Genomic DNA, 42,455 nt, shown 5'->3' with positions numbered 1-42,455 from the left:
GTACAGTTGGGGGATCTCCAGCTGGGGGGCGCCTCTGATCTGACCTCGTTGGGTAAGATCGTGGGCAGCCTGAGTGCGGATGCCAGTAATGTCCTGCTGGAGCGGGGCAGCCAGCTGCTGGGCGATATAACCCTGGCGGGTAACGCGGCGCTGACCTCCCGGGGAGAGACCCGGAGGCTTCTGAGCGCCGATGCCAGTGCTATCACGCTGGAAAATGGTGCGGAACAGCAGGGAGATATTCGCTTAGACAACGGTGCCAGCCTTACTTCACAGGGTTTGACGGAGGGGCTGTTAAGCGCCGATGCCAGCAGCGTGACGCTGCAGACGGGTGGGCGACACACGGGAGTTGTTACCCTGAACAATGGCGCCACACTGACCATTCAGGCGCCGGTATCGGAGGTGGAGAGCACCGACGTAGGGGGGCAGCTGCGGGGAGATATGATCCTGACGGCTGCGTCATCGCTGATCTCCGCGGGAAGTATCGACGGTAAACTTCGTGCGGCGAATAGCTCGCTATACCTGCAGCAGGGAAGCCTGCATCAGGGCGATATTGCGTTAAGCGATGGGGCAACACTGGCGTTGAACGGGCGTAATCAGGGTGCTATCGACGCAGAGGCGAGTCTGCTGACGCTGGGGCGCAGCGCCGGGCAGATGGGCGATGTTGCGCTTAGCCAGTCGCTCCTGATCAGCGAGGGCCGCAGTCAGGGTGCGGTCAGCCTGAGCGACAGCGGAGCCTACTTTGGGCAGGATAGCCAGCATTGGGGCAATCTCTCTCTGGAGGGGAGCAACGCCCGGCTGGCGCTGCTGCCGGGGGCGATGCTGCAGGGCGATCTGTCTGTTGACGGTGCGGGCCTGCTGCGCTTCGGCGTCCCGCCGATGCCGGAGATCGCCATTGCCGCCACGCCGCCCGCCGCCGGGCCGGCGGTCTATCGTGGCCGCATCGCGGCACCGGATGCCCGGGTTGAGATGCGTGATACCCTGTGGCGCATGAGCGGTGACTCCACGTTAGGATCGTTGCTGGCTGATGATACCCTGATCACCGCGGCCGACGGCGCCTTTATGACCCTGACCGTGGATCGCCTGCACGCCGACGGTGCACTGGTGGCGCTGCGCGCTGACGCGGAGGCCAGCGATCGGCTGGTGATCAACGAGACCCTGAGCGGCGGCAATAACACTGTACTGGTGAACTATCTGGAGCCGACGCTGCCAGAGGGGCGGCTGAACGTGAGCCTGATCAGCGCTCCGGCAGGCAGCGATCGGGAGAGCTTTACCGTCAGCCGACAGTATATGGGCTTTAGTGAGGTGATGCCGGAGCTGATCGTTCGCGAGTCAGACAGTCAGTTGGACTGGGTGCTGAGCGGTTTTGATGTGGCGCCGGATAGTGGGCGTGAAGAGGACGCCGCCAGCCTGCTCTCTCTGAACTATCGCAACTTTATGGCCGAGGTGCAGTATCTGGATAAACGCCAGCTGGATCTGCGCAACGATCCGACGGATACCGGCGTCTGGGCCAGGGTGCTGCACGGAGCGGGCAGTGCGGCAGAAAACTATCGTGACCGCTATCTGCACCTGCAGGTAGGGGCCGATCGCCGCTATGGACTGGGGGAGACAGGCGATCTGCTTGCCGGGGCCACCTTCACCTTTACAGACGGCCGGGCCAGCGGCGATGGTTTTAGCAGCAAGAGTCGATCGCTGGGGGCCGGGCTGTACGCCACCGCGCTGCATCCTTCAGGCATGTTTGTCGATCTCAACGCTAAGTATGTCCACCACAGTACCGAGTATCAGGTCAGCCTGGCGGGGCTGGGGGAGCGCAAGGCGGACAACCACGCCTGGTATGCGCGCGCCGATGTGGGCTATCGCTATGGGCTGGGCGAGGGCGCTTTTGTCGAGCCGCATCTGGAGCTGGTATATGGTTCGTACTCTGCCACCCGTTTCGACTGGCGGGATCAGGGGATGGCGGTGTCGCTGGCCCAGCCGGGCTTTACGCCGCTGCTGGCGACGGCGGGTGTTACGCTGGGCCAGCGGTTCGATATCGGGGAGTGGCAAACCACGCTGCGCGCGGGTCTGGATTACCAGAGCGAGCTGTTGTCGACGGGGGATACGCTGCTGCGTGACGCCAGCGGAGAACGGACGATCCGCGGTGAACGTGACAGCCGGTTGCGCTATAGCCTGGGGATTGAGAGCCGTGTAGGTGACGGACTGCAACTGGGGCTGGAGGTGGAGCGAAGCAGTCTGGGAGATTACAACCTGGATTACAGCGTGCAGGCTACCCTGCGCTATCGTTTCTAAGCGGGCACGCCCGGTCGGTGAGGCGGGCGTGCGATCTCAACATGGGGACACTGGGGGCGGCAGAGGGCCGCCCCCGACCGTGCTCAGCCGTTCAGCAGGTGGCCCATTTTGGCGGCTTTGGTTGCCAGGTAGCGTTCGTTCTTCGGGTTACGTCCGACGATCAGCGGAACGCGTTCGACGATATTGATCCCCGCCTGGGTAAGAATATCGACCTTGTTGGGGTTATTGGTCAGCAGCCGGATCTGGCTGATGTCCAGCAGCTTGAACATATCGGCACACAGGGTAAAGTCACGCTCGTCGGTGGCAAAACCCAGCTGATGATTGGCTTCGACGGTGTCGGCACCCTGATCCTGCAGAGCATAGGCACGGATTTTATTCAGCAGACCAATGTTACGCCCCTCTTGGCGATGGTACAGCAGAATACCGCGCCCCTCTTCGGCGATATGCTCTAGTGCGGCTTCGAGTTGAAAGCCACAGTCACAGCGCAGGCTGAACAGCGCATCGCCGGTCAGACACTCGGAGTGAACACGCGCCAGCACCGGTTTTTCGCCGCGGATATCTCCATAAACTAAAGCCAGATGATCGTGGCCGGTGGCAATCTCTTCAAAGCCGACCATTAAAAAATCGCCCCATGGCGTCGGCAGTTTTGCCTCTGCCACTCGTTTAAGCTGCATGTTTATCTCCACAACCATATCATTTTTGTCATCGTGACAGCGTCACCTTTCGGTGCGCACTGTGGATGTAGATAACACAGTGACGCTAACGGAGTGCGTGACGCCTTCCTAACTTTGTCCTAAAAGCCTGACGCTATTTTGCCACAAAATGGGCGTTGATCTTGACCTGGAAAGCACATTTATTGTCACTTGGGTTGAAAAAGACGGAATAAAAATGCTGCGTAAACAGCAAAAGTATTATTGGATATAGTGAGTTGTGGGACAAGGTTATAAGGTCCAGGAGCGAACGGATGACGATGATGGTCAAAAAAAGCGCGCTGGCACTGCTGGCGCTGCTGCTGCTTCCTCTGGCGTTGCTGGTTAGCGGCTGTCGGTGGTCCCCGGCCTCGCCGGGGATGGATGGCCCATTCTGGTTTGCCGTCACACAGAGCGTCAGTCAGCCATGGGGGATACTCAGCGCCGCGCTATTGGGCGGGATGATGGTTCACCTGTTGGCGCTGCGCGGGCGGGATGCGCTGCGACTGTTTCTGCTGTTGATGCTGTGCGTCGGCAGTGCGCAGGGCATCAATGCGGGGATCAAACGCTGGGTCCAGGCACCGCGTCCCTATATCCTTCACCTGACGGCGGAAGCGGGCGCCGCGCCCGCCGATTTTTACGCCCGCAGTGTGGCGGAACGGCGCGAGTGGGTGCGGCGCCACGTCGCGTCGCAGCCGGACTGGCTGGGTAACCATTGGGTGCGGGAGACGGGGTTTGCCTTTCCCTCTGGCCATGGACTGTTTGTTGCAACCTGGGTGGCACTGGTAGCGATGGTACTGCCGCGGCGACGTTACGCCGTGATGGTACCGCTGCTGGTATGGGCGGCGGCGGTGATGTACAGCCGATTTGCACTGGGGATGCATTGGCCGCGCGATTTGCTGGCCGCCGCGCTGCTGGGGTGGCTATGGGCGTTACCGTTCGGCTGGTATATTTGCCGCCGGGGGCTGGGTGGGGCGGAGAGTTGGCTAAAATGACGCCGCTTACCGCTGCGCAAATGTACCGGAGCACAGCGCGGATACCAGAATCCCGTGCCTTTCTGGCGGGCGGGGTTTCCATGCCCCATGAGTAAATGTTAATTTAGAGGTGGTTTCGATTTTTTAAGCATTATTCATTTGCTTAACCTGAACAACAGGAAGAAATGTGAAATATTTGCTGATTTTTCTGATCGTCCTGGCCTGTTTTGTATTGTCAGTCACTCTGGGTGCGCAAAATGATCAGGTCGTGGCCTTCAACTATCTGTTGGCCAAGGGCGAGTATCGTCTTTCGACTCTGCTGGCGACGCTGTTTGCTGCCGGTTTTATCCTTGGCTGGGTGATCTGTGGCCTGTTCTATCTGCGAGTACGCCTGGGACTGGCGCGGGCGCAGCGTAAAATTCGCCGGTTGGAACAGCAGCTGACGTCGGCGCCGCCGCAGGGCAGCAGCACCGCGGCTCCGGCTGCGAAGGAATAACCGCTATGCTTGAGCTGCTGTTTCTGCTTCTCCCGGTAGCGGCTGCCTATGGCTGGTATATGGGGCGAAGGAGCGCACAGCAGGATAAACAGCAGGAGGCTAACCGCCTGTCACGGGAGTACGTGACCGGGGTGAACTTTCTGCTGTCTAACCAGCAGGATAAAGCGGTTGAGCTGTTCTTGGACATGCTCAAGGAGGACAGCAACACCGTTGAGGCTCACCTGACGCTCGGTAACCTGTTTCGTTCCCGCGGCGAGGTCGATCGTGCCATTCGCATTCACCAATCCCTGATGGAAAGTGCCTCGCTCTCCTTTGAGCAGCGTCTGCTGGCCGTACAGCAGCTGGGGCGCGACTATATGGCGGCGGGGTTGTATGACCGGGCTGAGGAGATGTTCAGCCAGCTGATTGATGAGGCAGATTTCAAAGTATTTGCCCTGCAGCAGCTGCTGTTGATCCATCAGGCGACCAGCGATTGGCACAAAGCCATCGATGTGGCCGAAAAGCTGGTGCGGCTGGGCAAAGATCAGCAGCGCAGCGAAATCGCGCATTTCTACTGTGAGCTGGCGTTACAGGCGATGGGCAGCGACGATCTCGATAGGGCGCAGAGCCTGCTGAAGAAAGCCACAGCGGCAGATAAGGGCTGCGCCCGCGTCTCGATGATGCGCGGACGGGTATTTCAGGCGCTGGGTGAACCGGCCAAGGCGGTTACCGCCTTTTCCCTGGTGCTGGAGCAGGATAAGGCATTTGTCAGCGAGGTGTTGCCGCTGATGGAGGCGTGCTACCAGGTGCTGGAGCAGCCAGCGCCCTGGCATGATTTTTTGCGCCGCTGTGTTGATGAGGACGCTGGCGCCAGTGCAGAGCTGATGCTGGGACAGGTTATCGAGGCGCAAGAGGGGCTGGAGGCGGCGCAGGTATATGTCAGCCGTCAGCTGCAGCGCCACCCGACGATGCGCGCATTCCATCGTCTGATAGACTACCAGCTGGCCGAGGCAGAGGATGGACGCGCCCGCGAAAGTCTGCAGCTGCTGCGTGATATGGTTGGCGAGCAGATCCGCGCCAAGCCTCGCTATCGCTGCCTGAAGTGTGGGTTTACGCCGCACAGTCTGTACTGGCATTGCCCCTCCTGCCGGGCCTGGGCGACCATTAAGCCGATCCGTGGTCTGGATGGTCAATAGGCGTGATTTTACTGCGCGTCGTACCTACGCCCTAGGCAGAGCGGGGCGTGCTGTGTACAATGCCGCTCCTGAAAAAGGTATTTCTCCGCTAACGCCAGATTCAGGAACCCATCATGCCAATATCTACTCCGATACGCTCCCATAGCCACTCTCCGATCGTTGTCGCCCTTGATTATGCCGATCGAAACGCCGCCCTCGCACTGGTGGATGCGCTCGATCCGCGCGACTGCCGCCTGAAGGTCGGCAAGGAAATGTTCACCCTGTTCGGTCCCGAGTGGGTGCGTACCCTGCAGCAGCGCGGATTCGATGTGTTTCTGGATCTTAAGTTTCACGATATCCCCAATACCGTCGCCCGCGCCGTGGCGGCGGCGGCGGATCTGGGGGTATGGATGGTCAACGTGCACGCCAGCGGTAGCGTACGCATGATGAATGCGGCCCGGGAGGCGCTGCTGCCCTACGGTAAGGAGGCGCCGCGGCTGATCGCCGTGACGGTGTTGACCAGTATGGAGCAGGCCGATCTGCAGGCGATCGGCATCGATTTGGCGCCGGCTGACTATGCCGAGCGCCTGGCGCGCCTGACGCAGCAGTGTGGGCTGGATGGCGTGGTCTGTTCGGCACAGGAGGCGGTGCGCATCAATGCCGTCTGTGGATCCGCCTTTACACTGGTGACGCCGGGGATCCGGCCCGCAGGGAGTGAGGCTGGTGATCAGCGTCGGATTATGACGCCACAGCAGGCCGTCGCCGCCGGGGTTGACTATATGGTGATCGGGCGTCCAATCACCCAGGCGGCGCAGCCGGCCGAGGCGCTGCGCGCCATTCTGGCGACGCTGGCCTAAATCGAGACGGGAGTGGGTAAAAATGCAAGAGAGTAACAGTCGGCTGGTCTACACCACCGACGCTGGGCGAGTCCACGAAACGGCGGCCGTAGCGTCACGTCCAAAGGGGGATGGCACGGTACGAATTCAGCGTCAGACCAGCGGACGTAAAGGCAAAGGGGTATGCGTGATCACCGGTCTGGATCTGGACGATGCGGCAACATTGGCGCTGGCGGCCGAGCTGAAGAAACGCTGTGGCTGCGGCGGCAGCGCGCGTGACGGCGTCATTGAGATCCAGGGGGATAAGCGCGATTTGATTAAGCAGCTGCTGGAGGCGAAAGGGATGCGGGTCAAGCTATCCGGGGGCTGAACGTGCGCTCATCCTGACAAAAAAGCCGGCGTACGCCGGCTTTTTTACCGGCCGGAGAGGGATTACCTGCCTATCTGATGGCCGATAAGGCCACCGATGGCAGCGCCGCCCACGGTGCCGAGTGCGCTGCCGTCGGTCAGGATAGCGCCGCCCAGGGCACCGGCACCGGCTCCGATGGCGGTATTGCGATCGCGTTTGGACATGTTGGAACAGGCGCTGAGAGAGGCGGCCAGCGTCAGCGCGAGGGCGACCGTAGCGGCGCGTTGCAGGGTACGATTCATATTGGACTCCTTACTGCGTTCCGATACGTTTTGAGTGTAGCTCATGCGTTAGCGGAACAGGGGGATGATGGTGAGAGCAGTATAGGCGTGGGAAAAAGGGCGAACAGGTAAATAGTCTGATTTGCAGCGCCGCCCTGCGCTGGACGGCGCTGCGACAGGGCGCCCGCCGTCCGCAGGAGATCAGCCGTGCGGCTGGCGGCGCCGACGCAGCAGCAGCAGCAGGGTGCCCAGCAGCCCACTGACCAGCAGAACCACCGGCAGGATGAGCAGGATGGACATTACCTGATCCTGATGCTGCTTAACGAAGGGGATGTTGCTGATGGCCAGCCCCAGCCCCATGACTACGCCGACCCACAGCAGGGCGCTGATCCAGTTGAAGAGCTGAAAGCGGGCGTTATGTAGCCCGGACAGACCGGCCAGCACCGGCAGAATGGTGCGGACAAAGGCCAAAAAGCGGCCGATCAGCAGCGCCATCAGACCGTGGCGGTGAAACAGATTATAGGCGCGCTGGTGGTACTGGGGCGGTAATCGCAGCAGCCAGCCCTGCACCAGGCGGGCATCGCCCAGCCAGCGCCCCTGCAGATAGCTGATCCAGCAGCCCAGGCTGGAGGCCACAACCAGCAGGCACAGGGTGGGGAAAAAGGGCAGTACGGAGCGGGCGATCAGGGCCCCGGAGAGCAACAGCAGGCTGTCGCCGGGCAGAAAGGCAGCGGGCAGCAGGCCATTCTCCAGCACCAGCGTAGTGAAAAGAATGGCGTAAATAACCCAGACGATATGCGGATCGCTCAGCACGGCGAAATCTTGTACCCACAGTGCATGCAGGATCTCTTTAATAACTTCCATTACCTTACCTTAATTGACTGCGGACAGGCTCTTGGGAAAAAGTGGAGAGGATGCCTCTACCCCAGTGAGCGCAACAGACGCTACGCCAGCCTGATAACCCGCCAAATATAGCACAGGACCGCCGAAAAACGGACGCGCTGCGATGTCACTATAAATAAAATCATACAATTGTAAATCAATCTGAAATAGCGTGCAGTAATGTGACAGTGTCGGCAGCGGGCTGAAAAATGGGGAGGATAGCGGATGAACAGCAGACGTTTCCGTAAGCCGTTTTGATTCTATCGCACGGGCGGGGTGTATTCACGGGGGAAACAGACTGATACAGAATGGTTGCCGCCACAACAGATGGACGCTTTCATTGTATCATCGACGCATTAGGATAGTAGCAGACTGTTTTTAGGGGAAAGAATAATGAGTAAAGCCGTTCTATGGCTGGGTGCCAGCCTGGTGGCACTGTACGTTGGCGGCGCGGCGGCGGAGTCCAACACCTTCGTGGCGGCCGATGCACTGCAGCCCGCTGCCGCATCGCGCTCCACCGCACCGTCCAACGCGCCGCAGGCGCAGATTAAGGTTCCCACTGCCAGCCTGCGCTATATGCAGGCGCTGCAGCTGGTGTTTTATCATGATGTCTATCGGCGCTGTAATCAGCAAAATAGCCCGTCGCCGCTGTATAGCGCCACGGTAGACGCGCTGCGTACGGTGACATCGCTGGGGGAGAAGAACCGCCTGACGGATCTGCTGTATAACGAGATGGCGGGTAATGCGCTGGGGATGGCGATGGCCAGCGATCCGGATCGCCAGCGCTGCGCCGTGGCAGGCAATATTTATCAGCAGCTGTTGAACAGCGACGCGCCCGGCGTCCTGCAGCAGGTGTTCCGCCTGCAGCTGCCGGCCGATGAGCCACCCCACGCCTAACGTAGCGTTTAGGCCAGCCCCAGCTCTTTGGCTGCGCTGGCGATGATCGCCAGCGCCCGCCGGATCTTCACTTCAGACAGGGCGCTAAATCCAAACAGCATCAGCGGTGCACCGTTGTGCGCCATGTAGGCGCACTCCGAGCCATTGCACATGCTTTGCAGCGTATCGAAGCGCACGCCGTCGCGCAGGCAGCGTTCGCGCAGCTGGTTAACCCGCTGCGCCGGGAGATCGGTCTTCAGGGTCAGGTGCAGTCCCGATGAGGTGCCCAACAGGCGCGCGCGCGGAAACAGGGCGCTCAGCCCTTCGCGCAGCAGCTTCTGCCGCGCGGCATACTCCAGCTCCAGCTTGCGCAGGTGGCGGTGGTAGCCCTGATCCTGCATAAAATCGGCCAGGAACTGTTGATATAGCCAGCTGGCGCCGTGGTTCCACAGCGCCTTCAGATTCAGGATCGGCTCCACCAGTCGATCCGGGCAAACCATAAAGCCGAGCCGCATGCCCGGCCCCAGAGTTTTGGAGAAGCTGCTCAGGTAGATCACGTTGTTGGCATCCTCCAGTGACTTTAGCGCCGGCAGCGGCTGCGTCCCGTAGAGGAAGGTGGTGTCGTAGTCATCTTCGATCACGTAGGCGTTGGAACGGCGCGACCACTCGAGCAGGGCCAGGCGGCGCGCCAGTGGCAGGGTGCTGCCCACCGGGTATTGATGAGAGGGGGTCACATAGGCCAGCGCGCACTGCTGCTCAGGCAGCAGATCGGTACGCAGACCGCCGTCATCGACCGGTATGGCGTGAATATGGGGGGCGAAACTGTTGAATAGGTTCCAGGCGCCGGAATAGCACGGTGATTCGACGGCGATGTGCTCCTGCGGTGTCAGCAGGGTGCGGGCCAGCAGCGCCAGTCCCTCCTGCACGCCGTTGGTGATGATGATGTGCTGCGGATCGGTATGGAAGCCGCGGGCGCCAGCCAGGTATTTAACCAGCTCCTGGCGCAGTGACAGCAGCCCGGCCGGAGGATGATAGCGGGTCATCAGCAGGTGCTTGCTGCGCGATGCCTTGTTGTTCCAGCTACGCCAGCGCTGCCAGGGAAAGGCCGACTCATCGGGATTGCCCAGGCTGAAGAACAGCGGACTGTTGACGTCGACGTAGGTTTCTGGCGCCTGAGTACACAGCACGCTGGGCGGATGATCCAGCTCTTGCTGCGCCGCCGGGCTCTCGGGTAGATCAATATGGCTGGCCTGCACGACGTTATAGCCGACGCCGGGGCGGCTGGCGATGAACCCCTCCTGCAGCAGCTTCTCATAGACGGCGGTAATGGTATTGCGTGAGACCTGCAGCTTGCTGCCCAGCTCGCGGATCGAGGGCAGGCGTTCACCGCACTGCAGCGAGCCATCGTGCAGGGCGGTATGAAACTGTTGGTAGATTTGTTTTTGCAGCGAAAGTGGGCTGTTACGGTCCAAAGTAAACGACAGCATGCCTGTTCCAAACGGGATCAATGACCTGATGGTTCCACTATTATCACAGCGGATGGCGATGTGCACGCGGCATGCGCGGCTGTTCACATAAATTGTGTGGCGCTGTCAGCGGTGGCGTTCACCCCGGATGCTCAGGCAAACCACAGATAGTAGAGATCGAAGGCCAGCAGCAGCAGTGAGACGGCCAGGTAGAACAGCAGGTGGTGACGGACGCTATCGATGAAGCGGTGAATCAGGCGATTGAACATGGCTTTCACGGCGCAGGAGACGGAGCCTGAGTATAGGTAAAATGGCGCGCCCCCTCAACCCGGGGTGCAGGCCCCTGCCTCAGGCCGTCTGGGCGGACGCGGCGTCAGTAAATATGGCGGATCAGGTTATACGGATAGCACCGTTCGATGTGATTCTTTACCCGGATTTTTTCGGTCAGGCGCTGCTTATAGGCATAAACGGTGCGCGGACTGAGGCGCAGTCGCTGTGCGATACGTTATTGCACCTGGCTCTAGCACGGCGTGCAGCGGAGGATCAAAATAGGGGCGCGCCTATTTCTGCAGCCTTTTCAAGCCGGGTGGCGATAGCCATAGCCAGATGGTTCTTCAGGCAACCGGCAGTCGCGTCAACGATAGCCAGATTCCTCTGGGGGGCCAAGACCCGTGGTCCGCGTATCGCTACGGGATAGGGATAAGTATATATCGGGGTAGCGGGCGGATGGGAAAAGAGAAACACCGCCGCGGCGGTGTCGGTGTGGATCATAGGCCAACGCCGTAGGCGATGGGGTGGGTTCGGACGGGGCTCGGTGCCAATCCCTCCATCCCTAGTGCCTGAGGTAGTCACTCTGCTGACAGTCGCCGGACTCGATTTTGGCAATGCCGGCTTCCAGTATGGTGATCAGTTGCCGGGCAACGTCGGTGGTTAACCACAGGGTACGGTCAACCCGGGCATCTTCCGGTGGCTGATTCTGTGATGAAAGATAGTGAAGGCGGATCATGAGAGCGTCGTAGCTGTCTACGGTACTGATATCCCAACCAATAACGGGATGCGTCTGGATAACTTCATCCTTGCCGTTCATAAGACCCCCTTAAGCGTAGTGACTGACATGAGTTACTCACCAGGATCAATAAACGCATACTGTGCGCTTTCTCAGTATATGCACCTCTGGTCCACCCAGCATGCTTTTTCTGTGCGGTGAACGGCGCTGCTACCCGGGATAGTCGGGAGAGAACCAGTCGTCGGCGCTTTCCCAGGTCTCCTGCAGGATGGTTTCGACGATCTCCCGATCGCTCTTGATGCCGCCCAGTACGCTCAGGCCATTGGCGCCGGACTGACGCACCTGTACCGCGCAGTCGGGGTAGCGGCGCTGGATGCGGCGGGAAAATTCCTGATGGAAGGCGTCAAGCGCCCCCGGAGGCAGAGGGTTGCGCTTGTCCAACGTCAGTTCGATGCGCATGGGTAACTCCCTATGAGTGATTTACTGTAAATATATACAGCTATTGTCCCAGGGTTGCAAGGGGCGCCCGGGATTTTTCTGCGTGGCAGGATCAGCGGATACCGTTTTCAGCGATCTTATCGACCGCGATGCCCCGTCCCTTCAACGAGCCACGTTGTGCATCGCTTAAGCGGCAGTCGGTGATCACCCGGCTGATGGTGCCGGTGGACAGCAGTGGATGGGGGCTGGCCAAATTTTGACGCGTCGGTCAGGATGATGTTCTCCACGCCTTTGGCCAGCACGGCGCTGCACATCATGTCGCACCCGGTAAAGCCGCTCTCGGGATGAAAGCCGTCGATGCCGATGGAGGCCTTGCTGAAGTAGACCTGCTGGATACCCAGGTGGGTCAGTGGGCCGACTACGGTTTCGCGGCGCTTCTGATGCAGACCGCCCATCAGGATCACATCGCAGCCGGTCTCTTTCAGCAGATGGGCGATATAGGTGCTGACGGTGACCCGCGTGACCTGTTTACGCTCGGCCAGATAGCGCGCCAGCAGGGCGTTGGTGCTGCCGCTTTCGATAAAAATGGTCTCTCCGTCACTGAGCAGGGAGGCCGTATCGGCGGCCAGCGACTGCTTCAGGGTGAAGTTAATCATCATGCGGGTGTCGAGTTCCCCGCTCTCCAGGGCGACGGTAAAACCATGCACCCGCCTGAGGTAGCTGCGCTTTTCCAACAGCGTCAGATCCTGACGAATGGTGACTTCGGAAACCCGGAAGGTGCGGGCCAGGTCAGCGATGCTGATCGTTGACCCATTGCAGAAGTCTGGCGTTCATCGTGTCCTGTGCGGGCAGACGGCGGATGCCGGTGTGTTTCCATGCCGTCGTTTTCTGCCATGAAAACACCGTTGCCCGGCGGGATGAATATTCCGCGGGCATTCGCGGCGCAAAGGGCGCGGCAAAGAAGGGGAGGTAATGTCTCTGTTGCCATTATGCTGATAAATGTCAAAAAATATGCCATGGTGCACAAAAAACGGGCGAACAATCTCCACTTTATTTGATTTGAATCAATTATGGTATGACCAAATTACCCTTTGTGATATCGTGGCCACCGTGAGAGAACGACAGTAACCTTCGTCAGCCAAGCGGCCACTCTGGGTCATGTGGAGGCCATCTTTGGTTAACGAATGGTTTGCATTTTTTACCAAGGGAGAAAGCTTTGAGCGCAGCAAAGAAGAAAATCGTGATTGTTGGCGGTGGCGCCGGCGGACTCGAACTGGCAACCAGCCTGGGACATTCGCTGGGGCGCAAGGGTAAGGCAGAGATCGTGCTTATCGATCGCAACCACAGCCACCTGTGGAAGCCGCTGCTGCATGAAGTGGCGACGGGATCGCTGGATGACGGTGTCGATGCCCTGAGCTATCTGGCCCATGCGCGCAACCACCACTTCACCTTTCAGCTGGGCAGCATGACGGTGCTCGATCGTCACTCCCGCCGGGTCACGCTGGCGGAGATCCGCGATGAGCAGGATACGCTGCTGGTTGCCGAGCGTCAGCTGGACTACGACATTCTGGTGATGGCCCTGGGCAGCACCTCAAACGATTTCGGCACGCCGGGCGTGAGTCAGAACTGCATATTTCTGGACAGCCCGCAGCAGGCGCACCGTTTCCATAACGAAATGCTGAACCTGTTCCTGAAGTACTCGGCGGCGGGAAAAACGGACGATCAGGTAAATATCGCCATCGTCGGCGGCGGGGCCACCGGCGTCGAGCTGTCCGCAGAGCTGCACAACGCGGTGAAGCAGCTGCAGAGCTACGGCTATGAAAATCTTAGCAGTGCCGCGCTGAACGTGACGCTGGTGGAGGCAGGGGAGCGCATTCTGCCGGCGCTGCCGCCGCGTATCTCCGGCGCGGCCCACCAGGAGCTGAGCAATCTGGGGGTGCGGGTCCTGACCAACACCCTGGTGACCCACGCCGGGGCCAACGGCCTGCAGACCAAAGAGGGCGGGTTTATCCCGGCCGATCTGATGGTGTGGGCGGCAGGGATCAAGGCGCCGGACTTCCTGCGCGATATCGGCGGCCTGGAGACCAACCGAATCAACCAGCTGGTGGTGAAGCCGACGCTGCAGACCACCCTGGATAGTCATATCTTCGCCATCGGCGACTGCGCGGCCTGCGCGCAGCCGGACGGGCGCAATGTGCCACCGCGCGGCCAGGCCGCCCACCAGATGGCGACGCTGTGCGCCGCCAATATTCTGGCACTGCTGAAGGCGGCGCCGCTGAAGGATTATCTCTATCACGATCGCGGATCGCTGGTCTCCCTGTCGAAGTTCAGTACCGTAGGCAGCCTGATGGGGAATCTGACGCGGGGATCGATGATGATCGAAGGGCGTATCGCGCGTATCATGTATATCTCGCTGTACCGCATGCACCAGATTGCGCTGCACGGCTGTATCAAGACCGGTCTGATGATGCTGGTCGATAGCATCAACCGGGTGATCCGTCCGCACCTGAAGTTGCACTGATCGCATCGCGGGCCGACGGGCGCCGCCGCGGGCCCGTCGCGTTTCCCCCTCTTGACCCAGCCCGGTGCGGCGCGCACACTGGACAGCCCATGAACACCGCAGTGGTTGTCCAGAATGTCCCGTTTATTCGCTGTCCGTTTCTCCCTGACGCCGCAGGAGCTGATCCTGATCTTTATCACCATGCTGTGGGGTGGCACCTTTCTGATCGTGCACCGCGCCATGACGGTGAGCGGTCCGTTTTTCTTTGTCGGCCTGCGCTTTGCCGCCGCCACGCTGGTGCTGGGGCTGATCTCCTGGCGCCATCTGCGCGGTTTTACCCGCCGGGAGCTGCTGTGGGGGGGCTGTATCGGGGCGGCGATCGCCGCCGGCTACGGCCTGCAAACCTATGGGCTGCAGACCATCAGCAGCAGTAAGTCCGCCTTTATGACCGCGCTGTATGTGCCGCTGGTGCCGCTGCTGCAGTGGCTGTTTCTGGGGCGTCGGCCGCGCCTGATGGCATGGCTGGGCATCGGGCTGGCGTTTGTGGGACTGCTGCTGCTGGCCGGGCCGCAAGATGGCACCCTGACGCCGGGAGCCGGAGAGACGGCGACGCTGCTCAGTACCTTGGCCATTGCGGCGGAGATCATCTTGATCAGCGGCTGCGCCGGACGGGTGGACGTGCGGCGGGTCACGGTGATCCAGCTGGCGACGGCCTCGCTGCTCGGCTTTGCGCTGATGGCGCCAAACGGCGAATCGGTGCCGCCCTGTTCAGGTTACCTGCTGCTCAGCGCGCTGGGGCTGGGGGTAGCTAGCGGGATCATTCAGGTGACTATGAATTGGGCGCAGCGCAGCGTTTCGCCGACCCGGGCCACGGTGATCTACGCCGGTGAGCCGGTATGGGCCGGGGTGGTGGGGCGTATCGCCGGTGAGCGTCTGCCGGGGGTGGCGCTACTGGGTGCGACGCTGATCGTGGCGGGGGTGCTGATCAGCGAGCTGAAGCTGCGTCACCGCGGCCGCCATCGCCCAGCATCAGAATTATCCTGAATCTGCCCCATGCCGCCGCCGCGCGGCGATTTTTTCCCTTATTCCGATGGTTACCCCGGCGCAGGCTGCGCACACTGACGGCGATTATTGCGAAATCATCGGCCCCGCCCGTGTCCATTTCCGCGCACGGTGGGCCGTTAAGGGAGACGATCGGGATGAATAAATCCATGCTGGCCGGTATCGGTATTGGGGTGGCTGCGGCGCTGAGCGTGGCCGCCGTGGCCGGGCTGAAGGTGTTCGATGCGCCACCGCAGTATGCGCAGGTGCTGTCGGCGGTGCCGATCCATGACACCATCAAGACGCCGCGTAGGGTGTGCCGCGATGTGGCGGTGACCCACCGCAGGGCGGTGCAGGACGAAAACCGCCTGGCGGGCTCGCTGCTGGGGGCCGTGGCCGGCGGAGTGCTGGGTCACCAGGTCGGCGGCGGCCGGGGACGCGATGTGGCGACCGTGCTGGGCGCGCTGGGCGGTGGCTATGCCGGTAATCAGATCCAGGGGACCATGCAGCAGAATGACACCTACACCACCCGTGAGCAGCGTTGCACCACGGAGTATGATAAATCCCGTCGCCTGCTGGGGTACGATGTGACCTACCGCATCGGCGATCGGCGCGGCCGGGTGCGTATGGAGAGCGATCCCGGCCAGCAGATCCCGCTGGATGGCAACGGCCAGCTGATCATCGGGCAGGACGATCGCCGGGCCTGAGGGAAAGAGACGCGACGCGGCCAGAGGCCGGCGTCGCTCTCCTGGGCGGGTGTGCCGCCGCTAGATCCGATGTTCGGCGAAGTCGGCCAGCAGACGCTCGACGAAGGCGAGGCGCGCCTGACGCTCGCTGAGATCGCAGATGAACTTCAGCTTGCTGGGGCCGTCCAGCCGGAAGACCCCCGGCTGCTGCTGCAGTAGGCCGATCAGATACAGCGGATCGACGTGGTTCTTGTCGCTGAACTCGATGAATCCCCCCTTATCGTGCCCCTCGATCCGACGGATCCCCAGCGCCGCGGCCTGCTGGCGCAGTGCGGCGCACTGCAGCAGATTACGCGCCGCATCGGGCAGCGTCCCGAAGCGATCGATCAGCTCCGCGCGCAGGTCGGCGAGGGTATCCCCGTCGCCGGCGCTGGCGATACGCTTGTAGAAGGAGAGACGGGTGCCGACATCGGGGATCATCTCCTCCGGCAGCAGGGTAGGCATACGCAGCTCCACCTCGGTCTGCTGGCTGGTGAGATCCTCCAGGGAGGGTTCGCGCCCCTCTTTCAGCGCCGTGACCGCACTTTCCAGCAGCTCCATATACAGCGAGAAGCCGACGCTGGCCATCTGGCCGCTCTGATCATCGCCCAGCAGCTCACCGGCGCCGCGGATCTCCAGATCGTGCGTCGCCAGGGCAAAGCCGGCGCCGAGATCCTCCAGCGAGGCAATCGCCTCCAGCCGCTTCTGCGCATCGACGGTCATCGCTTTGGGCGGCGGGGTGAGCAGGTAGGCATAGGCCTGATGGTAGGAGCGTCCGACGCGCCCGCGCAGCTGGTGCAGCTGCGCCAGGCCAAAGTGGTCTGCCCGCTCAATGATAATGGTATTGGCGCTGGGAATATCGATACCGGTTTCGATAATGGTGGTGCAGACCAATACGTTAAAACGCTGGTGGTGGAAGTCGTTCATCACCCGCTCCAGCTCGCGTTCGCGCATCTGTCCGTGGCCGATGGCGATGCGCGCCTCCGGCACCAGGGTCGCCAGGCGATCGGCGGCTTTCTGGATGGTGTCGACGTCGTTGTACAGGTAGTACACCTGACCGCCGCGCAGGGTTTCACGCAGAATGGCCTCGCGTACCACCAGGCTGTCATATTCGCGGACAAAGGTCTTTACCGCCATGCGCCGCGCCGGAGGGGTGGCGATGATGGAGAGATCGCGCATGCCGCTCATCGCCATGTTCAGGGTACGTGGGATCGGCGTCGCCGTGAGCGTCAGAATATCCACATCGGCGCGCATCGCCTTGATGCGCTCCTTCTGGCGCACGCCGAAGCGGTGCTCTTCGTCGACGATCAGCAGCCCCAGATCGCGCCACTGTACGTCGCCCTGCAGTAGCTTGTGGGTGCCGATCAGGATATCGACCTTGCCGTCGACGGTATCCGCCAGTACCTGCGTCTGCTCTTTGGCGCTGCGGAAACGGGAGATCATCTCGATGCGCACCGGCCAGTTGGCGAAGCGGTCGCGGAAGTTATCGTAGTGCTGCTGGGCCAGCAGGGTGGTCGGCACCAGCACCGCCACCTGCTTGCCGCTGTGCACCGCTAGGAAGGCGGCGCGCATGGCCACTTCGGTTTTCCCGAAGCCGACGTCGCCGCACACCAGGCGATCCATGGCCAGCGGCTGGCACATGTCGCTGAGCACCGCGTTGATCGCCATCGCCTGATCCGCGGTGGTTTCAAACGGGAAGCCCTGACAGAACAGCTGGTAGGCCTCGCGGTCGTGGCGGAAGGCAAACCCCGCCTTGGCGGCGCGCATCGCATAGATATCCAGCAGCTCGGCCGCCACGTCACGCACTTTTTCTGCGGCCTTCTGCCGGGCGCGGCTCCAGGCGTCGCCGCCCAGACGGTGCAGCGGCGCACTGTCATCGGCGCCGCCGGCGTAGCGGCTGAGCAGGTGCAGCGAGGAGACCGGCACGTACAGCTTGGCGTCACCGGCGTAGCTGAGGATCAGGTACTCGCCCTTGATCCCGCCCGCCTCCAGGGTGGTCATCCCGCCGTAGCGGCCCACGCCGTGCTCCAGGTGTACGACCGGCTGTCCGGGCGTCAGCTCTGCCAGGTTGCGGATCAGCGTGTCGGTGTTGATGGTGCGGCGGCTATCCTGGCGACGGCGGCTGACGCGTTCGCCGAGCAGATCGCTTTCGCAGATCAGCGCCAGCGCCAGCGGGGCGTTGATAAAGCCGTGCTCGCTGGCGCCGACCATGATGTAGCGGCCGCCGGGCTCGGCCTCCTCAAGCTGGGCGATCAGCCGCGGCGCCACCTGAATGCGCGCCAGCAGCTCCAGCAGCGTTTCGCGACGGCCTTCGCTTTCCGCGCTGAACACCACGCTACCGCTAAACTCCGCTAGGAAGCGCTGCAGGTTAGCCAGGGGCTTCTTGCTCTGCGCTTCTACCGCCAGGGTCGGCAGCGGCTGGTAGTGCAGGTTGGTGTGTCCGGCATGGTTGTCGAGCGCGTCACGGATCAGCTGAATGCGCGGCCACTGCTTGAGGGCGGCAAACAGTTCATCCACGCGCATCCACAGGCTTTCCGGCGGCAGCAGCGGGCGCATCGGATCGATGCCGCGGCTGGCCCGGCGCTGCTCAATGTCCTGCCAGAAGCGTTCGGCAGCCTGGTGCAGATCGCCCAGTCCCAGCAGCAGTGTCCCTTCCGGCAGGTAGCTGAACAGCGTCGGCAGCGGTTGGTTAAAGAACAGCGGCTGCCAGTATTCGATCCCGGCGGGCCAGATCCTTTTACTGACCTGCTGGTAGATGTGCTCGGCGTCGCGGCGCACCTCAAAGTGCTCGCGCCACTGGCTGCGGAACAGTTCGATGGCCGTCTGATCGGTGGGAAACTCGTGGGCCGGCAGCAGATCGATGCGCTCGACCTCGTTCAGGGTACGCTGGCTGTCGACGTCGAACAGGCGCAGGCTGTCGATCTCATCGTCGAAAAAGTCGATGCGGTAGGGCTCGTCGCTGCCCATCGGGAACAGGTCGAGCAGGGCGCCACGGGTGGCGAACTCGCCGTGCTCCATCACCTGATCCACGCTGCGGTAGCCCGCCTGCTCCAGCTGGGCGCGCAGGATATCGCGCGACAGACGCTGGCCCTTTTTCATCACCAGCGCGTGGCCGTGCAGAAAGCTGTGCGGGCAGACGCGCTGCATCAGCGTATTGATCGGCAGTATGATTATCCCGCGCGCCATTCCCGGCAGATGGTAGAGGCAGGAGAGGCGGGCGGAGATGATATCCTGGTGCGGCGAGAAGCTGTCGTAGGGCAGCGTCTCCCAGTCTGCCAGGGTGGTGACCCACTGGCGGCTGAACTGGGGAATTTCGTCGCGCAGACGCAGGGCGGTCTGCATGTCGGGCACCACCAGCATCACGGGGCCGGCGTGCCGCTCAGCGATTTCGGCGCACTCCAGCGCGCAGGCGGAGCCGCTCAGCTGGCCCAGTTGGCGGACGTCGCCCGCGCGCGCGGGCAACGGGTAACGTTCTGGCAGGGTAAGACGGTATTGTTCAGACATAGGGCGTTTGCAGATCTCGTGTACGTCGTCTCCCAATACGGGGAACTCAACGGATGTCAGCGTAGATAATATCACTATAAACCCGCACGGAGACAAGCGTGGGTTTCACGCGTGCGCTGCGCGGGTTTCTGCGGCGGCGGGCGTGGAGATGACCATTGTGATAACCTGTTCACAGACATATACTTGCCAATCACTTTGCGCATTGCAAGAAAGAGAGCCATGCATCAACCTGTCGCCCTATTTATTGGCCTGCGCTATATGCGCGGGCGCGCCTCGGACCGCTTCGGGCGGTTTGTGTCCTGGCTGTCTACCATCGGCATTACGCTGGGAGTGATGGCGCTGGTCACCGTGCTGTCGGTGATGAACGGATTTGAGCGCGATCTGGAGCAGAGCATTTTAAACCTGATGCCGCAGGCGGTGGTGACCACCCCGCAGGGGCAGCTGGACCCCGCCCGCTATCCGGCATCGCTGCTGCAGGGGCTGCCCGGCGTACACCGGGCGGCGCCGCTGACCACCGGCGATGTGGTGCTGCAGAGCCCGCACAGCGTGGGTGTCGGCGTGATGATCGGCGTCAATCCTGACGAGGCCGATCCCCTGGACCGCTATCTGAACGGCGTTAGCCAAAGCGCGCTGCAACCGGGCCAGTACCGCGCTATCCTCGGCAGCCAGCTGGCCGCCGAGCTCGGCGTCAAGGCCGGTGACCGGGTGCGTCTGATGGTGCCGAGCGCCAGCCAGTTTACCCCGATGGGGCGGATTCCCAGCCAGCGTATCTTTACCGTGATCGGTACCTTTAACGCCGACAGCGAGGTGGATCAGACGCAGCTGCTGGTTAACCAGCAGGATGCCTCGCGGCTGATGCGCTATCCGCTGGGTCACATCAGCGGCTGGCGTCTGTTTATGGATCGCCCGCTGGATATCGAGGCACTGGTGGCGCACGCACTGCCCGACGGACTGGTATGGCAGGACTGGCGCGCCCGCAAGGGTGAGCTGTTCCAGGCGGTGAAGATGGAGAAAAATATGATGGGGCTGCTGCTCAGCCTGATCATCGCCGTGGCCGCCTTCAATATCATTACGTCGCTGGGGCTGCTGGTGATGGAGAAGCAGGGCGAGGTGGCCATTCTGCAGACCCAGGGGCTGACCCGGCGCCAGATCATGAGCGTCTTTATGGTGCAGGGCGCCAGCGCCGGGATCATCGGATCGCTGCTGGGGGCTCTGCTGGGAGCCCTGCTGGCCAGCCAGCTGAATACCCTGCTGCCGGGGTTGGGCGATATGCTCGGCGGCGGCACGCTGCCGGTCGATATTCACGCAGGTCAGGTGGTGACCATTGCGCTGGTGGCCATGCTGCTCTCCCTGCTGTCAACGATTTATCCTTCATGGCGCGCCGCCGCCGTTCATCCTGCCGAGGCATTACGTTATGAGTAACCCTTCATCCCGGGCTCCCGCACTGCTACAGTGCAAGGGACTGAGCAAAAGCTACCAGGAGGGCAAACTGAGCACCGACGTTCTGCGTCAGGTCTCGTTTGATATCCATCCGGGAGAAATGATGGCGATCGTCGGCAGCTCCGGCTCCGGCAAGAGTACCCTGCTGCACCTGCTGGGGGGGCTGGATACCCCGACCAGCGGCGAGGTGATCTTCAAGGGGAATTCGCTTAACGCCATGTCGGCATCGGCCAAGGCGGCGCTGCGCAACCGTGAGCTGGGATTTATTTATCAGTTTCACCACCTGCTGCCGGACTTTAATGCGCTGGAGAATGTGATGATGCCGCTGCTGATCGGCGGAATGAAGTCTAAGCAGGCGCAGCCGCAGGCGCTGGCGATGCTGAAGTCCGTCGGGCTGGCACAGCGCGCCCACCATCGGCCATCGGAGCTGTCGGGCGGTGAGCGGCAGCGCGTCGCCATCGCGCGGGCGCTGGTGCATAACCCGTCGCTGGTGCTGGCCGATGAGCCGACCGGTAACCTGGATATGCGCACCGCCGATACCATCTTCGACCTGCTGGGGGAGCTGAACGTGCGTCAAGGGACGGCCTTTTTAGTGGTGACGCACGATCTGGCCCTGGCGGGCCGTCTGCGCCGCCAGTTGGAGATGCGTGACGGTCAGCTGACCCAGGAGCTGACGCTGATGGAGACTCGCTGATGGATCTGGCGCTCGCATTACACATCGCGCGCCGCTTCAGCCGCGGGCGGCGCAGGGGCGGCATGGTGTCGCTGATCTCGGTGATTTCAACGGTCGGTATTGCGCTCGGGGTGGCGGTGCTGATCGTCGGCCTCAGCGCGATGAACGGATTTGAGCGCGAGCTGGATCAGCGCATCCTGTCGGTGGTGCCGCACGGCGAGATCTACCCGGTGGAGCAGCCCTTTACTGACTGGCAGTCGGTGCTGGCACGCGTCGATCGGGTGAAGGACGTGGTCGGCGCGGCGCCCTACGTTAACTTTACCGGGCTGATGGAGCACGGCAGCCAGTTGCGCGCGGTACAGGTACGCGGGGTGGATCCCGCCCAGGAGAGCCGGGTTAGCTCCCTGCCGCGCTATGTTCTGGATAACGCCTGGGTGGACTTTCACGCCGGCGGACAGCAGGTGATCCTGGGCAAGGGGGTCGCCGATGCGCTGGGCGTCCGGCGCGGAGACTGGGTGACGGTGATGGTGCCCAACAGCGATCCGCAGATGAAGTTGCTGCAGCCCAAGCGCATTCGGCTGCAGGTGGGGGGCATTCTGCAGCTGAGTGGGATGTTGGACCATACCCTGGCGTTGGTTCCCCTGGCCGATGCCCAGCAGTATCAGGATCTGGGCGACAGTGTGACCGGGATAGCCATCAGGGTTGCCGATCCGTTCCAGGCCGACAAAGTGGTGCGCGCGGCGGGAGAGGTGACCAACGACTACGTCTACATCCGCAGCTGGAAAGGTACCTATGGCTATATGTTCCGCGATATTCAGATGATCCGCGTAATCATGTATCTGGCCATGGTGCTGGTGATCGGCGTCGCCTGTTTCAATATCGTCTCGACCCTGGTGATGGCGGTGAAGGACAAGAGCAGTGATATCGCCGTGCTGCGTACGCTGGGCGCCCGGGATGGACTGATCCGCGCCATCTTTATCTGGTATGGACTGCTCTCCGGGCTGGTGGGCAGCCTGTGCGGGGTGGCTATCGGCGTCGCGGCGTCGCTGAAGCTGACGCTGATTGGCCGCCTCATTGAGCGCCTGCTGGGACATCGCCTGCTCTCGGGTGATATCTATCCAATCGACTTCCTGCCCAGTCAGCTGCAGTGGAGCGATGTACTGGCGGTGCTGCTGACGGCTATCGTGCTGAGTCTGCTGGCCAGCTGGTATCCGGCGCGGCGCGCCAGCCGTATCGACCCTGCGCGGGTGTTGAGCGGCGGTCAGTGATGGGGGCGTCGATGTATTACGGTTTCGATCTCGGCGGCAGTAAGCTGGCGCTGGGAGTGTATGATGAGAGTCTGAGCCGGGTCGGCTACCGGCGCGTGGCGACGCCGCGCGAAGATTACGCCGCGCTGCTGGCGGCGCTGGAGACGCTGATCCACGAGGCCGATCGCCGCTACGGCACATGCGGCCGCGTCGGGATCGGTATTCCCGGCTTGCAGCGCCCGGACGGCACCCTGTTTTGCGCCAATGTGCCGGCGGCGATGGATCGCCCGCTGGCCCGGGATCTGGCGGCGCGCGTTGGCCGCGAGGTGCGGGTAGAGAACGATGCCAACTGTTTTACCCTCTCCGAGGCGTGGGACAGCGCGGCGCAGGCCTACCCAAGCGTGCTGGGGATCATTCTGGGCACCGGCGTCGGCGGTGGTCTGGCGATCGACGGGCGGGTGTACCGCGGAGCCAACGGCGTCGCCGGCGAGTTTGGCCATCTGCGCTTACCGCTGGATGCGCTCGATCTGCTGGGCGCCGATACGCCGCGTCTGGTCTGTGGCTGCGGTCAGCGTGGCTGTATGGAGAATTACATCTCGGGGCGCGGATTTGCCTGGCTGTACCATTATGTCTATGGCGAGGCGCTGACGGCGCCGCAGATTGTGGCCCGCTACCGGGAGGGCGATGCGCGGGCACAGGTTCACGTCGCGCGCTTCGCTGATGTGCTGGCCATCTGTCTGGCCAATCTGTTTACCGTCCTCGATCCCCATCTGGTGGTGATCGGCGGCGGGCTGTCTAACTTTAGCGAGCTGTTTGCCCTGCTGGAAACGCGGATTTCGCGTTACCTGCTGCGCGTCGCCCGGGTGCCGCCGATCATTGCGGCCCGCTATGGAGATGACGGCGGCACGCGCGGCGCCGCTTTTTTACATCTGAGCGACACCCGCTGCATGGCCCGTGTGGCGGCATGCGCGGATAAGGAGTCATCATAATGAAAACGCGTCATCGTATTTGTCGCATCAGGAAAAACAAACGGCTACACCATCAGCGGCTGCGCTCTCTGGTCTATTATCAGGATATCGTCTGGGGACATGCCGCGGGGGCCGATGCCGATAAGGGGGAGACCATGAAACTGCCTTTCGTAGTGGTACTGACGGGGGCCGGTGTGTCGGCAGAATCCGGGATCCGGACTTTCCGCGCGGCCGATGGCCTGTGGGAGGAGCACCGGGTGGAGGATGTGGCCACACCGGAGGGGTATCGGCGCGAGCCTGCGCTGGTACAGGCGTTCTATAACGCTCGTCGTCATCAGCTGCAGCAGCCGGCGATCCAGCCCAACCCGGCGCACCTGGCGCTGGCGCGTCTGGAACAGGCGCTGGGCGACCGTTTTTTGCTGGTTACCCAGAATATCGATAACCTGCACGAGCGCGCCGGGAGCCAGCGGGTGATCCATATGCACGGCGAGTTGCTCAAGGTGCGCTGCACCCAGTCGGGGCAAGTGGTGAGGTGGTTGGGCGATCTGAGCGTGGATGACCGTTGTCACTGTTGCCAGATCCCGGCGCCGCTGCGTCCGCACGTGGTATGGTTCGGCGAGATGCCGATCGGGATGGATGAGATCTACCCAGCGCTGCAGCAGGCGGATGAGTTTATTGCCATCGGCACCTCGGGCCATGTCTATCCCGCCGCCGGATTTGTCCATGAAGCGCGTCTGTGCGGCGCCCATACGGTGGAGCTGAATCTGGAGCCGAGCCAGGTGGAGAGCGAGTTCGATGAGCGACACTACGGCCCGGCCAGTCAGCTGGTTCCGCAGTATCTGCAGCAACTGCTGATCCGCTGCGGCTTTCCCTCCGACGGTCAGTAATGCCCGCATCGGCAGCGCCCCCGCTTACGGTCGCGCTGCCTTACGCGTATGTTCAGTCCTGGAAGAACCAGTACCCGCTGTTAATCAGCCCGGTCAGGTCGGTCAGGAAGGCGGGATCGTCCAGCGCGCAGCCCAGTGCGGTGGCGTTCAGGCAGGTATGACGCGCCAGCGTATCGAGCGCGGCGGCGTTCTCACTGTCGAGGGGTTCCCCGTTGATATAGCAGCGCTCCGCGATCCGCAGCACCCGAATTCCCCCCAGACGCTCCAGTACCTCGCCCGCCTGCAGCAGCTCATAGACCTCTCCGGCCTGATAGGGCGGCTCCGGCGGAGCGATGTCCAGCTCGTGGCGAGACTGGCTGATAAACTCGCCGAACCAGCGCTGGAAGCTGTCGCCGTCGTTGAGCTGGGCCACCATCATGGTGCGCAGGGCGTCCAGCTCCTGCGGCAGGATCTCCGCCGGATTGTCGCGTTGCGCCAATTGTGGATCGACATAGTGGTTGCCGCCGAGATCGTGGGCCAACATATGATCGGCAAAGCCACTGATCAGCTCGCGGGCGTTGGGCGCCCGGAAACCCACCGAGTAGTTGAGGGCGTTCTCCAGCGCATACCCTTCATGAGGGAAGTGGGGCGGGATATACAGGATATCGCCCGGTGACAGCTCGATGTCGATGATGGCATCAAAGGGATCGACCTGCAGCAGGTCCGGGTGCGGGCAGTGCTGACGGCGCTGTCCTTTCTCGCCGACACGCCAGCGTCTCCGCCCGCTGCCCTGGATGATAAAGACATCATACTGGTCGATATGGGGGCCGACGCCACCGCCGGGGACCGAGAATGAGATCATCAGATCGTCGAGGCGCCAGTCCGGCAGGTGCCGAAACGGCCGCATCAGCGCCGCCGCCGGTGTGTGCCAGTGGTCGACGGCCTGTACCAGCAGCGACCAGTTGGTCTCACCCAGGTGATCGTAGCTGGTAAACGGGCCGTGTGACACCTGCCACTGCCCATCGTCGCGGCAGACCAGGCGGCTATCCACCTCTTGCTCCATCGCCAGCCCGGCCAGTTCATCCGGTGAGAGCGGATCGATGAAGTCCTTGAAACCGTGCCGGATAACCAACGGGCGTTTTTGCCAATAGTTTTGCAGAAAGTCCTGCCAGTCGAGATCGAGTTGATAATGCATGGTGAGTGTCCTGTGATGGTGGTGGGCACAGAGGCCGCGGTGTTCCGCCGCGGCAGGAGATATCGGGTTACATCGCGTGGCGGGACTCTGCCCAGTATAACGGATGACGCGCGGCGATCCGCCGGGCTAAGGGGAATATTGTGCGGCCGGTGGTCGATTTAATTGCGATCCGGCTGTTGCTGGCCAAAGCGTACGCAGATGCGTGCGCCGCCCAGTGGACTGTCATCGACAGCGATGCTGCCGTCGTACTGATTGACCAGTTCGTCCACCAGTGCCAGCCCCAGCCCCTGGCCGGGGCGCAGGGTATCAGCGCGCTGACCGCGGGCGAACACCAGCTCGCGTTTGTCGTGTGGAATGCCGGGGCCGTCGTCGTCTACCCATAGCATCAGATCGCCGCCGTGCAGGCTGGCGCTGACCTCCACAAATTCCAGGCAGTATTTGCAGGCGTTATCCAGCAGGTTTCCGATCACCTCCATCAGATCGTTCTTTTCACCGATAAAGGTGAGCTCCGGCGGGATATCCAGCGAGATGTCCACCCCCTTGCGCTGGTAGACTTTGTTCAGCGCCGAGGTCAGGGCGTCGAGGATCGCTGATACCGAGTGCACCTCGCGGTTGAGCACGCTGTGTTCCGAATGGGCGCTGGCGCGGTGCAGGTAGTAGCCGATCTGCTGGGAGATACGGCTGATCTGCTCCAGCATGATCGGCTCGGCCTGTTCGACGCTCAGACTTTTCCCGTTGCGCAGGGAACGCAGGGTGCTCTGTAGCACCGCCAGCGGGGTCTTCAGGCTGTGGGTCAGATCGGCAAGGGTGGTGCGGTAGCGGGTATAGCGCTGGCGCTCGTTGTTCAGCAGGATGTTGAGGTTGCGCACCAGACCGCGCAGCTCATGAGGGGGATTTTCGCTGAGGCTATCGCGCTGCCCCTTCTCCAGCTCGCGTACCTGGGTGGCCAGGGCCTTGAGCGGTTGCAGGCTCCAGAAGGCGGCGAGCCACAGCAGGGGGATCACCAACAGCACGTTGGCTATCAGTACATAACTGAACCAGCCCCAGACCATGTCAGAGTTTTGCAGCTCCTGGGGGATGGTATCGACAACCACGATGGTCAGCGCCGGTAGGTGCGCCGTGGCAGTATATTGGCTGACGGCGACGGAGTGGGTCATGGCATCGGCGCTGTCGTCGTCGTAGTCCTTCAGCTGATTCTGCATCCGCGGGTTGTCGCCGAGCACCGTGCTGCTGAAATACTTGTTGCTGTCGATTTCATAAAAGCCCGGCTTCTCCAGCCAGCTGCGCTCAATGCGTTTTTCCAGCGCCGGTATCTGACGCTTAGACCAGAGCAGGCGTCCTTCACGGTCGTAAATCATCACCAGCGTCGGCGTATTCAGCGCCATGTTGGGTGGAGGGGTGATGGTCAGGCGTCCATCTTGCCAGTGGGCCAGGCTAAAAAACAGGTTGCTCTCACCGCGCAACAGACGGTAGGTGGTTTTGTCGAAGCTGACGGCGTAGCCAACCACTGCCACCAGGCCATAGGCCAGCGAGAGCAGGAACACCATCGCGGCGGTAGCCAGCATAAAGCGGGTGCGCAGCGATAAGGGGCGGGCTTTCCATGCCTGCCAGCGCTGTAGCATCATGCCGGCACGTCGAAGCGGTAGCCCTGACCGCGTACGGTGGTGATGACATCGGCCGGGTATTCACTCTGCAGCTTTTTGCGCAGGCGCCCCATCAGTACGTCGATAGTGTGGCTTTCACGCAGCTCGGCGTCGGGATAGAGCTGCAGCATCAGGGCATCTTTGCTGACCACCTTGCCGCTGTTGCGGATCAGGGTCTCCATGATGGTGTACTCAAAGGCGGTAAGTTTGATCAGCGTCTCGTTGACCCGCAGCTCACGGCGAGAGAGATCAGCCTGGAACGGGGGCATGCTGATGATCTGCGAGGCCAGACCGCTGTTGCGGCGCATCAGGGCCTGCATGCGTGCCAGCACCTCTTCTAAATGGAAGGGCTTGGTGACATAGTCATCGGCGCCCGCCTCCAGTGCTGCTACCTTTTCCTGCCAGCTTTCCCGGGCGGTGAGCACCAGAATGGGCAGGGTTATCTGCTCGCTACGCCAGCGGCGGATCATGCTCATACCGTCTTCCCCCGGCAGCCCGAGGTCGACGATCGCGATATCAGGGCCCTGTTCGCGCACGAAAAAGTCCGCCTCTTTGGCGTTTTCCGCGGCATCGACCTGGTGGCCCAGCTCACGTATCTGTACCGACAGGTGATGGCGTAGCAGATTATTGTCTTCGACGACTAAGATACGCATGTCTAGGTTCTTTCACTCCCGAATCAGGTTACCGGCCCTTCGCCGGATCCACTGTTTCACCCTAGCGGAAAGTCTGGGTAGCGTCCATGCAAATGATGCCGGGATCTACTCTCCCTAGGTCGCGATGGGCCGCCGTAGCGGGAATTTACGTCGGCTAACATAAACACTGTAATATCAACGGTAGATAAACTGAAGCGTCGCCTGGGGTGATAGTAGTCACGGATATGCTGAAATAGTGTGATCGGGGGCGGAGGTTTACGGGGGAGCGCTGTCGTAGGCTGTCTGTTATGGTATCATTAAGGTACTATATAGCGTTACGGCAGCGTCGCCGCCGGACAGAGAGAGGAAGGTATGACATTATCTGCCGCACAGGCAACTGCACAACAAACCGCGGGCGAAGCGGAGATCGAACAGCGCATTCTCGGTACGCTGTACGGGCAGATGCTGGGCGATGCGTTGGGGATGCCGTCGGAGCTGTGGCCGCGCGAGCGCGTGCGCCGTCACTTTGGCTGGATAGACCGCTTTCTGGACGGGCCGCCGGAGAACTGCGCCGCCTGCTATTTCAGCGCCGGGCAGTATACCGATGATACCGCGATGGCGCTGGCATTGGCCGATGCGCTGCTGGAGGCGGAGGGAGAGGTCGTCCCTGAGCTGATCGCGCGCAATATCATGATCTGGGCGCAGGGGTTCGGCGCCTTTGAGCGCAATATTCTTGGTCCCAGCTCCCGCCGAGCGCTGAGTGCGCAGCAGGAGGGGGTGGCCATCGCCGATCTGGAGAACAACGGTGTGACCAACGGCGCCGCCATGCGGGTCTCCCCGCTGGGCTGCCTGCTGCCGTCGGCGCCGTTGCCGGACTTTGTCGAGCAGGTATGGCAGGCCTCCAGCCCGACCCATAAGTCGGACATCGCGGTTGCCGGCGCCACCGTGATCGCCTGGGCGGTCTCCCGCGCCATCGAGGGGGCAGACTGGGCAACCATCCGCCTGGCACTGCCGGGCGTTGCCGATTATGCCCAGCGCTATCGCCCATCGACCTTCAGCCCCTCTCTGGCGGCACGGATCGAGCTGGCGCTGTCGCTGACGGCGGCGGGCTACGAGCAGGGCAGCGAGCGGGTGTATCAGTTGATCGGCGCCGGGGTTGACACCGTTGAGTCGGTGCCGGCGGCAATCGCCATGGTTGACCTTGCCGATGGTTGCCCCAATCGCTGTGCCGAGCTGTGTGCCAACCTGGGGGGGGATACCGACACCATCGGGGCGATGGCGACGGCGATCTGTGGGGCGTTGTCCGGGGTTCAGGGGATCCGCGCCGACTGGTTGGCGACGTTGCGCCAGGTGAATCCGCTCGATATGAGCCACTACAGTACCGGGCTGATGCGTCTGCGCCAGCGGCGCTGCGCAGGGTGAGTTGCGCTGTCGTCACCCAGATCGGGGCGTCGTGATGGATGGCCCCGCCATTTACTCCTCGGCCGTGTATTCGTACATATCTCCGCGGCAGTAGTTAATGCTGTACTCCAGGGGGCGTTGGGTGCGATCGCTGAGCACCTGACGGATCACCAGCATGGCGGTCGGTGCGCCGATCTCCAGCTTCTGCTGCAGCGAGGGGTCGGCCAGACAGGCGCCGATTTGGCTGGAGAGGCGCCCAAACTGGATCTGGCGGGCACGCAGGTAGTCATACAGTGATTCGCCGATCGCCTGACAGTCATCGATAGCCTCGCGTATCACGTAGGAGATGGCGACGGAGAGCGCCTGGCCGTCCACGGTGCGGATGCGCTCCAGACGGTAGACCGGGGTATCGATCGCAATGCCCAGCTTGTCGGCGATGGTTGCCGAGGCGGGCACCAGCTCACGTGACAGCCAGCGGGTGCCGGGCTGGCGCCCTTGCATGGCGACCTCACCGGAGAAGCCTTTGATGTTGGCCAGCGAGTAGGCCAGCGAGGACATTGGCACCTGCTTGATCTGGGTGCCAAAGCCGCGTCCGCGGTCAATAATGTCATCCTGCTCGAGGCAGGCCAGCGCCTTGCGTACCGTAATGCGTGAGATTTTCAGGGCATCGGTAAAGGCGCGCTCGCTGGGCAGAAAATCACCCGGCTGCAGCATGCCCTGGGCGATAGCCTGGCGGATGGATTCGTTAAAGCGCAGATAGATCGGCATGGAGCCGCTTTGCGCGAGATCGTCACGCAGCTTTTGTAACAGTGGGATCGGGTCGGCACTCATAGCGTTCAGGGTCCGGAGATGGTCTCAATGATAAGCAATGTTGTAGGAGCTCAGTGTAGTCGCAGACGGGACGTGGCAGAAGTAAAAAGTCAGCGCAGTGTGACCGCAGGCGTGTGGAGGAGTACGGAGAGGCCACCCGCGTAGACGGGTGGCGTAATTTCGTGCAGTTCAGCGTGCTACTTTAATTTATCGACCAGCACGGCCGCCGCGCCGGTATACGCGGCCGGGGTCATCGCCTTCAGGCGCGCTTTCTCCTCTTCCGGCAGCGCCAGGCCGTCGATGAAGCGCTGCATCCCGGCAGCATCGACCCGTTTGCCACGGGTCAGCTCCTTGAGCTTTTCGTAGGGTTTTTCGATACCGTAGCGGCGCATCACCGTCTGCACCGGCTCGGCCAGCAGCTCCCAGTTGTGATCCAGCTCGTCCAGCAGATGATCCTGGTTGACCTCCAGCTTGCTCAGTCCCTTGAGAGTCGAGGCATAGGCGATCAGGGCGTAGCCGAGGCCGACCCCCAGGTTGCGCAGGACGGTGGAGTCGGTCAGATCGCGCTGCCAGCGCGATACCGGCAGCTTGGATGCCAGGTGTCCCAGCAGGGCGTTGGAGAGGCCCAGGTTGCCTTCGGAGTTTTCGAAGTCGATCGGGTTGACCTTGTGTGGCATGGTCGATGAGCCGATTTCGCCAGCGATGGTTCTCTGCTTGAAGTGGTTGAGCGCAATATAGCCCCATACGTCACGGTCGAAATCGAGCAGAATGGTGTTAAAGCGGGCGACGCAGTCAAACAACTCGGCGATATAGTCGTGCGGTTCGATCTGGGTGGTGTAGGGGTTCCACTGGATCCCCAGCGAGGTGACAAAGCTTTCGCTGAAGGCGTGCCAGTCGATCTGTGGGTAGGCGGCCAGATGGGCGTTATAGTTTCCGACGGCGCCGTTGATTTTGCCCAGGATCTCAACCTGCGTCAGCTGACGGAACTGGCGCTCCAGACGGTAGGCGACGTTGGCAAACTCCTTGCCGACGGTCGAGGGGGTGGCCGGCTGGCCGTGGGTACGCGCCATCAGTGGAATATCGCGGTAGCGCTGCGCCAGATCGCGCAGGGTATCGATCAGCTGGCGCCAGACCGGCTTAAGCACCTCTTCGCGCGCGCTGTTCAGCATCAGGGCATGGGAGAGGTTGTTGATATCCTCGGAGGTGCAGGCGAAGTGGATAAACTCAGAGACCGCGTGCAGCGCAGGCTGGTCAGCCACTTTTTCTTTCAGGAAATACTCGACCGCCTTCACGTCGTGATTGGTGGTACGCTCAATGGTTTTGATACGGCGGGCATCTTCTTCGCTGAACTGGTCGGCGATCCGGTCAAGGAAAGCGTTTGCGTCCGCATCAAAAGCGGGAACTTCGCCGATTTCTGCACAAGCGGCCAGTTTTTGCAGCCAACGTACTTCTACCTGGACGCGAAACTTCAGCAGACCGAACTCACTAAAGATCGGCCGCAGGGCACTGACTTTCTCGCCGTAGCGGCCGTCGATTGGGGATACGGCGGTCAGGGAGGATAATTCCATCGGTAGCAACTCCTGGGATTGGGAAAGGTTAACTGTGGGTCAATAAATTCTGCGCCATCTGAAATAGGCGATTACGGGAGAACATCAGCTGCAGCCGGCTGCCGCCGACCTGTTGCCACAGGATCCCGGCGCGGATCCCTGCCAGCAGCGCGGCGCGCACCCGCGCCTGTACCAGGGCATTTTGCAGTACGGCGGGAGAGCCGGTGACCTGAATCCGCGGCCCCAGCGGGCTGATCACATCCACATAGATGGCGGCCAGCGCGCTGACGATGGTGTCGGACTCCAGATCGAAGTGTGCCAGCTGGCGATCGAGCTCACCGATACGCTCTGAGAGGGTACGCAGGGCCTGCGGGTGGCCGAACAGCTTACGCTCCAGCAGCATCAGGCTGAGGCAGTAGCGGGTCAGCTCTGCGCCCGGCCCCTGGCGGTTAGCGTTCAGGACGTTGAGCAGGGTCTCCAGACCCGGCTTCAGCACGCGCTCATGGTCGCCGAAGACGGCCAGGGTATTCGGCGGATCGGTTTGAAGAATACTGCTCAGCGAGGTACGCAGCGCAACATTGTCGCATTGCCCGTCATGGGCCAGCTGCTGAACCAGACGCGCTGACTGACAGATACCGGCCAGCGCCAGAGTGATGTCATAGTAATTCTTCGCCACGTGGACTCCTGTTTGCGGGCAGCGAAACACCGGCGCCGCGGCATCGGTGTCAGATTCTGACCCACGATCATGCCATAAACGTGACGTTAAACCTAGCGGCACGGGCGATTGGCGCAGGTAACTGGCGCACATCTGCGCAAACGATGGCGCCTGCGCCGTGCGTCAGGCGCACTCAACACGGTTTTTACCGCGGCGCTTGGCGCGGTACAGGGCGCCGTCGGCCCGTGCGATGGCCTGTTGCAGGCTGTCGCGACCGTCGAAATAGCTGAGGCCGAAGGAGGCGCTCGCCCGGATTTGCTGGTCATGGCAAAGGTAGAGGGGCGTAGCGCAGATGGCCTGGCGGATTTGCTCGCAGCGCGCGTTGGCCCGCTCGAGTGTCTTCCCGGGAAACAGGATGACAAACTCCTCTCCGCCGAAACGGGCCATGTAGTCCCGGGGCTGCAGGGTCTGTGAGGCGATGGCGGCGATGGCGGTCAAAACCCGGTCGCCGCACAGATGGCCGTAGCGATCGTTGATTTGCTTAAAGTTATCGATATCGATCATGGCGATGCAGCAGGCGCTGCGGCTGTGTTCCAGACGCAGGATCTGCTGCTGGAGCCCTTGGCGGTTATTGGTCTGGGTCAGCTGGTCGCGCAGGGCCGACTCGCTCAGGGTGAAATAGGCGCTGATGCTGCGCTGCTTGAGGGCCAGGGTCTGGTAACAGACCAGCAGGCAGAAATAGGAGATGGTTTGATGCAGCAGCACGTCCAGCAGATAGATACGCCGGGTCACGTAGGGGATAACGATCAGCAGGCGGAACAGCGTCACCAGCGAAATGCACAGGATAAAGGTACGCAGGGTATTGCGCCGCCACACACGCGCCAGCAGCACCGGTGCCAGCATCATACCGATAAACAGGTTGTCGAGGACAAAGCCGCCGGTGGTGATGAAGTTGAGCAGCCAGGCAGTCAGGCCGGCGCACCAGCCGCCGAAGAAGGTGACCAGCAACATGGGGACGATTTCGAAGGTGTAGTGGATCTGTGCGGTAAAGTAGATTTTGCTGCCGGTCAGATACCAGGAGAGCAGGCCGGCAACCATCCCCCACAGAATACGGCCGGAGAGCGGCGATGCGGGCCCCAGGGCCCCCTGTTTACTCAGTGCGAAATAGCTGACGGAGAGCGTGGCGTAGGTAACGCAGGCGTTGATATACAGAACGTCGAGGGATTGCAGCGGGCTCATCAGGACTACGGGCGCAAAATCAATATTTTTTTCCAGTTTAGCACAGGGAGGCTGGCGGCCGAAAAGCGCGGGCGGAATCGTCGCCGGGGGAATGTAAAGTCAGCCGGACAGCGGGAGAGACCCGCGCACCGATGGGGCGCGCGGGAAGCGCTGGCGCGGTCAGTCGACCAGACGGGTTTCGATGATCCCACCGCCCAGGCAGACCTCATCCTGGTAGAATACTGCGGACTGCCCCGGCGTGACGGCGGCGACGGGCTGGTCGAAGCGTACCTCAATGCGCTCATCGGCGAGCGGGGTGACCAGACAGGGAATGTCGGCCTGACGGTAGCGGGTTTTTACCGTGCAGCGCAGCGGCGCGCCGAGGGGGAGACGATCGACCCAGTGCAGCTGCTGGGCGATCAGGCCGTTGGAGAACAGGCGCGGGTGGTCGTGGCCCTGCGCGACCACCAGAACGTTGTTGTCCAGATCCTTGTCCACCACGTACCACGGCTCTTCGCTGCCCTCTTTGGTGCCGCCGATGCCGAGCCCCTTACGCTGTCCCAGGGTATGGTACATCAGCCCCTGATGCTCGCCGATCGTCTCACCGTCCACGGTGACGATCTTGCCCGGCTGCGCCGGCAGATAGCGGCCAAGAAACTCGCGGAACTTCCGTTCGCCGATAAAGCAGATGCCGGTAGAGTCCTTTTTCTTGGCGGTGGCCAGATCCAGCTGGGCGGCGATGCGCCGCACCTCGGGCTTCTCCAGCTCGCCTACCGGGAACAGGCTTTGTGCCACCTGCTGGTGGCTGAGGGTGTACAGGAAGTAGCTCTGATCCTTGTTGGCATCGACGCCGCGCAGCAGCTGAGTGGTGCCGTTGATGTCACGGCGGCGCACATAGTGGCCGGTGGCAATGTAGTCAGCACCCAGATCTTCGGCGGCGAACTCCAGAAACGCCTTAAACTTGATCTCCTTGTTGCACAGAATATCCGGATTGGGCGTGCGCCCGGCGCGGTACTCCTGCAGGAACAGTTCAAAGACATTGTCCCAGTATTCGGCGGCGAAGTTGACGGTATGCAGCTCGATGCCCAGCCTATCGCAGACGGCCTGGGCATCGGCTAAATCGGTAGCCGCTGAACAGTATTCGTCGCTATCGTCCTCTTCCCAGTTCTTCATGAACAGGCCAGCAACCTGATATCCCTGTTGTTGTAATAGGTAGGCGGATACGGAGGAATCGACGCCGCCGGACATTCCGACGATCACTTTTTTCTGGCTGTTATCTGACATGAGACTCTCGCAGTCTGAGTGGAACATAAACGAAGCTGCATTTTATCACGTTGCCCACACGCGCGCACCGCCTCTCCGCTCGGCTCAGGGCTGGGTGGGGTAGGTGCACAGCAGGGTCAGCGGATAGCGCTCTCCCCGCAGGTAACAGCGCAGGCTTTCCGCCACCAGGGGGGAGCGCAGCTGCGTGGAGCGGAGGATTTGCGCCGCCTCCAGCCATAGGCTGCGGTCGATGTCACCGTCGTGGGGCGCCGCGTCAACCCGCTGCGGCAGGTCGATGGAGAAGGTAAAGCGCAGAAACGGCGTGGCGTCCGGCGCCACCCACTGAAAGATCTGCAGCAGATGCTGCGGATCGGCGCGGATACCGCTCTCTTCCCAGAGCTCGCGGGACGCCGCCTGCAGCAGGGTTTCCCCGGCCTCTAGGTGGCCGGCGGGCTGATTCCAGCGCGGCTGGCCGTTAATGGTCTCTTCCACGATTAAAAAATGTCCTTCAGCCTGAACTACGCAGGCTACGGTCACATGGGGTTTGAGCACGGTGACGTCTCCGTTGCGGCGCTGAGGCAAGAGGAGCTCAGGGCCAGTCGATCCGGCGCCATTCTCCCGGTGCCAGATCCTGCAGGGTTAGAGAGTCCATACTATAGCGGATCAGGCGCAGTGTAGGGTAACCGATATGGGCCGTCATGCGGCGGACCTGGCGGTTGCGCCCTTCATACAGAGTGATTTTAAGCCAGCTGGTCGGGATGTTTTTACGCTCACGGATCGGTGGGTTGCGCGGCCATAGCCAATCCGGCTGCGCGACGCGCTCGGCCAGGGCGGGCAGGGTTGGGCCATCCTTCAGCGTCAGCCCCTGGCAAAAGCGCTGCAGATCCGCCTCGCTAGGTTCACCCTCGACCTGCACATAGTAGACTTTGCCGGTGCGCTTGCCGGGTTGGGTCAGCTGCGCCTGCAGTCGACCATCGTTGGTCAGCACCAGCAGCCCCTCGCTGTCGCGATCCAGCCGCCCCGCGGCGTAAACCCCCTGCAGCGGGATATAGTCTTTCAGGGTGGCGCGCCCCTGCTCATCGGTAAACTGCGGCAGGACGTCGAAGGGCTTATTCAAAATCACCACCTGACGCGGCGCCGCGGGGCGTTTGGCTATACTGGGACGGCGGGAGGATGACGCCGGGCGCCGAGCGCGGGAAATGGGGGCTGTTTTTGACATTTCTGTGGCCATATAGGATGTTAACAAGAGACTGTCCGCGCAGGATTGTGCGGCGGAGCACGGATTATACCTAAAAATAGATTCCGATTGGCGTCTGTCTTCAATTTCAGTAATATTGACATAGGTTTTACAGCGATTTAACAATGAAACAAAGTAAATCAAGGTGTAATTTTTATTAAATCAATCGGTTGGCGTCTGTTATTGCAGGCGTGGCCCGAGAGAGCTACGCGGAGGGATAGGTTAATGGAAAGTAAAGTCGTTATTCCGGTCAACGGGCAGAAGATGAGCGCTGATGCACAGGGAAAGCTGAGCGTCCCGGCGACGCCGATTATTCCCTTTATCGAGGGCGATGGTATCGGGGTGGATGTGACACCGGCGATGATCAAGGTGGTGGATGCCGCCGTCGCTAAGGCGTACCGCGGTGAGCGTCGGATCGCCTGGATGGAGATCTACACCGGAGAGAAGGCGACCCAGGTCTATGGTCCTGATGTCTGGCTGCCCGATGAGACGCTGGATCTGATCCGTGAATACCGCGTAGCGATTAAGGGCCCCCTGACGACGCCCGTCGGCGGCGGGATCCGCTCTCTCAACGTGGCGCTGCGCCAGCGGCTGGATCTGTATATCTGCCTGCGTCCGGTGCGCTATTACCAAGGGACGCCCAGCCCGGTCAAACAGCCGGAGCTGACGGACATGGTGATCTTCCGCGAAAACGCCGAGGATATTTACGCCGGCATCGAGTGGAAAGCCGACAGCCCCGAGGCCAAAAAAGTCATCGATTTCCTGCGCGAAGAGATGGGCGTCAACAAGATCCGCTTCCCTGAGCACTGCGGCATCGGGGTGAAGCCGTGCTCCGAGCAGGGAACCCAACGCTTGGTGCGTGCGGCGATCGAGTACGCTATCGCTAACGATCGCGACTCGGTGACTCTGGTGCACAAGGGCAATATCATGAAGTTTACCGAGGGGGCCTTTAAGGACTGGGGATACCAGCTGGCGCGCGAGGAGTTTGGCGGCGAGCCTATTGACGGCGGCCCGTGGCTGGCGGTGAAGAATCCGCGCAGCGGAAAAACCATCGTGATCAAGGATGTGATCGCCGATGCCTTCCTGCAGCAGATCCTGCTGCGTCCGGCGGAGTATGACGTGATCGCCTGTATGAACCTGAACGGCGACTATATCTCCGATGCGTTGGCGGCACAGGTCGGCGGCATCGGTATCGCACCGGGCGCCAACATTGGCGACGCGTGTGCGCTGTTTGAGGCGACCCACGGCACTGCGCCGAAGTACGCCGGCCAGGATAAGGTGAACCCCGGTTCGATTATCTTGTCTGCCGAAATGATGCTGCGTCACATGGGCTGGACGGAAGCGGCGGACCTGATTGTTAAAGGTATGGAAGGGGCGATCGCCAATAAGACAGTGACCTATGACTTCGAACGTCTGATGGATGGCGCTAAGTTGCTGAAATGCTCTGAGTTTGGCGACGCGGTCATCGACAATATGTGATTTTTTCTGTTAACATATAGCCAACATAAATTGTTAATTTTATGTTGGCTTTTTGATCTGCACATCTTTCCCCAAAACTTCCCCAAAACTCTTCCCCAAAACTGTACAAAAAATAATCAACTTTCGGGTGCTCATATCAATGCAAGCGAGAATGAGAGAGCTTGCTGCTAAACGGCAATAACCATCCATTCTTTCCCTCGGTCATCGTTATATTTATCCGTCATTTTCTGTGACTTATGTCCCAGCAGTTTTTGTGTCTCCAGTCCCTGCTCCCGGTAGAGTCGTTCAGACAGAGAGCGTTGTTCATGGAAAGTGGGCGCGGTTCCCTCCGGCCAGGTTATACCGCTGCGGTTCCTGGCTTTTTTAAAGGTGGTTGTGATGGCATTAGGTGAAACCCTATCCCCCCGCGTTGCTTGTGATGTGGTGTGCCGAAAATGCACCAGATACTGGCTCAGTACCGCATCTCTACATTGAGTCACGACGTCCCTCAGTGAAATATTGAGCGCCACGCAGGTAAGAGCCAGTGGGATAGCCAGACGTGCCCCTGTTTTCTCTTGGGTGACGTGCAACATGTCGTCCCAAATATCAGAAAACTTCATATTAGAAATGTCACCGATCCGCTGGCCAGTCACCAAAGCCAACAACATGGCACACTGGAGGTAGGGGGGATGTCGTTCAGCCGCAGAATAAATGGTTTTCCACTCATCAAGCGATAAGCGCTGGCGCATCACTCTGTTCCGGGGTTGTTTTGTTGCCTGTGCCGGGTTATAGCCTGGCGGTACGTGCCCCGCGTGTTGCGCCTCTTTAAAAACGTCAATGATAGCCATCCTGACGACCTGAGCCATACGGCTATGTCCCTGTGCTTTCACGGCATCAATGATTTCTGCTACTTCCAACGCAGTAACATCTTTCAGATAAAGCATCCCAGAACATTGGCGCAATAATTCGACAGGCTTCTTCTTTTGCTTAACGGAGTTGATTTTTATTTCGCCTGATTCAAGCCGTTCTTGCTGGATTTCAAGGTAACGATCTAGCCATGTTGTGACGGTGATAAACTCTCTGGACTCACGCATACGGGCGATTTTTTCGTTAACGCTGAGGATCTGCCGGGTACGCTGCTCTGCGATAATGTCGTTTGCCTCACTGGCGACCTGTTTGGCTTCCTCTGTATTGGTACCCAGGCTGTGAAAATTACCCGTTACGGGGTGCTTGTATTGCCAATATACGCGTCCGGTACGCTTATCTAACTTTGAGTACAGATTGGGGATGGTTATTTTGTGGGTTCGTGGTCTGGCAGCCATCTGCAATAATCCTCTTCAACGCGGGGTTTGCTGTCGGTGCGATTTTGGGTTCAGCTAAAATGCCGATAAATCGGGCGTCACGATCAATCATCCACTTTCTGCCAACTTTTCTGGCCGGTGGCGCCATCATGTGACCTTTGGCATATTTCGTTAATGTGTGAAGGCTTGGAGCTAAACTGCCAAATTCATCTTCAGCCCATTCCTTTAAACTCACCATTCTGGCCATGTTCATGCTCCGCTGTATTCGTTGATAATCCGCATTACTTCCTCTCCGATACCTTCCCGTAGGACCAGCGTCCGTCCATCCTCGTCTATTTCGGCATCGCTGAGCAGCTCAACCAGCCGGCGGGCGCGTGTCGCGCTAAACTGGCCGCCAGTGATGCTGCGGGTGACTTTCTTTTTCCCCTGGGCTTTCGCCCGCTTCAGATCCTCCTGCAGTACATCCCCGGCGCTCTCCCCTTTAATTCTTAATACCTTCATCTCACACTCCCTTTATTTCTTCATTGCTCGCTGCGTATAAGCGGGGGTAGTATTTTATTTAAGCCGGATTCTTACCCGTGTCCGGCGCACGAACTCCATCACCATATGGAGGTTCTCCATTAACTCCACCCAATGGAGGGTAAAATGCGTATTAATCAATTTGGTGGTACAGAACGTCCAAGACCTGATGGGCAAGTAACGTACAGGCCGACGCCTGCGCCAAAGCCGAAAAAATAGAGGTGCCAAATGACCCGGGATGAATTGCTTTTTAGTATTCGATATTCATTTTATATAGAAACAATGCATGCGATCTTATACGCCAGATTGGATCGCATACTGACGTTTATTCAAATTACGCTCGGGTCAGCAATATTTGCCACCTATGGTAGCGCTCCTCTTTTTGGTGCCGTTATTGCCGCAATATCTATCGCCAGTTTTGTATGGCAACCGGGTAAAACGGCTATGCTACATGAGATTCAAGCGAAACAAATGAAGGCGCTGATAACGATGTCGGATAGCGTCTCAGACGCTGATCTCCATGCTGCTTACGTTAAAGCGGAAGAGGGCGATAACCCAACGCTTGGGATGTTACGAGACCCTGCTTATAAAAGGGTGCTTATCTCTCTTGGCCGTTCATCAGAGTCTGCGGCTATTAAGCTGAATATGTCAGAGAAGGTCGCGGCCTGGTTTTCAGGTGACCTTCCAAAAGATGAATAATTTACCAATTCATTATTGGTGTTAATAAATTATTCTGAGGTAAAGCCACAAATAGGACATATGACCGGGATTTTTATCAAGTCCCATCCTGGAGGCAAGGGGACTCCTATATTGTCGATACTTACCTCCGATCGTGAGGCGTTTACCCATGGCTGCGATTCGACGATGTCAGCATTGCTAATCCAGCGACGAAACATGGCGCAATCCTTCAATATCCATTCGCATTGCGCCAGAGAGAGCATTTTTTCAGACGAGGTACCTGGTATTGGATTCCTGTTTAATTCGACTCTATGCTTAACGGCATGCTCCAGTCGGTCAATTTTATCCAGGAGGCGCTGCGCCATCCTACTCATTCCTTTTACTTCGGCTGAGTTCTGTTTCACGTTATTCTCCTATCATTAACATTGCACTTGTGTGCTACATATCCAGCTATGCATTCTTTCTTTCTTTCTTCTCTCCTGCGATGTACCTTGAACCCGCTGAAAGCAGCGCTGCAGCGTGATTATCAATGCGTTTACTATTTATCTCAGATTAGGTGACTTGTTTTGTTTTCTGGGATGAAAATAACATCATTTATTAATGGAAATTATTTTTTTTGATGGCTTCTAAGTATTCGTTGATAGTCCGTTTAGTACTCTATAGGTAACTTGTTATATCAATTTCTATCCATTATAAAGCCAGAGTATTTACTACCATTAGCAACTAACTAAAACAAGGATACTTATGAAAAGATATGCAATAGATCACTTCATTCCCAGTCAAGGTAAAAATTTTAATAGGGATGTGACTGTAAATAGTATAGATCCTACTAGGATGACTATTTTTTTAGGTGGTGCTTCGGTTAATAAAGAAGAGGAAAGAACCCCATCTATTATTTGGGATGTTAAAAGGAGTGAGTCTAGCATTTTGTTTTGGGCAAAAATATATCAGGGTGACACAATTAAAGCTGTGCAGGTTTTATTAACAGAAAGCAATGATGGTTTACTGGTCAAAGTAATTGATGCGAAGCATGCTAAAGCTTCAATAGATGAGTTACAAACATATGACTTTAATAATTTTGGCACAAAATCTAATGTCGCATATTCAGAGACTGATAACGGATATGGTATATCATTTATATCCGCTGTATCAGGTAGAAATATGTTTCTAATTAGAACAAATAGTGTTATTAGCACTGGAAAAAGAAGCTTATATGAAAACAATGGAACTGTTAGTGTTCTTAATCTAGACCCAACTAAATTAAGAATCAATATAGGTGGTTTCTTAACAGGTAAACCTGATCTAGTAACCCATTTATGGGGTTTTGAGAGGCCGGTAAAAGGAAAGCAATTAGAAATATTATCTTTTTGGGCAGAGTTTTTTGACAAAGAAAAAACAAAGGCAGTGAAAATAGAAATAACAGCAGAAGATGGAAACATTTATGCAAGGGTAGTAAATGCAAAAAACCAACATGGAAACGTATTAGGCGTTTTTGATTTTAATAAAGGTGGTAATGAGGTTGGGTTTCCATCTCCAACGCGCAGCATCTCAGAAGAATATGGGATTTATTCTATAAGTGGTTTATATTGCACTGAGAGTGTTGCTGCATGATATATGTTTATAGCACAAACAAATCAATATTGAATTGTTTGGTTCGATAAAAATGATTTATGTGTCAGACTAATTTTTATCGTAGCTCAAATGGTGGGGCATCTCGGCGTTGAGAACGGCCTCAACGCCGATTTTTTGTAACTTATTAATTTCTATTTGTAGAGCTTTAACCATTGTCTCATGTGTGTGATTCATAGACATCGTTTCACTATAATACCTCACTATGAACAGAGAAATTCAGCAGAGACTGCAGTGGGTAAAACTCTATGAAACGTCTGGTGATGCGGGATTCGTATGCCGTCGCTGTGGCATTTCTCGGCCCACATTGCGTAAATGGTGGCGCAGATATCTGGCTCAGGGCATTGCTGGTTTGGAAAGCCATAGCCGTCGCCCTAAACGCTCACCATCAACAAAAACTGGTACTGGCGAAGTTGCACTTCCTGCTGCGGTCTGTGACTCACTGCCATGACGCCCGTAATGACAGTACAGACTGCAGGTGGGTATGATTATTTCCATTTAGAATCATAGTGTTGCTCATTATATGCTATTCTGAATAGTTGATTGCATGGCGTAATTATACTGACAGTCGA

42 protein-coding genes and 3 pseudogenes are annotated in these 42,455 nt (G+C 59.7%); 21 read left to right on the top strand and 24 right to left on the bottom strand.

What is annotated here, in order from left to right:
• A partial coding sequence (locus EIEH_RS18155; RefSeq protein WP_152412048.1) for an autotransporter outer membrane beta-barrel domain-containing protein occupies positions 1-2,286 on the top strand: 2,286 nt, incomplete at its 5' end.
• Positions 2,287-2,369: 83 nt separating this feature from the next.
• Here the strand turns inward: EIEH_RS18155 and ribA are convergent.
• Positions 2,370-2,960: a GTP cyclohydrolase II gene (gene ribA, locus EIEH_RS15890; RefSeq protein WP_015871643.1), complete on the bottom strand. Its 591-nt coding sequence runs from the start codon at positions 2,958-2,960 to the stop codon at positions 2,370-2,372.
• A 290-nt stretch (positions 2,961-3,250) separates the two neighbouring features.
• Here ribA and EIEH_RS15885 point away from each other — a divergent pair, with 290 nt between their 5' ends.
• From EIEH_RS15885 to yciH, 5 genes are all read left to right on the top strand, one after another.
• The gene (locus EIEH_RS15885) at positions 3,251-3,970 is read left to right on the top strand and encodes a phosphatase PAP2 family protein (RefSeq protein ID WP_015871642.1); all 720 of its coding nucleotides are present in this window, start codon (positions 3,251-3,253) and stop codon (positions 3,968-3,970) included.
• Positions 3,971-4,136: 166 nt separating this feature from the next.
• Entirely contained in the window at positions 4,137-4,445 is a 309-nt protein-coding gene (locus EIEH_RS15880) for a LapA family protein (RefSeq protein ID WP_015871641.1), read from the top strand.
• Between the two features lie 5 nt (positions 4,446-4,450).
• Complete coding sequence (lapB, locus tag EIEH_RS15875) at positions 4,451-5,620, top strand: lipopolysaccharide assembly protein LapB (RefSeq protein ID WP_015871640.1); 1,170 nt, start codon at positions 4,451-4,453, stop codon at positions 5,618-5,620.
• 113 nt (positions 5,621-5,733) lie between these two features.
• Positions 5,734-6,456, top strand: a complete 723-nt coding sequence (gene pyrF / locus EIEH_RS15870; protein ID WP_015871639.1) for an orotidine-5'-phosphate decarboxylase — start codon at positions 5,734-5,736, stop codon at positions 6,454-6,456.
• 22 nt (positions 6,457-6,478) lie between these two features.
• Positions 6,479-6,805: a stress response translation initiation inhibitor YciH gene (yciH, locus tag EIEH_RS15865; RefSeq protein WP_015871638.1), complete on the top strand. Its 327-nt coding sequence runs from the start codon at positions 6,479-6,481 to the stop codon at positions 6,803-6,805.
• Between the two features lie 62 nt (positions 6,806-6,867).
• Here the strand turns inward: yciH and osmB are convergent, their stop codons facing one another.
• Both osmB and EIEH_RS15855 read right to left on the bottom strand, forming a co-directional pair.
• Positions 6,868-7,086 (bottom strand): osmotically-inducible lipoprotein OsmB, encoded by a 219-nt coding sequence (gene osmB / locus EIEH_RS15860; RefSeq protein WP_015871637.1) that lies wholly within the window; start codon positions 7,084-7,086, stop codon positions 6,868-6,870.
• 180 nt (positions 7,087-7,266) lie between these two features.
• Positions 7,267-7,929 (bottom strand): DedA family protein, encoded by a 663-nt coding sequence (locus EIEH_RS15855; RefSeq protein ID WP_015871636.1) that lies wholly within the window; start codon positions 7,927-7,929, stop codon positions 7,267-7,269.
• A 411-nt stretch (positions 7,930-8,340) separates the two neighbouring features.
• Here EIEH_RS15855 and EIEH_RS15850 point away from each other — a divergent pair, with 411 nt between their 5' ends.
• Complete coding sequence (locus EIEH_RS15850; RefSeq protein ID WP_015871634.1) at positions 8,341-8,844, top strand: hypothetical protein; 504 nt, start codon at positions 8,341-8,343, stop codon at positions 8,842-8,844.
• 8 nt (positions 8,845-8,852) lie between these two features.
• Here the strand turns inward: EIEH_RS15850 and pdxR are convergent, their stop codons facing one another.
• From pdxR to EIEH_RS15825, 6 genes and pseudogenes are all read right to left on the bottom strand, one after another.
• Positions 8,853-10,310, bottom strand: a complete 1,458-nt coding sequence (pdxR, locus tag EIEH_RS15845) for a MocR-like pyridoxine biosynthesis transcription factor PdxR (RefSeq protein ID WP_015871633.1) — start codon at positions 10,308-10,310, stop codon at positions 8,853-8,855.
• Positions 10,311-10,441: 131 nt separating this feature from the next.
• Positions 10,442-10,558, bottom strand: coding sequence for a YceO family protein (locus tag EIEH_RS18150; RefSeq protein WP_015871632.1), 117 nt, complete (start codon positions 10,556-10,558; stop codon positions 10,442-10,444).
• Positions 10,559-10,662: 104 nt separating this feature from the next.
• The gene (locus tag EIEH_RS18145) at positions 10,663-10,779 is read right to left on the bottom strand and encodes a hypothetical protein (protein WP_226092428.1); all 117 of its coding nucleotides are present in this window, start codon (positions 10,777-10,779) and stop codon (positions 10,663-10,665) included.
• Between the two features lie 342 nt (positions 10,780-11,121).
• Positions 11,122-11,376 (bottom strand): biofilm formation regulator BssS, encoded by a 255-nt coding sequence (bssS, locus tag EIEH_RS15835; protein ID WP_035610248.1) that lies wholly within the window; start codon positions 11,374-11,376, stop codon positions 11,122-11,124.
• Between the two features lie 129 nt (positions 11,377-11,505).
• Complete coding sequence (locus EIEH_RS15830; protein ID WP_015871629.1) at positions 11,506-11,754, bottom strand: DinI-like family protein; 249 nt, start codon at positions 11,752-11,754, stop codon at positions 11,506-11,508.
• 91 nt (positions 11,755-11,845) lie between these two features.
• Positions 11,846-12,536: pseudogene (locus EIEH_RS15825) on the bottom strand (DeoR family transcriptional regulator).
• Between the two features lie 72 nt (positions 12,537-12,608).
• Here EIEH_RS15825 and EIEH_RS19160 point away from each other — a divergent pair.
• The 4 genes from EIEH_RS19160 (at position 12,609) to EIEH_RS15810 (ending at position 15,981) form a co-directional block, all read left to right on the top strand.
• On the top strand, positions 12,609-12,791 hold the full coding sequence (locus tag EIEH_RS19160) for a hypothetical protein (protein WP_133175607.1): 183 nt from the start codon (positions 12,609-12,611) through the stop codon (positions 12,789-12,791).
• Between the two features lie 158 nt (positions 12,792-12,949).
• Positions 12,950-14,254 carry an NAD(P)/FAD-dependent oxidoreductase gene (locus tag EIEH_RS15820; protein ID WP_015871625.1) on the top strand — a complete coding sequence of 435 codons (1,305 nt, stop codon included), beginning with the start codon at positions 12,950-12,952 and terminating at the stop codon, positions 14,252-14,254.
• 114 nt (positions 14,255-14,368) lie between these two features.
• A complete protein-coding gene (locus EIEH_RS15815; protein WP_015871624.1) occupies positions 14,369-15,277 on the top strand; it encodes a DMT family transporter in 909 nt (302 codons plus the stop codon).
• A 155-nt stretch (positions 15,278-15,432) separates the two neighbouring features.
• Entirely contained in the window at positions 15,433-15,981 is a 549-nt protein-coding gene (locus EIEH_RS15810) for a glycine zipper 2TM domain-containing protein (protein WP_015871623.1), read from the top strand.
• Positions 15,982-16,041: 60 nt separating this feature from the next.
• Here EIEH_RS15810 and mfd read toward each other — a convergent pair whose 3' ends face one another.
• Positions 16,042-19,503 carry a transcription-repair coupling factor gene (mfd, locus tag EIEH_RS15805; RefSeq protein ID WP_015871622.1) on the bottom strand — a complete coding sequence of 1,154 codons (3,462 nt, stop codon included), beginning with the start codon at positions 19,501-19,503 and terminating at the stop codon, positions 16,042-16,044.
• A gap of 219 nt (positions 19,504-19,722) precedes the next feature.
• Here mfd and lolC point away from each other — a divergent pair, with 219 nt between their 5' ends.
• Genes lolC through cobB form a run of 5 tightly spaced genes read left to right on the top strand, consistent with a single transcriptional unit; the run spans position 19,723 to position 24,718 of the window.
• The gene (gene lolC / locus EIEH_RS15800; RefSeq protein ID WP_015871621.1) at positions 19,723-20,925 is read left to right on the top strand and encodes a lipoprotein-releasing ABC transporter permease subunit LolC; all 1,203 of its coding nucleotides are present in this window, start codon (positions 19,723-19,725) and stop codon (positions 20,923-20,925) included.
• Entirely contained in the window at positions 20,918-21,637 is a 720-nt protein-coding gene (lolD, locus tag EIEH_RS15795; RefSeq protein ID WP_015871620.1) for a lipoprotein-releasing ABC transporter ATP-binding protein LolD, read from the top strand. Before lolC ends, lolD begins: the two co-directional genes overlap by 8 nt.
• Positions 21,637-22,884: a lipoprotein-releasing ABC transporter permease subunit LolE gene (lolE, locus tag EIEH_RS15790; RefSeq protein WP_015871619.1), complete on the top strand. Its 1,248-nt coding sequence runs from the start codon at positions 21,637-21,639 to the stop codon at positions 22,882-22,884. The genes lolD and lolE overlap by 1 nt, the downstream gene beginning before the upstream one ends.
• An 11-nt stretch (positions 22,885-22,895) precedes the next feature.
• Positions 22,896-23,852, top strand: coding sequence for an N-acetylglucosamine kinase (gene nagK / locus EIEH_RS15785; protein WP_015871618.1), 957 nt, complete (start codon positions 22,896-22,898; stop codon positions 23,850-23,852).
• Positions 23,852-24,718, top strand: coding sequence for a Sir2 family NAD+-dependent deacetylase (gene cobB / locus EIEH_RS15780; RefSeq protein ID WP_015871617.1), 867 nt, complete (start codon positions 23,852-23,854; stop codon positions 24,716-24,718). Before nagK ends, cobB begins: the two co-directional genes overlap by 1 nt.
• A 52-nt stretch (positions 24,719-24,770) precedes the next feature.
• Here the strand turns inward: cobB and EIEH_RS15775 are convergent, their stop codons facing one another.
• The 3 genes from EIEH_RS15775 to phoP all read right to left on the bottom strand — a co-directional run bounded on the left by EIEH_RS15775 (position 24,771) and on the right by phoP (position 28,188).
• Positions 24,771-25,892, bottom strand: coding sequence for a ribosomal protein uL16 3-hydroxylase (locus EIEH_RS15775; RefSeq protein ID WP_015871616.1), 1,122 nt, complete (start codon positions 25,890-25,892; stop codon positions 24,771-24,773).
• Between the two features lie 158 nt (positions 25,893-26,050).
• Positions 26,051-27,517 carry a two-component system sensor histidine kinase PhoQ gene (phoQ, locus tag EIEH_RS15770; protein WP_035610238.1) on the bottom strand — a complete coding sequence of 489 codons (1,467 nt, stop codon included), beginning with the start codon at positions 27,515-27,517 and terminating at the stop codon, positions 26,051-26,053.
• Positions 27,514-28,188, bottom strand: coding sequence for a two-component system response regulator PhoP (phoP, locus tag EIEH_RS15765; RefSeq protein ID WP_015871614.1), 675 nt, complete (start codon positions 28,186-28,188; stop codon positions 27,514-27,516). The genes phoQ and phoP overlap by 4 nt, the downstream gene beginning before the upstream one ends.
• 351 nt (positions 28,189-28,539) lie before the next feature.
• On the opposite strand from phoP, the gene EIEH_RS15760 reads away from it, so the two are divergent.
• Entirely contained in the window at positions 28,540-29,589 is a 1,050-nt protein-coding gene (locus EIEH_RS15760; RefSeq protein WP_015871613.1) for an ADP-ribosylglycohydrolase family protein, read from the top strand.
• Between the two features lie 51 nt (positions 29,590-29,640).
• On the opposite strand, the gene EIEH_RS15755 is transcribed toward EIEH_RS15760, so the two are convergent.
• The 7 genes from EIEH_RS15755 to rluE all read right to left on the bottom strand — a co-directional run bounded on the left by EIEH_RS15755 (position 29,641) and on the right by rluE (position 36,292).
• The gene (locus EIEH_RS15755) at positions 29,641-30,399 is read right to left on the bottom strand and encodes a GntR family transcriptional regulator (RefSeq protein ID WP_015871612.1); all 759 of its coding nucleotides are present in this window, start codon (positions 30,397-30,399) and stop codon (positions 29,641-29,643) included.
• Positions 30,400-30,575: 176 nt separating this feature from the next.
• Entirely contained in the window at positions 30,576-31,946 is a 1,371-nt protein-coding gene (gene purB / locus EIEH_RS15750; protein ID WP_015871611.1) for an adenylosuccinate lyase, read from the bottom strand.
• Between the two features lie 28 nt (positions 31,947-31,974).
• Positions 31,975-32,601, bottom strand: coding sequence for a high frequency lysogenization protein HflD (hflD, locus tag EIEH_RS15745; protein ID WP_015871610.1), 627 nt, complete (start codon positions 32,599-32,601; stop codon positions 31,975-31,977).
• Between the two features lie 162 nt (positions 32,602-32,763).
• On the bottom strand, positions 32,764-33,819 hold the full coding sequence (locus EIEH_RS15740) for a GGDEF domain-containing protein (RefSeq protein ID WP_015871609.1): 1,056 nt from the start codon (positions 33,817-33,819) through the stop codon (positions 32,764-32,766).
• A gap of 159 nt (positions 33,820-33,978) precedes the next feature.
• Positions 33,979-35,082, bottom strand: coding sequence for a tRNA 2-thiouridine(34) synthase MnmA (mnmA, locus tag EIEH_RS15735; protein ID WP_015871608.1), 1,104 nt, complete (start codon positions 35,080-35,082; stop codon positions 33,979-33,981).
• Between the two features lie 84 nt (positions 35,083-35,166).
• Positions 35,167-35,613: an NUDIX domain-containing protein gene (locus EIEH_RS15730; RefSeq protein WP_015871607.1), complete on the bottom strand. Its 447-nt coding sequence runs from the start codon at positions 35,611-35,613 to the stop codon at positions 35,167-35,169.
• Between the two features lie 37 nt (positions 35,614-35,650).
• On the bottom strand, positions 35,651-36,292 hold the full coding sequence (gene rluE, locus EIEH_RS15725) for a 23S rRNA pseudouridine(2457) synthase RluE (RefSeq protein WP_035610234.1): 642 nt from the start codon (positions 36,290-36,292) through the stop codon (positions 35,651-35,653).
• A gap of 231 nt (positions 36,293-36,523) precedes the next feature.
• Between rluE and icd the strand changes: the two genes are divergently transcribed.
• Entirely contained in the window at positions 36,524-37,777 is a 1,254-nt protein-coding gene (icd, locus tag EIEH_RS15720) for an NADP-dependent isocitrate dehydrogenase (RefSeq protein ID WP_015871605.1), read from the top strand.
• A gap of 167 nt (positions 37,778-37,944) precedes the next feature.
• On the opposite strand, the gene EIEH_RS15715 is transcribed toward icd, so the two are convergent.
• The 3 genes and pseudogenes from EIEH_RS15715 to EIEH_RS15710 form a co-directional block, all read right to left on the bottom strand.
• Positions 37,945-39,078, bottom strand: coding sequence for a site-specific integrase (locus tag EIEH_RS15715; protein ID WP_015871604.1), 1,134 nt, complete (start codon positions 39,076-39,078; stop codon positions 37,945-37,947).
• On the bottom strand, positions 39,017-39,304 hold the full coding sequence (locus tag EIEH_RS18140) for an excisionase (protein ID WP_071525755.1): 288 nt from the start codon (positions 39,302-39,304) through the stop codon (positions 39,017-39,019). Before EIEH_RS18140 ends, EIEH_RS15715 begins: the two co-directional genes overlap by 62 nt.
• Positions 39,305-39,306: 2 nt before the next feature.
• A pseudogene (locus tag EIEH_RS15710) lies at positions 39,307-39,552 on the bottom strand (chromosome partitioning protein ParB); the annotation flags it as partial.
• Between the two features lie 252 nt (positions 39,553-39,804).
• Here EIEH_RS15710 and EIEH_RS15705 point away from each other — a divergent pair.
• Positions 39,805-40,275 (top strand): hypothetical protein, encoded by a 471-nt coding sequence (locus EIEH_RS15705; protein WP_035610231.1) that lies wholly within the window; start codon positions 39,805-39,807, stop codon positions 40,273-40,275.
• A gap of 29 nt (positions 40,276-40,304) precedes the next feature.
• Here the strand turns inward: EIEH_RS15705 and EIEH_RS15700 are convergent, their stop codons facing one another.
• Positions 40,305-40,658, bottom strand: a complete 354-nt coding sequence (locus EIEH_RS15700; protein ID WP_035610228.1) for a hypothetical protein — start codon at positions 40,656-40,658, stop codon at positions 40,305-40,307.
• A 340-nt stretch (positions 40,659-40,998) separates the two neighbouring features.
• Between EIEH_RS15700 and EIEH_RS19155 the strand changes: the two genes are divergently transcribed.
• On the top strand, positions 40,999-41,865 hold the full coding sequence (locus EIEH_RS19155; protein ID WP_015871602.1) for a hypothetical protein: 867 nt from the start codon (positions 40,999-41,001) through the stop codon (positions 41,863-41,865).
• Positions 41,866-42,088: 223 nt separating this feature from the next.
• Positions 42,089-42,280 (top strand): annotated as a pseudogene (locus tag EIEH_RS18135) (helix-turn-helix domain-containing protein); the annotation flags it as partial.
• Positions 42,281-42,455 lie beyond the last annotated feature (175 nt).

This window comes from Edwardsiella ictaluri ATCC 33202 (assembly GCF_000264785.1).
Lineage (GTDB): Bacteria > Pseudomonadota > Gammaproteobacteria > Enterobacterales > Enterobacteriaceae > Edwardsiella > Edwardsiella ictaluri.
This window is presented reverse-complemented; position numbering and strand designations above follow the sequence as displayed.

What these genes read in the sequence shown, in the direction of transcription:
- ribA (WP_015871643.1), bottom strand. Translation starts at nt 2,960, where the DNA reads ATGCAGCTTAAACGAGTGGCAGAGGCAAAACTGCCGACGCCATGGGGC.
- EIEH_RS15885 (WP_015871642.1), top strand. Translation starts at nt 3,251, where the DNA reads ATGACGATGATGGTCAAAAAAAGCGCGCTGGCACTGCTGGCGCTGCTG.
- lapB (WP_015871640.1), top strand. Translation starts at nt 4,451, where the DNA reads ATGCTTGAGCTGCTGTTTCTGCTTCTCCCGGTAGCGGCTGCCTATGGC.
- pyrF (WP_015871639.1), top strand. Translation starts at nt 5,734, where the DNA reads ATGCCAATATCTACTCCGATACGCTCCCATAGCCACTCTCCGATCGTT.
- yciH (WP_015871638.1), top strand. Translation starts at nt 6,479, where the DNA reads ATGCAAGAGAGTAACAGTCGGCTGGTCTACACCACCGACGCTGGGCGA.
- osmB (WP_015871637.1), bottom strand. Translation starts at nt 7,086, where the DNA reads ATGAATCGTACCCTGCAACGCGCCGCTACGGTCGCCCTCGCGCTGACG.
- EIEH_RS15855 (WP_015871636.1), bottom strand. Translation starts at nt 7,929, where the DNA reads ATGGAAGTTATTAAAGAGATCCTGCATGCACTGTGGGTACAAGATTTC.
- EIEH_RS15850 (WP_015871634.1), top strand. Translation starts at nt 8,341, where the DNA reads ATGAGTAAAGCCGTTCTATGGCTGGGTGCCAGCCTGGTGGCACTGTAC.
- pdxR (WP_015871633.1), bottom strand. Translation starts at nt 10,310, where the DNA reads ATGCTGTCGTTTACTTTGGACCGTAACAGCCCACTTTCGCTGCAAAAA.
- EIEH_RS18150 (WP_015871632.1), bottom strand. Translation starts at nt 10,558, where the DNA reads ATGTTCAATCGCCTGATTCACCGCTTCATCGATAGCGTCCGTCACCAC.
- bssS (WP_035610248.1), bottom strand. Translation starts at nt 11,376, where the DNA reads ATGAACGGCAAGGATGAAGTTATCCAGACGCATCCCGTTATTGGTTGG.
- EIEH_RS15830 (WP_015871629.1), bottom strand. Translation starts at nt 11,754, where the DNA reads ATGCGCATCGAACTGACGTTGGACAAGCGCAACCCTCTGCCTCCGGGG.
- EIEH_RS19160 (WP_133175607.1), top strand. Translation starts at nt 12,609, where the DNA reads ATGCCGTCGTTTTCTGCCATGAAAACACCGTTGCCCGGCGGGATGAAT.
- EIEH_RS15815 (WP_015871624.1), top strand. Translation starts at nt 14,369, where the DNA reads ATGTCCCGTTTATTCGCTGTCCGTTTCTCCCTGACGCCGCAGGAGCTG.
- EIEH_RS15810 (WP_015871623.1), top strand. Translation starts at nt 15,433, where the DNA reads ATGAATAAATCCATGCTGGCCGGTATCGGTATTGGGGTGGCTGCGGCG.
- mfd (WP_015871622.1), bottom strand. Translation starts at nt 19,503, where the DNA reads ATGTCTGAACAATACCGTCTTACCCTGCCAGAACGTTACCCGTTGCCC.
- lolC (WP_015871621.1), top strand. Translation starts at nt 19,723, where the DNA reads ATGCATCAACCTGTCGCCCTATTTATTGGCCTGCGCTATATGCGCGGG.
- lolD (WP_015871620.1), top strand. Translation starts at nt 20,918, where the DNA reads ATGAGTAACCCTTCATCCCGGGCTCCCGCACTGCTACAGTGCAAGGGA.
- lolE (WP_015871619.1), top strand. Translation starts at nt 21,637, where the DNA reads ATGGATCTGGCGCTCGCATTACACATCGCGCGCCGCTTCAGCCGCGGG.
- nagK (WP_015871618.1), top strand. Translation starts at nt 22,896, where the DNA reads ATGTATTACGGTTTCGATCTCGGCGGCAGTAAGCTGGCGCTGGGAGTG.
- cobB (WP_015871617.1), top strand. Translation starts at nt 23,852, where the DNA reads ATGAAAACGCGTCATCGTATTTGTCGCATCAGGAAAAACAAACGGCTA.
- EIEH_RS15775 (WP_015871616.1), bottom strand. Translation starts at nt 25,892, where the DNA reads ATGCATTATCAACTCGATCTCGACTGGCAGGACTTTCTGCAAAACTAT.
- phoQ (WP_035610238.1), bottom strand. Translation starts at nt 27,517, where the DNA reads ATGATGCTACAGCGCTGGCAGGCATGGAAAGCCCGCCCCTTATCGCTG.
- phoP (WP_015871614.1), bottom strand. Translation starts at nt 28,188, where the DNA reads ATGCGTATCTTAGTCGTCGAAGACAATAATCTGCTACGCCATCACCTG.
- EIEH_RS15760 (WP_015871613.1), top strand. Translation starts at nt 28,540, where the DNA reads ATGACATTATCTGCCGCACAGGCAACTGCACAACAAACCGCGGGCGAA.
- EIEH_RS15755 (WP_015871612.1), bottom strand. Translation starts at nt 30,399, where the DNA reads ATGAGTGCCGACCCGATCCCACTGTTACAAAAGCTGCGTGACGATCTC.
- purB (WP_015871611.1), bottom strand. Translation starts at nt 31,946, where the DNA reads ATGGAATTATCCTCCCTGACCGCCGTATCCCCAATCGACGGCCGCTAC.
- EIEH_RS15740 (WP_015871609.1), bottom strand. Translation starts at nt 33,819, where the DNA reads ATGAGCCCGCTGCAATCCCTCGACGTTCTGTATATCAACGCCTGCGTT.
- mnmA (WP_015871608.1), bottom strand. Translation starts at nt 35,082, where the DNA reads ATGTCAGATAACAGCCAGAAAAAAGTGATCGTCGGAATGTCCGGCGGC.
- rluE (WP_035610234.1), bottom strand. Translation starts at nt 36,292, where the DNA reads ATGGCCACAGAAATGTCAAAAACAGCCCCCATTTCCCGCGCTCGGCGC.
- icd (WP_015871605.1), top strand. Translation starts at nt 36,524, where the DNA reads ATGGAAAGTAAAGTCGTTATTCCGGTCAACGGGCAGAAGATGAGCGCT.
- EIEH_RS15715 (WP_015871604.1), bottom strand. Translation starts at nt 39,078, where the DNA reads ATGGCTGCCAGACCACGAACCCACAAAATAACCATCCCCAATCTGTAC.
- EIEH_RS18140 (WP_071525755.1), bottom strand. Translation starts at nt 39,304, where the DNA reads ATGGCCAGAATGGTGAGTTTAAAGGAATGGGCTGAAGATGAATTTGGC.
- EIEH_RS15705 (WP_035610231.1), top strand. Translation starts at nt 39,805, where the DNA reads ATGACCCGGGATGAATTGCTTTTTAGTATTCGATATTCATTTTATATA.
- EIEH_RS19155 (WP_015871602.1), top strand. Translation starts at nt 40,999, where the DNA reads ATGAAAAGATATGCAATAGATCACTTCATTCCCAGTCAAGGTAAAAAT.